The organism is Kitasatospora sp. NPDC053308, assembly GCF_055585785.1.
The window spans coordinates 1-56562 of the sequence record NZ_JBVJJY010000001.1; the positions used below are offsets into that span (position 1 = coordinate 1).

At 75.4% G+C, this 56562-nt stretch carries 49 protein-coding genes, 1 tRNA gene, 1 rRNA gene, 1 pseudogene and 1 riboswitch (1 of these 53 only partly in view); of the genes and pseudogenes, 29 read left to right on the plus strand and 23 right to left on the minus strand.

Features of this window, described 5'->3' with window-relative positions:
• The 3 genes and pseudogenes from ACZ6Y7_RS00005 to ACZ6Y7_RS00015 all read right to left on the minus strand — a co-directional run.
• Window positions 1-88, minus strand: a 16S ribosomal RNA gene (locus ACZ6Y7_RS00005); the annotation flags it as partial.
• Between the two features lie 595 nt (window positions 89-683).
• Window positions 684-1967: pseudogene (locus tag ACZ6Y7_RS00010) on the minus strand (SpoIIE family protein phosphatase); the annotation flags it as partial.
• 169 nt (window positions 1968-2136) lie between these two features.
• Window positions 2137-3540, minus strand: coding sequence for an NAD(P)/FAD-dependent oxidoreductase (locus ACZ6Y7_RS00015; RefSeq protein ID WP_465756449.1), 1404 nt, complete (start codon window positions 3538-3540; stop codon window positions 2137-2139).
• A gap of 522 nt (window positions 3541-4062) precedes the next feature.
• Between ACZ6Y7_RS00015 and ACZ6Y7_RS00020 the strand changes: the two genes are divergently transcribed.
• Window positions 4063-4968, plus strand: a complete 906-nt coding sequence (locus ACZ6Y7_RS00020; RefSeq protein ID WP_465755589.1) for a TetR/AcrR family transcriptional regulator — start codon at window positions 4063-4065, stop codon at window positions 4966-4968.
• A 402-nt stretch (window positions 4969-5370) separates the two neighbouring features.
• Complete coding sequence (locus ACZ6Y7_RS00025) at window positions 5371-7710, plus strand: sigma-70 family RNA polymerase sigma factor (RefSeq protein ID WP_465755590.1); 2340 nt, start codon at window positions 5371-5373, stop codon at window positions 7708-7710.
• A 48-nt stretch (window positions 7711-7758) separates the two neighbouring features.
• Here ACZ6Y7_RS00025 and ACZ6Y7_RS00030 read toward each other — a convergent pair whose 3' ends face one another.
• From ACZ6Y7_RS00030 to ACZ6Y7_RS00040, 3 genes are all read right to left on the minus strand, one after another.
• Window positions 7759-8463 (minus strand): DsbA family oxidoreductase, encoded by a 705-nt coding sequence (locus tag ACZ6Y7_RS00030; RefSeq protein WP_465755591.1) that lies wholly within the window; start codon window positions 8461-8463, stop codon window positions 7759-7761.
• Window positions 8464-8559: 96 nt separating this feature from the next.
• Window positions 8560-9081: a universal stress protein gene (locus tag ACZ6Y7_RS00035; protein WP_402223857.1), complete on the minus strand. Its 522-nt coding sequence runs from the start codon at window positions 9079-9081 to the stop codon at window positions 8560-8562.
• 567 nt (window positions 9082-9648) lie between these two features.
• Window positions 9649-11811, minus strand: a complete 2163-nt coding sequence (locus tag ACZ6Y7_RS00040; protein ID WP_465755592.1) for an asparagine synthase-related protein — start codon at window positions 11809-11811, stop codon at window positions 9649-9651.
• 716 nt (window positions 11812-12527) lie between these two features.
• Here ACZ6Y7_RS00040 and ACZ6Y7_RS00045 point away from each other — a divergent pair.
• From ACZ6Y7_RS00045 to ACZ6Y7_RS00075, 7 genes are all read left to right on the plus strand, one after another.
• Window positions 12528-13955 (plus strand): MFS transporter, encoded by a 1428-nt coding sequence (locus ACZ6Y7_RS00045; protein WP_465755593.1) that lies wholly within the window; start codon window positions 12528-12530, stop codon window positions 13953-13955.
• A 607-nt stretch (window positions 13956-14562) separates the two neighbouring features.
• On the plus strand, window positions 14563-16140 hold the full coding sequence (locus ACZ6Y7_RS00050) for a TROVE domain-containing protein (protein ID WP_465755594.1): 1578 nt from the start codon (window positions 14563-14565) through the stop codon (window positions 16138-16140).
• Between the two features lie 497 nt (window positions 16141-16637).
• Window positions 16638-17873, plus strand: a complete 1236-nt coding sequence (gene lhgO / locus ACZ6Y7_RS00055) for an L-2-hydroxyglutarate oxidase (RefSeq protein WP_465755595.1) — start codon at window positions 16638-16640, stop codon at window positions 17871-17873.
• 105 nt (window positions 17874-17978) lie between these two features.
• Window positions 17979-18809, plus strand: a complete 831-nt coding sequence (trmB, locus tag ACZ6Y7_RS00060) for a tRNA (guanosine(46)-N7)-methyltransferase TrmB (RefSeq protein ID WP_465755596.1) — start codon at window positions 17979-17981, stop codon at window positions 18807-18809.
• Between the two features lie 371 nt (window positions 18810-19180).
• A complete protein-coding gene (locus ACZ6Y7_RS00065) occupies window positions 19181-20275 on the plus strand; it encodes a PrsW family intramembrane metalloprotease (RefSeq protein WP_465755597.1) in 1095 nt (364 codons plus the stop codon).
• A 93-nt stretch (window positions 20276-20368) separates the two neighbouring features.
• A tRNA-Met gene (locus tag ACZ6Y7_RS00070) sits at window positions 20369-20442 on the plus strand.
• A 547-nt stretch (window positions 20443-20989) separates the two neighbouring features.
• Complete coding sequence (locus ACZ6Y7_RS00075) at window positions 20990-22144, plus strand: hypothetical protein (protein WP_465755598.1); 1155 nt, start codon at window positions 20990-20992, stop codon at window positions 22142-22144.
• Here ACZ6Y7_RS00075 and ACZ6Y7_RS00080 read toward each other — a convergent pair.
• From ACZ6Y7_RS00080 to ACZ6Y7_RS00095, 4 genes are all read right to left on the minus strand, one after another.
• Complete coding sequence (locus ACZ6Y7_RS00080) at window positions 22141-22587, minus strand: GNAT family N-acetyltransferase (RefSeq protein ID WP_465755599.1); 447 nt, start codon at window positions 22585-22587, stop codon at window positions 22141-22143. The genes ACZ6Y7_RS00075 and ACZ6Y7_RS00080 overlap by 4 nt on opposite strands.
• A 49-nt stretch (window positions 22588-22636) precedes the next feature.
• Complete coding sequence (locus ACZ6Y7_RS00085; protein ID WP_465755600.1) at window positions 22637-23380, minus strand: class I SAM-dependent methyltransferase; 744 nt, start codon at window positions 23378-23380, stop codon at window positions 22637-22639.
• Window positions 23381-23536: 156 nt separating this feature from the next.
• Entirely contained in the window at window positions 23537-24283 is a 747-nt protein-coding gene (locus tag ACZ6Y7_RS00090; protein WP_465755601.1) for a sensor domain-containing protein, read from the minus strand.
• A gap of 113 nt (window positions 24284-24396) precedes the next feature.
• Window positions 24397-24972 carry a GNAT family N-acetyltransferase gene (locus ACZ6Y7_RS00095; protein WP_465755602.1) on the minus strand — a complete coding sequence of 192 codons (576 nt, stop codon included), beginning with the start codon at window positions 24970-24972 and terminating at the stop codon, window positions 24397-24399.
• 42 nt (window positions 24973-25014) lie between these two features.
• On the opposite strand from ACZ6Y7_RS00095, the gene ACZ6Y7_RS00100 reads away from it, so the two are divergent.
• Window positions 25015-25890, plus strand: a complete 876-nt coding sequence (locus ACZ6Y7_RS00100; RefSeq protein WP_465755603.1) for a hypothetical protein — start codon at window positions 25015-25017, stop codon at window positions 25888-25890.
• A 106-nt stretch (window positions 25891-25996) separates the two neighbouring features.
• Here the strand turns inward: ACZ6Y7_RS00100 and ACZ6Y7_RS00105 are convergent, their stop codons facing one another.
• On the minus strand, window positions 25997-26860 hold the full coding sequence (locus tag ACZ6Y7_RS00105) for a M23 family metallopeptidase (protein WP_465755604.1): 864 nt from the start codon (window positions 26858-26860) through the stop codon (window positions 25997-25999).
• A 12-nt stretch (window positions 26861-26872) separates the two neighbouring features.
• A riboswitch (cyclic di-AMP (ydaO/yuaA leader) is annotated at window positions 26873-27031 on the minus strand.
• Window positions 27032-27227: 196 nt separating this feature from the next.
• Between ACZ6Y7_RS00105 and ACZ6Y7_RS00110 the strand changes: the two genes are divergently transcribed.
• From ACZ6Y7_RS00110 to ACZ6Y7_RS00160, 11 genes are all read left to right on the plus strand, one after another.
• A complete protein-coding gene (locus tag ACZ6Y7_RS00110; protein ID WP_465755605.1) occupies window positions 27228-27518 on the plus strand; it encodes a YiaA/YiaB family inner membrane protein in 291 nt (96 codons plus the stop codon).
• 161 nt (window positions 27519-27679) lie between these two features.
• Window positions 27680-28507 carry an alpha/beta fold hydrolase gene (locus ACZ6Y7_RS00115; RefSeq protein ID WP_465755606.1) on the plus strand — a complete coding sequence of 276 codons (828 nt, stop codon included), beginning with the start codon at window positions 27680-27682 and terminating at the stop codon, window positions 28505-28507.
• Between the two features lie 38 nt (window positions 28508-28545).
• A complete protein-coding gene (locus ACZ6Y7_RS00120; protein WP_465755607.1) occupies window positions 28546-29112 on the plus strand; it encodes a TetR/AcrR family transcriptional regulator in 567 nt (188 codons plus the stop codon).
• Window positions 29113-29701: 589 nt separating this feature from the next.
• The gene (locus tag ACZ6Y7_RS00125; RefSeq protein ID WP_465756450.1) at window positions 29702-30916 is read left to right on the plus strand and encodes an ATP-binding protein; all 1215 of its coding nucleotides are present in this window, start codon (window positions 29702-29704) and stop codon (window positions 30914-30916) included.
• A 50-nt stretch (window positions 30917-30966) separates the two neighbouring features.
• Window positions 30967-31380: a roadblock/LC7 domain-containing protein gene (locus ACZ6Y7_RS00130; protein ID WP_402223891.1), complete on the plus strand. Its 414-nt coding sequence runs from the start codon at window positions 30967-30969 to the stop codon at window positions 31378-31380.
• A complete protein-coding gene (locus tag ACZ6Y7_RS00135) occupies window positions 31377-31742 on the plus strand; it encodes a DUF742 domain-containing protein (protein ID WP_465755608.1) in 366 nt (121 codons plus the stop codon). The genes ACZ6Y7_RS00130 and ACZ6Y7_RS00135 overlap by 4 nt, the downstream gene beginning before the upstream one ends.
• Window positions 31720-32358 carry a GTP-binding protein gene (locus tag ACZ6Y7_RS00140; RefSeq protein ID WP_402223895.1) on the plus strand — a complete coding sequence of 213 codons (639 nt, stop codon included), beginning with the start codon at window positions 31720-31722 and terminating at the stop codon, window positions 32356-32358. The genes ACZ6Y7_RS00135 and ACZ6Y7_RS00140 overlap by 23 nt, the downstream gene beginning before the upstream one ends.
• On the plus strand, window positions 32355-33833 hold the full coding sequence (locus ACZ6Y7_RS00145) for a cytochrome P450 (RefSeq protein WP_465755609.1): 1479 nt from the start codon (window positions 32355-32357) through the stop codon (window positions 33831-33833). The genes ACZ6Y7_RS00140 and ACZ6Y7_RS00145 overlap by 4 nt, the downstream gene beginning before the upstream one ends.
• A complete protein-coding gene (locus ACZ6Y7_RS00150; protein ID WP_465755610.1) occupies window positions 33797-34915 on the plus strand; it encodes a cytochrome P450 family protein in 1119 nt (372 codons plus the stop codon). The genes ACZ6Y7_RS00145 and ACZ6Y7_RS00150 overlap by 37 nt, the downstream gene beginning before the upstream one ends.
• Before the next feature lie 30 nt (window positions 34916-34945).
• Window positions 34946-35203 carry a hypothetical protein gene (locus ACZ6Y7_RS00155; RefSeq protein ID WP_465755611.1) on the plus strand — a complete coding sequence of 86 codons (258 nt, stop codon included), beginning with the start codon at window positions 34946-34948 and terminating at the stop codon, window positions 35201-35203.
• 5 nt (window positions 35204-35208) lie between these two features.
• Entirely contained in the window at window positions 35209-35436 is a 228-nt protein-coding gene (locus tag ACZ6Y7_RS00160; protein ID WP_465755612.1) for a hypothetical protein, read from the plus strand.
• A gap of 201 nt (window positions 35437-35637) precedes the next feature.
• On the opposite strand, the gene ACZ6Y7_RS00165 is transcribed toward ACZ6Y7_RS00160, so the two are convergent.
• Together ACZ6Y7_RS00165 and ACZ6Y7_RS00170 are read right to left on the minus strand one after the other, a co-directional pair.
• Complete coding sequence (locus ACZ6Y7_RS00165) at window positions 35638-36474, minus strand: isocitrate lyase/PEP mutase family protein (protein WP_465755613.1); 837 nt, start codon at window positions 36472-36474, stop codon at window positions 35638-35640.
• Between the two features lie 74 nt (window positions 36475-36548).
• A complete protein-coding gene (locus ACZ6Y7_RS00170) occupies window positions 36549-37067 on the minus strand; it encodes a carboxymuconolactone decarboxylase family protein (RefSeq protein ID WP_465755614.1) in 519 nt (172 codons plus the stop codon).
• Between the two features lie 126 nt (window positions 37068-37193).
• On the opposite strand from ACZ6Y7_RS00170, the gene ACZ6Y7_RS00175 reads away from it, so the two are divergent.
• From ACZ6Y7_RS00175 to ACZ6Y7_RS00185, 3 genes are all read left to right on the plus strand, one after another.
• Window positions 37194-37976: an NRDE family protein gene (locus tag ACZ6Y7_RS00175; RefSeq protein WP_465755615.1), complete on the plus strand. Its 783-nt coding sequence runs from the start codon at window positions 37194-37196 to the stop codon at window positions 37974-37976.
• A 163-nt stretch (window positions 37977-38139) separates the two neighbouring features.
• Window positions 38140-38328 carry a hypothetical protein gene (locus ACZ6Y7_RS00180; RefSeq protein ID WP_465755616.1) on the plus strand — a complete coding sequence of 63 codons (189 nt, stop codon included), beginning with the start codon at window positions 38140-38142 and terminating at the stop codon, window positions 38326-38328.
• Window positions 38329-38475: 147 nt separating this feature from the next.
• Window positions 38476-39393 (plus strand): undecaprenyl-diphosphate phosphatase, encoded by a 918-nt coding sequence (locus tag ACZ6Y7_RS00185; RefSeq protein WP_465755617.1) that lies wholly within the window; start codon window positions 38476-38478, stop codon window positions 39391-39393.
• A 52-nt stretch (window positions 39394-39445) separates the two neighbouring features.
• Here the strand turns inward: ACZ6Y7_RS00185 and ACZ6Y7_RS00190 are convergent, their stop codons facing one another.
• A complete protein-coding gene (locus ACZ6Y7_RS00190; protein WP_465755618.1) occupies window positions 39446-40132 on the minus strand; it encodes an alpha/beta fold hydrolase in 687 nt (228 codons plus the stop codon).
• A gap of 69 nt (window positions 40133-40201) precedes the next feature.
• Here ACZ6Y7_RS00190 and ACZ6Y7_RS00195 point away from each other — a divergent pair, with 69 nt between their 5' ends.
• On the plus strand, window positions 40202-41050 hold the full coding sequence (locus ACZ6Y7_RS00195) for a glucose 1-dehydrogenase (RefSeq protein ID WP_465755619.1): 849 nt from the start codon (window positions 40202-40204) through the stop codon (window positions 41048-41050).
• Window positions 41051-41302: 252 nt separating this feature from the next.
• Window positions 41303-42742, plus strand: coding sequence for a MocR-like pyridoxine biosynthesis transcription factor PdxR (pdxR, locus tag ACZ6Y7_RS00200; RefSeq protein WP_465755620.1), 1440 nt, complete (start codon window positions 41303-41305; stop codon window positions 42740-42742).
• Between the two features lie 161 nt (window positions 42743-42903).
• Here the strand turns inward: pdxR and ACZ6Y7_RS00205 are convergent, their stop codons facing one another.
• The 8 genes from ACZ6Y7_RS00205 to ACZ6Y7_RS00240 form a co-directional block, all read right to left on the minus strand.
• Complete coding sequence (locus ACZ6Y7_RS00205) at window positions 42904-43137, minus strand: DUF6126 family protein (RefSeq protein ID WP_465755621.1); 234 nt, start codon at window positions 43135-43137, stop codon at window positions 42904-42906.
• A gap of 32 nt (window positions 43138-43169) precedes the next feature.
• Window positions 43170-43805 carry a helix-turn-helix domain-containing protein gene (locus ACZ6Y7_RS00210; protein WP_465755622.1) on the minus strand — a complete coding sequence of 212 codons (636 nt, stop codon included), beginning with the start codon at window positions 43803-43805 and terminating at the stop codon, window positions 43170-43172.
• A gap of 109 nt (window positions 43806-43914) precedes the next feature.
• Window positions 43915-45648, minus strand: a complete 1734-nt coding sequence (locus tag ACZ6Y7_RS00215; RefSeq protein WP_465755623.1) for a pyruvate dehydrogenase — start codon at window positions 45646-45648, stop codon at window positions 43915-43917.
• Between the two features lie 165 nt (window positions 45649-45813).
• A complete protein-coding gene (locus ACZ6Y7_RS00220) occupies window positions 45814-48219 on the minus strand; it encodes a glycoside hydrolase family 65 protein (RefSeq protein ID WP_465755624.1) in 2406 nt (801 codons plus the stop codon).
• Window positions 48216-48962, minus strand: coding sequence for an HAD family hydrolase (locus ACZ6Y7_RS00225; RefSeq protein WP_465755625.1), 747 nt, complete (start codon window positions 48960-48962; stop codon window positions 48216-48218). Before ACZ6Y7_RS00225 ends, ACZ6Y7_RS00220 begins: the two co-directional genes overlap by 4 nt.
• 408 nt (window positions 48963-49370) lie before the next feature.
• Entirely contained in the window at window positions 49371-49820 is a 450-nt protein-coding gene (locus ACZ6Y7_RS00230) for an SRPBCC family protein (protein WP_402223931.1), read from the minus strand.
• 115 nt (window positions 49821-49935) lie between these two features.
• Complete coding sequence (locus ACZ6Y7_RS00235; protein WP_465755626.1) at window positions 49936-51636, minus strand: LCP family protein; 1701 nt, start codon at window positions 51634-51636, stop codon at window positions 49936-49938.
• Between the two features lie 334 nt (window positions 51637-51970).
• On the minus strand, window positions 51971-52957 hold the full coding sequence (locus ACZ6Y7_RS00240; RefSeq protein ID WP_465755627.1) for a LuxR C-terminal-related transcriptional regulator: 987 nt from the start codon (window positions 52955-52957) through the stop codon (window positions 51971-51973).
• A 367-nt stretch (window positions 52958-53324) separates the two neighbouring features.
• Here ACZ6Y7_RS00240 and ACZ6Y7_RS00245 point away from each other — a divergent pair, with 367 nt between their 5' ends.
• The 3 genes from ACZ6Y7_RS00245 (at window position 53325) to ACZ6Y7_RS00255 (ending at window position 55404) form a co-directional block, all read left to right on the plus strand.
• A complete protein-coding gene (locus tag ACZ6Y7_RS00245) occupies window positions 53325-53552 on the plus strand; it encodes a hypothetical protein (RefSeq protein WP_465755628.1) in 228 nt (75 codons plus the stop codon).
• A 323-nt stretch (window positions 53553-53875) separates the two neighbouring features.
• On the plus strand, window positions 53876-54745 hold the full coding sequence (locus ACZ6Y7_RS00250) for a hypothetical protein (RefSeq protein ID WP_465755629.1): 870 nt from the start codon (window positions 53876-53878) through the stop codon (window positions 54743-54745).
• Window positions 54679-55404: a VOC family protein gene (locus tag ACZ6Y7_RS00255; RefSeq protein ID WP_465755630.1), complete on the plus strand. Its 726-nt coding sequence runs from the start codon at window positions 54679-54681 to the stop codon at window positions 55402-55404. Before ACZ6Y7_RS00250 ends, ACZ6Y7_RS00255 begins: the two co-directional genes overlap by 67 nt.
• Before the next feature lie 119 nt (window positions 55405-55523).
• On the opposite strand, the gene ACZ6Y7_RS00260 is transcribed toward ACZ6Y7_RS00255, so the two are convergent.
• On the minus strand, window positions 55524-56562 hold the 3' portion of the coding sequence (locus ACZ6Y7_RS00260; RefSeq protein WP_465755631.1) for a helix-turn-helix transcriptional regulator. Its footprint extends 1472 nt past the window's final position; only the last 1039 of its 2511 coding nucleotides appear in the window; the start codon falls outside the window, past its right edge; its stop codon occupies window positions 55524-55526.

The window sequence follows — 56562 nt, forward strand, 5'->3', positions numbered from 1 at the left end:
TCCACCCCGAAGGGCTTCACCGTTCGACTTGCATGTGTTAAGCACGCCGCCAGCGTTCGTCCTGAGCCAGGATCAAACTCTCCGTGAATGTTTACCCGTAATCGGGTCCACACCCGCGTTGAGCGGCACGGCAACCACCGGAATAAGGCGGCCCCGCGCACTGCGTCCTCGCTAGTGTTTATTTCAAAAGGAATCTCCAACCCCGATCAAACGACCGAGGCCGGGGATGTCAACATATCTGGCGTTGACTTTTGGCACGCTGTTGAGTTCTCAAGGAACGGACGCTTCCTTCGAGCCGCCTTCCAGCGGGCCCTCCGGGCTTCGTTCTTTCGTGTTTCCAGCTTATCAGACGTTTTCCGCTCCGTTTCCGGGGCTTTCTTCATCCAACTCGCTGGCGTCTTGCGGGGTTTGACGCCCCGTCCGACGTTTCAAACTCTAGCCGATCCCCGCTCCGAAAAGCGAATCCAGCCGCAATCCGATAAAACGAGCACGCCGCATCAGGACCGTGTCGCACCGCGGAAACGCGAACGCGACCCAGCCCGCTGGGAAGTGGTGTTTCAGAGGATTGGCTGCCTCGGGACCGTCCGCGCCGATGCGTGTCCGGTGCTCCCTGCCAGGCAACTCGAAGAACACTAGACCTCGGGGATGGCCGCGTCAAGCTCCGCAAGCGGATTTCCGGCGACCGCTTCCGCCGGCAGCTGGAAGGCCAGCACGGCGACGTCGTCATCGTGGTCCGAGGTGACCCCCATCGCCCGCAGCAGACGGGCGCAGACCACCTCGGGGGCGCCGACCGCGCCGGTCAGGGTGCGGGCGAGGAGGTCGAGGCCCTGGTCGATGTCCTCGTCGCGACGCTCTACCAGGCCGTCCGTGTAGAGGACGCCGGTCGTGCCGGGGAGCAGGCGCAGGGTGTGGGAGACGTGCAGGCCGCCGCCGGTGCCGAGCGGGGGGCCGTTCTGCTCCTCGCTGCGCAGGATGGTTCCGTCGGGGCAGCGCAGCAGCATGGGGAGGTGGCCGGCCGAGGCGTAGGACAGCGTGCGGCGCTGCGGGTCCCAGACGGCGTAGGTGCAGGTGGCGATCTGGTTGGCGTCGATCTCCATGGCGAGGCCGTCGAGCAGGCGCATCACCTCGTGCGGGGGCAGGTCGAGACGGGCGTAGGCGCGGACGGCGGTGCGCAGCTGCCCCATGACGGCGGCGGCCCGCAGTCCTCGGCCCATGACGTCGCCGATGACGAGTGCCGTGCGTCCGCCGTCGATGGCGATCACGTCGTACCAGTCCCCGCCGACGGCGGCCTCGGCGCCGCCCGGCTGGTAGGTGGCGGCGACCCGCAGGTCGGCCGGCTGGTCGAGCTTCTGCGGGAGCAGGCTGCGCTGGAGGGTGACGGCGGCCTCGCGCTGGCGGCGTTCGGCTTCGCGCAGGCGGGCCGCGGCGAGGACCTGGTCGGTGACCTCGGCGGCGAAGATCAGGACGCCTGCGGGCGGGCCCTCGACGGGGGTGTCGGTGCTGTCGCCGGGGCCGAGCGGGACGCAGGAGACGTTGTAGTAGCGGTTGCCGGTGAGGCCGAGGATGCAGCGGGCCTTGACGCTGCGCGGCCGGCCGCCGCGGATGACCTGGTCCATCAGGGGCAGGACGCCCATGGTGCCGAGTTCCGGGAGGGCTTCGCCGGCGGGCAGGCCGGTGGGGCGTTCGCCGAAGAGTTCGCGGTAGGCGCGGTTGGCGTAGCCGAGCTGGTGGAGCGGTCCGTAGGTGACGGCGACCGGGGCGGGGATGCGGTTGAGGACCTCGCGCAGGTTCTGGGGTTTGTGCGGGTCGAGGAGTTCGGCGGCGGTGGTGGGGCTGGTCGGGTCGCGGGGACTGGGCACCACGACGCCGTCGGCGCAGGGCGTGCCCTCGTCGGTGCCGGCCCCGTTGGTCGGGGTGGCACGCCACGGGGCTCCGGTGAGCCGGGCGCTCCAGCGCATGAGGTTCAAACGACGGCCGCTTCCTCGTTTTCCAGGCATATCATCACTTTTTGCGTACGCAGCGGCACACGGGGTAATGACCAGGTCGGGCTGATCCTGTCAGGCGGAGGCCCGATTCCGGAAGTCGCGCGCCCGGCGTGGCCGTCGGAGAGCGCGACGACCGGCTCCACCGCGGCACTCAGCGGGGAGCATCCGGTCCGGCGTCGGACGGCCGCCCGAACTTCGGGTCGAATCCGTCCTCGATGATCGAACGTGGGTACTCCATCGCGCCCAGCGAGACCACCTCCCGGGAGAACACCCCGCCCAGCACCCAGTCCATCAGCACCCGCACCCGGCGCTCCGTGCTCGGCAGCCGTCGCAGGTGCCGTGCCCGGTGCAGCCACCAGGCCCGCCGACCGGTGAGCTTGCCGCCGCGACGGGTGTGCGCGACGGCCCGGTGCAGGCCGAGCGAGGTCGAGCAGGCGGCGGGGCCGGGCCGGTAGTCGGCCAGGCCCGGCGCGTGCGGTCCGCCGTCCAGGGCGACCGCGATGTTGCGGGCGAGCAGCTCGGCCTCGGCGAAGGCGTGCTGGGCGTTGGGGGCGCAGGGTGCGCCGTCCGCGTTCGGGTCCGGTACGGCGGCGCAGTCGCCCACCGCCCAGACGCCGGGCAGGGCGCGGCCGTCCGGTCCGAGCGCCTGCAGCGTGGGCAGGCAGCGGACCCGGCCGAGGGTGTCCAGTGGCAGGTCGGTGTCGCGCAGCAGCGGGGACGGTCGAATGCCCGCCGTCCAGACCAGGGTGCGGGCGCCGAAACGGCTGCCGTCGGAGAGCGCCACGACCCGGTCGACGGCGGACTCCAGGGTCGTGCCCAGCCGGATGTCGACGCCGCGTTCGCGCAGTTCGCCGAGGGTGTGCTCGGCGAGCTCGGGCGACTCCTCGGCGAGGATCCGGTCGCTCGCCTCGACCAGCACCCAGCGCAGGTCCTCCGCGCGGACGTTGTGGTAGCCCCGCGCGGCGACGCGGACCATGTCCTCCAGTTCGGCGAGCGCGCCGACGCCCGCGTAACCGGCTCCGACGAAGACGAAGGTGAGCGCGGCCTGGCGCAGTGCGGGGTCACGGGTGGCGGAGGCGAGGTCGAGCTGCTGCAGGACGTGGTTGCGCAGGCCCACCGCGTCGCCGACGGTGGAGAAGCCGAGGCCGTGCTCGGCGAGGCCGGGCACCGGGACCGTCCGGGAGACCGAGCCGGGGGCCACCACCAGGACGTCGTACGGGAGCTCGATCGGCGCGGCGGGCTCGCCCGGGGCCGCGGCGTCGGCCAGGGCGCGGCGGGCGGCGTGTTCGATCCGGGTGATCCGGGCGGTGAGCACCCGGCAGTCCGGCAGGACCCGGCGCAGGGGCACGACCACGTGTCTCGGGTCGATCGAACCGGCCGCGACCTCGGCCAGCAGCGGGCGGTAGGTGACGTAGGCCTGCGGCTCGACGACGGTGATCTCCACCTCGCCCCGCCGCAGCCGCTCCCGCAGGCCGCGCTGGAGGTGGAGGGCGGTGGCCGTACCGGCACAACCGCCGCCGGCGATCAGGATCCTGATGGTGCACCTCCTGCCGATGTGACGTTTCGTCCCGGCCCTGCGGCCGGGGGTGTCCCCCCCATCACGCCCCCCTATGAAGGACCGGCGGAGGTGGTCTTGTCCACAGTCCGTACGGGGCCGGTTGCGACGGGAGTGACGGGCGTGGCCAGTTGTGCTTCCTGGGCGACTTTCTGACGCACTTTCGGCCGCGAAGAGCCGTGAACTATGGTCGGATTGTGTACCGGCGCGGCTGCCGCCATGACAATCGGCGGCGACGCACCGTGGAGCGGCCATTACGGCCAGTTCCAGCGTTGGCGTGAGAAACCGACTGGGGCACAGTCATCCGGGGAAGGGTAGTTCCCGGACAGGGCCCCGGACGGTGCCGACGCGCCGAGCCGGATGTGGACCCGGCCCGGCGGCACGAACCGTGGTCACCGGAACGGGACGGGCGGCACGAGCGATGGTTCATCGGGTCATTTCTGACGGGCTGAGCTGCACCGGGGGGTGCAGGGGCGGGCGACGACAGGGTCCGGATTCGGACGCCTGCGGGGGAGAGTTGGGATGATGGAACAGAAGCAGGTGTTGGGGCTGGCCGGTGCACCGCAGGCCGGGCCGGGCATGGTCCCCGAGCAGCGCGGCCCGGTGGACCTGCCGGGGCAGGGCGGACTGGCGCAGGCCGGGATCGCGCAGGCCGGAACGGTCCAGGCGGCCGTCCCGTACCGGGCCGAACCCGCGTCGGCCACCGTGCCGGTGCCCGGGGCCCGGCTGCGGGTGGACGCCCGGCGGAACCTGGAGAGCGTGCTGCGGGCGGCCCGCGAGGTGTTCGGCGAGTTCGGCTACGGCGCACCGATGGAGGAGGTCGCGCGGCGGGCCGGGGTCGGGGTCGGCACCGTCTACCGGCGCTTCCCGAGCAAGGAGGTGCTGGTCCAGCGGATCGCCGCGGAGGAGGTCGCCTGGTTGACCGCGCAGGCGCGCGAGTCGCTGTACGGCGGCGACGGCGCCTGGGAGGCGCTGGCCGGCTACCTGGCCCGCGCGGTGAGCAGCGGTGCCGGACGGCTGTTGCCGCCGGAGGCCTTCCGGTACGCGGAGGAGCTGGGCCGGGTGCCCGGACAGCGGGCTCCGGAACCCCCGGCGTCGGTCCGCTTCGACCTGCGCGGCGAGGAGGCCCGCTCGGGCGGAGCGGTCGAGCCGTCGGCCGCCGACGCCGATCCCCGGCTGCTGCTGCAGCTGCTGGCCGCGCTGGTGGCGCGGGCCGGTGCGGCGGGCGAACTGCGGCCGGGCGTCACGGTGTCGGACGTGGTGCTGGTGCTGACCGCGTCGGTGCCGGTGCACGCGGCCCGGCCGTCGGTCTCGACGCCGGCGGCCGTCGGCTTCTCCCCGGTCTCTCCGCAGACGGACGGTCAACCGGTCGCCGGCCCCTCGGGCCGGCTGCTGCAGATACTGCTGGACGGCCTGCGGGCTCGCTGACTCCGGCCCCGGGCGGTCCGGTCGCCACGATCGACGGGCCCGGTCGCCACGGCAGGAGGGCGCGGCCGTCCGCTCGGGGCGAGGCCGTCGCGCCCGGCGGGTACGGGAGTTGGGCGGATCACCGGCGCGCGGGATCGGCGCGCGCGCCGGGCGCGGGCGTCGTGCGACCCTAGCCGCGCGCTGGGCGAACACATCCACGACGGCCCCACGGAAGAGTGGGGAACGGCCGGTCCGGCTACCGCCGGTCCCTGCGCTATGCCATCCTTTGCCCGTGGTTGGAGCCAATGTCCCGATGCGCGCCCTTCGCGCGCCGTCGGCGCCGCACACCGGGGAACCGTGCGCCTACGCACTCCCGCGCGCCCTGCCACACTACGGGGGCTGTCGTGGAATCTGGGGTCCGTTGTGAGCGCCGAGGAACAGAACGACTACGGGTACGGCCTCGACTTCGGGGGGCTCTCCGGTAGTACCGCCGAAGGGTCCGCCGCGGGCCCCGGCGGGGTCGGCGGTGCGGGTGGTCCCGGCATTGCCGGTGGGACCGGCGGCGGCAGTGGCGGGATCGGCGGTGCGGCCCAAGTCCCGGGCTCCGCACCGGGTCCGGCCGCCGGGTACGTCCCCGACCAGGCCGGGATGCCCAGCCGCGAATCGCTCTCCGCCTCCGCCGCCGCGCTGCCCACCGGGCGGGTGCCCGGTCAGGCCCCCGCGGGCCGGGGCGGCGTCGCGCCCGAGGCGTTCGTCGGCGAGCCGTTCGCCGGCGACGGCCGGCCCGCGCGGCCGACGGTGCCCGCCCCCGCCGACCCGGTGGACGGCGACCGCCCGCCCTCCGACGCCGAGTTGACCGCCCGGGTGCGGGCCGGCGACGACACCGCGTACGAGGAGATCTACCGGCGGCACGCCGAGTCGGTCCGCCGCTACGCGCGCACCTGCTGCCGGGACAGCTTCACCGCCGAGGACCTCGCGGGCGAGGTCTTCGCCCGCACCCTGCAGGCGCTGCGGGCGGGCAAGGGCCCCGAGTTCGCCGTCCGCGCGTACCTGCTGACCGCCGTCCGCAACGTCGCCGCCGCCTGGCACCGCAGCGAGCGCCGCGAACAACTCGTCGACGACTTCGCCGTCTTCGCGCAGACCTCGGCCGCCGTGGTCGACCTCGACCTCGCCGACCCGGGCGCCGACGCCTGGGCGATGGCGATGGCCGACCAGCGGATGGTCATGCAGGCCTACGCCGAACTGCCCGAGGACGACCGGGTGGTGCTCTGGCACACCGAGGTCGAACGGGAGTCCCCGAAGACCGTCGCGGTGATGCTCGGCAAGACCGCCAACGCCACCGCCGTCCAGGCCCACCGGGCCCGCGACCGGCTCGCCGCCGCGTTCCTGCAGGCCCACGTCTCCGGCAGCCAGGAGAGCACCTGCGAGGCCTACGCCAACCGGCTCGGGGCGTACGCGCGCGGCTCGCTGCGCAAGCGGGCCTCGGCGGAGGTCGGACGGCACCTCAAGGAGTGCGACCGCTGCACGGCGGCCTGCCTCGAACTGACCGAGATCAACACCGGCCTGCGCGCGCTGCTGCCCGGCGGCGTGCTCGTCTGGGTCGGGGTCGGCGGGTTCAGCGCCGCCGCGGCCGCCGTCGGCGGTGCCGCCGCGGTCGGCGGTGCGGCGGGAGCGGTGGCGGCCGCCGGGTCCTCGGGGGCCGCGGCGGGCTCGACCGCCGGTTCGGCCGCGGCGGGCACGGCCGGCTCCGGTGTCGGCGCGGGTGCCGGTACGGCGGGTGCCGGTGCCGGCGCGGCTTCCGGCGGGAGCGGGGGCGGAGCCGCCGCCGTGGCCGGCGAAGGCCTGGGCACCGCCGCCAAGGCCGGGATCGCCGCCGCCGTCGCGGTGGCCGCGGCCGCCGTCGCCGCGTACGCGCTGACCGGCTCGCCCGAACCCAGACCCCCCGCGGCCGCTCCCCCCGCCACCAGCGCCCCGGCCGCCCCGGCCCCGGCGGCGGCACCGCCGGCCCCCCCGGCGCCCGCCCCCGAGACCACCGCGCCTCCGGCACCCCCCGCGCCGGCCCCCGAACAGCCCGCGCCGAGCCCCAGCGCGAAGCCGTCCGCCAAGCCCACGCAGGCGCCGCCCGCCCCCGAACCGCCGAAGCCCACCAAGGCCGCGCCCAGTCCGGCCGCACCCGAGCCGACCACCGCCGCGCCGGTCGTGCCCGAGCCGCCGCTGCCGCCGCTGCCCACGCCCGAGGTGCCCGTCGTCCCGACGCCCACCCCGCCGCCGGTACCGACCCCGACCGTCGTCCCGCCCACGCCCCCGGCACCCACCGACTTCTGGGCGGACGCGCTGCCCGTGGTCAAGCCCGGCCGGCACCGGGTGCCACCGCCCCAGCCGAGCATCCGGCAGAAGGGCAGCGACGACTTCTGGCAGCGCGACGGCGGCTGGATCGGCGGCGACTACCACTCGCACGCCCTCACCGTGCACGCCCCCGCGACCACCGTGATCGACCTCAACCGCAGCTGCACGTCCTTCGACGCGGTGGCCGGGGTCGACGACGCCACGCTCTCGCCGGGCGGCGTGGTCTTCACCGTCCAGAGCGGCGACGGCACCACCCTGTGGCGCTCCCGGACGCTCGCCGTCGGCGACGACGCCGTGCCGGTGCACGTGCCGCTCGCCGGGCAGAAGTCGATCCGGCTGGTGGTCACACCGGCGCACGGGATCTGGTCGGCGCTGAACGTCGCCGACTGGGCCGAGGCCCGCTTCAGGTGCTCCTGAACGTCAGGTGCTCCCGCAACGGGCCTCGGGCTCGCCGGTGACGGCGGATCAGATCGCGCAGGCGCCGTCCGCGCAGGCCTCCCCGGCCGGGGCGACCTGCACCGGGGCGGGCCGGCGCTCGCCGATCTCGGCGGCGACCTGGTCCAGCACCTTGCGGAAGGTCCCGGCGTCCTGGCCGCCCTGGACCGCCCACTTGCCCTCGAACACGAAGGTCGGGACGGCGCTGATACCCAGCTCCCGGCCCTCGGCCAGCTGGGCGTTGACCTCGGCGGTGCCCTCGTCGCCCGCCAGGTAGGCGGTCACCCGCTCCCGGTCCAGGCCGACCGACACGGCGACGTCGGTCAGCGCGGCGCGGTCGCCCACGTCGACGCCGTCGGTGAAGTGCGCCTTGAGCAGGGCCTCCTTCAGCCGGCCCTGCACGGCCGGGCCGTACTCGGACTCGGCGAGGTGCAGCAGGCGGTGGCCCAGGAAGGTGTTGGCGTGCAGCGCGGCGTCGAAGTCGTACGTGATGCCCTCGGCGAGGCCCAGCTCGGCGACCCGGGCGTCCATCGCCACGGACTGCGGGCCGTACCGCTCGGCCAGCCAGGCGCGGTGCGGGCTCGCCGTCTCGGGGGCGTCCGGGACGAGCTGGTACGGACGGTAGACGACCTCGACCTGCTCCTTGCCCGGGAAGTCCTCCAGCGCCTGCTCGAAGCGGCGCTTGCCGATGTAGCACCAGGGGCAGGCGATGTCGGACCAGATCTCGACCTTCATGCGGGGGTCTCCAGGGGGCGTCTTGTCAGATGTGTACGAGATGGGTGAACGGTGAACCATCTCGGTACATTCCCGACAGCGCCCTGACCTGCCGCTTCAGCCCGCGGGCGGCGCCGGGACCACCAGCACCGGGCAGGCCGCGTGGTGCACCACCGCCGAACTCACCGAACCCAGCAGCAGCCGGGCGAAGCCGCCGTTGCCCCGGGTGCCGACCACCAGCGTGTGCTGCCGGGTCGCCGCCTCCAGCAGCACCTCGATGACGTTGCCCAGCACCACGTGCAGGGACAGCTCGCCCGCGTACGGGGTCTGCCGCTGCCGCTGCACGGCCGTCACCGAGCGGCGCAGCCCGTCCGCGGTGCTCTCCACCAGCGTCTCCACGCTCTCCTGCACCAGCTCTGCCATGCCCGGCGGATAGCCGGCCGGGGCCGGGTTCACCACGGCGAGCACGTACAGCGGCAGGCCGAACAGCTCCGCCTCCGTCATCGCGCGGTCCAGCGCCCACAGCGACCCGTCCGACCCGTCGCACGCCGCCAGCACCCCCGCCGGCCGCCCGGTCGGCGGCCGCCCGAGCACCGACAGCACCACGGGTACGTCCCGCCCCGCGCTCCCACCGGCCACCGCACACCCTCCTCACCCCGGATCCACACCTCCGCCATCATGGCCCGCCCCGCCGACGCCGACCCCGCCACCGCGCCGAGAGGGCGACGAGCAGGCCCGGCCGGGAGCGGGCGGGGCACCGGAGCCGGAGCCGGGCGCTGGCGCGACGGGGGTCGGCGACGGGGGGCGGCGGGTCAGCGGGGGCCGGAGGTCAGCGGTGGTGAAGGGTCGGCCCGGCAGGCGCCGTCGCGGCAGGCCCGCGAAGCCGGGCGCAGGGCGCAGCGTCAGGCGGCGGCGTGGGCGGCGGGTCGGCCGAGGTGAAAGGGGGTGAAAGCCGGAGGCGGGGTGAGGGAGGTCGGTCCAGCGGGGCCGTCGCAATGGGCCCGCCCGGGAGCGGGCGGGGCACCGGAGCCGGAGCCGGGCGCTGGCGCGACGGGGGGGCGGCGGCTTGGGGGCGGCGGGTCAGGGGTGAGGCCGGGGGTTGGCGGTGACGGAGGCCGGCCCGGCAGGCGCCGTGGCGCCGGACGCGCAGGAGAGGCAGTGCCCTGGAGCCCAGGGCCGGCCGCTGGCGCGACGGGGGGCGGCGGGTCAGCGGGTCAGGGCCGGGGGTTGGCGGTGGGGGAGGCCGGTCCAGCAGGCGCCGTGGCGGCGGGCGCGGATGCGGCGGAGCCAGAGTTCGGTGGCGACGAGGTCGGCGAGGCCGGCTAGGGCGGAGGGGGAGAGCGGGGTGGCGGGGTCGGCGGAGTGGGCGAGGTCGGCGCGGACGGCGGGGAGGTCGATGAGGCCGGCTTCGGCGAGGAGGGGGGCGTCGAAGAGTTCGGCGAGGCCGTCGGCGGCGAGGCGCAGGCCGGCGCGGGCGGGGGCGGTGCGGTCGGGGCGGGGGCCGCGGCCCCAGTCGGGGGGCAGGTCGGTGCGGCCGGCGCCGGTGAGTACGGCGTGCAGGAGGGCGTGCCGGGCGCCGGGTTGGAGGCGGACGTCGTCGGGGAGCAGCCGGGCGGCGCGGACGACCTGGTTGTCGAGGAAGGGGGCGTGCAGGCGTTGGCCGGGCAGTTCGGCCGCGTGGACGAGCGTGCGGAAGGAGCGTGCCTGGCGGTAGAGGGCGTGCCGGGCGCGGTGCGCGCCGGGAGGTTGGTCGGGCGCCGGTTTGCGCGCCGCCAGGCGGAGCCGCAGGGCCACCGAGGAGAGCGCGTCGTCGGAGAGCCAGCGGGCGGCCGGACCGGGCACGCACCAGGCGAGGTCGACGGCCGAGCGGCTGCCGGCCGTCCCACCGCCCTCGGGCACGTGGCGGGCGGTGAGTTTGGCGGCGGCCTCGTCCAGTGCCTCGGCGTAGCGGACCCGGGAGAGCCGGTGGGCGGCCCGGACCACGGTGAGCGGGGTGCGCAGCGCACCGGTCAGGACGCCGGCCACGACCCGGTCGGCGCCGGCCAACGCGGCGACCGGGGGCAGGAGTTCGAGCGGGCGCCCGGCCCGGATCAGGTCGGCGAGCCGTGCCGGGTGGCCGTCGAGGACCTGGCGGGCGCCGTAGCCGGTGAGGTGGTCGGTGCCGCCGGCGCCGAAGCGGGCCTCGGCCCGGGCGGTGGCGACGAGTTCGGGCCCGGGTTCGTCGGTGAGGCGGCCGGCCTGCGGGTCGGTGCGCAGCCCGGCGTAGGGGAGGGTGTCGGGACCGGGGTCGAGCACGGTGTGCCGCAGGCGCGGGGTGTCCGGGGCGAGCGCGAGGGTGGCCGGGGCCTCTGTCTCGTCGAGCGTGACGGCGGCCAACTGCTCGGGGGCGGCGGGTTCCCGGACCGCCGCGCGGGCCCAGGAGCCCTTGACCGCGCCGCTCCTGCTCCCGGCGGCGACCGGGGAGGCGGCCTGCGCGACGGCCTCCGCGGCGGGTGCGGCGGCGGTCGCGGGCGCCGGTGGCAGCGGTACGGCGGCGGCGAGCAGGGCGACGGTGGCGGAGGCGGTGCCGTACGAGAGGTCGACGCCGAGCCTGGCCCGCCCGGCGGGTTCGGGGACCGGCGCGGTGGTGCGGACCCGGGAGCGGACGGACTCCAGCAGGGCGCGGGTGAGTTCGCGGACGGCGGGCGCCTCGTCGCGGGGCTGCTCGGCGCCGGCCGGCTCGTCGTAGGAGGAGAGGTACGGGCGGCCGCCGCGGATCCCGAGCACGTGGCCGGGCGGCACCTGCTGGACGCCGAGGTAGGGGGTGCCGGTGCCGAGCGCCTCCGGGGATTCGGGGCAGGCGAGGCGGGCGGCGAGGTGGCCGGTGTCCAGCGGGGCGCCGACCAGGTCGGCCAGCGGGAGGGCGGCGGTGGCGTACGCGGTGCCGCCGCCCCAGGGGGTGTGGAAGACCGGTTGGGCACCGGCGAGGTCGGTGAGCAGCAGGGTGGATCGGGTGCCGGCGCGCAGCACGACGGTGTAGCTGCCGGGCCAGGCGGTCAGGTGGCGGACGGCGCCGCCGCGGGCGGCGGCGAGGCCGGCGGCGAGTTCGGCGTCGGTGGCGCCGCAGTGGCCGAGGATGGCGAGCCGGGTGGTGGCGGGGGTGTCCTCGACCGGGTCGGGGGTGGTGGGGCCGGTGGTGACCACGGCGGGGGCGCCGGGCCGGAGGGTGGCCAGGCGGATCTCCTCGGGGCGCCAGTCGCCGACGGCCCAGAGGGGGTCGGGCCCGGTCCACAGGGGGCGCGCGGCGATCGGGGCGACCGTACCGGGCGGCTCGCACCCCGGCGGGCCGGGCCTGGACGCGCCCGTGCACCAGCCCGTCAGCCACCGCATCGCGCCTCCACCGGACGAGGACCTGCTCCAGGGCGGCGCGTTCGCCGCCCGGAACGGCGGCCGGTGGGATGTGCCGTGGCGTCCCGCGCGTGTCCGGACGTGCCCCCGCAACTCGGCGCGCCGTCAGGAGACATCGTGCCACCGCGGGGCGCCGCTGTGGCCGGTGTCGCGGGTTCCGCTTCGGTGGCGGGCTCGCCGCGGGGTGGGCGGTGGGGATCGGGCGGGCGGGCGGAGGGAATCGGGCGGGCCGGGCCTCCCCCTCCCTGGCCCGGACCGCCCGGTGGGCCGCCTTTGGCATGGGCATCGCGAGATGGCCGAAAGGCGTCGCCCGGCCCGGGAGGGCATCCGCATGCCCTCCCGGACGTGACCGCCGCCCGCGGGGATTGAGGCGACGGCTTCCCCCGGCCCGCCGGGTCCTCGACGGCGGGCCGACCCACGACCACCAGCGAATCGCCGACCAGCCGGTCGGGCCAGGGGGCACGGCCGGGCGCACGTGAACACGGGACCGGAGCACGGCGCTCCGGCGCGCGGCGCGGTCGGCCGGATCCGAGTGGTCCGGACCAACCCGCGTGCCGCGTGCCCGAGTGCGCGATCCCGCCATCCGGAATGCGACCTCTTAACCGTCGGAACGCGTCCGACTACTCTAGGTACAGCAGCTACGGCCCGGTGCCGCCCGGGCCCCGCGCACAAGGCCGCCAGGAGGTGCCGCCGCCACCATGACCGTCAGCCCACGAGGACCGAACGAACGGCTCGGCACGCTCCTGACCCTCGCCCAGATCAGCAACGCCGGACTGGCCCGCCGGGTCAACGACCTCGGTGCCCAGCGCGGGCTGACCCTGCGGTACGACAAGACCTCGGTGGCCCGCTGGGTCAGCAAGGGCATGGTCCCCCAGGGGCCCGTCCCGCACCTGATCGCCACCGCGATCGGCGGCAAGCTCGGCCGGCCCGTCCCGCTGGAGGAGATCGGCCTGGGCGACACCGACCCGGCGCCCGAACTCGGCCTGGCCTTCCCGCGCGACGTCGCCGAGGCCGTCCGCTCCGCCACCGATCTGTGGCGGGTGGACCTCGACCTGCGCCGGGGCCCCGGCGGCGGCCGGTGGAGCGACAGCCTGGCCGGCACCTTCTCGGTCGCCGCGTACGCGACGCCGGTGTCCCGCTGGCTGATCACCCCGGCGGACGGCTCGGTGGCCCGCGAGGTGCCGCGCTCCCCCAGCGACACGTCCTCCTACCGGGTCGGCCACTCCGACGCCGCCAAGCTCCGCGAGGCCGCCCAGGAGGCCCGCCGCTGGGACTCCAAGTACGGCGGCGGGGACTGGCGTTCGTCGATGGTGCCGGAGTGCCTGCGGGTGGAGGCGGCGCCGCTGCTGCTGGCCTCGTACAGCGACGCGGTCGGCCGGGCGCTGTTCGGCGCGACCGCCGAACTGACCAGGCTCGCCGGCTGGATGGCCTTCGACACCGGGCAGCACGAGGCCGCCCAGCGGTACTACATCCAGGCGCTGCGGCTCGCCCGGGCCGCCGCCGACGTCCCGCTCGGCGGCTACGTGCTGGCCTCGATGAGCCTGCAGGCCGGCTACCGGGGCTTCGCCGAGGAGGCGGTCGACCTCGCGCAGGCCGCCCTGGAGCGCAACCGGAGCCTGGCCACGGCCCGCACCATGAGCTTCTTCCACCTGGTGGAGGCGCGGGCCCAGGCCAAGGCCCGCAATGCGGCGGCGTGTGCGACGGCGCTCGGGGCGGCGGAGAGCGCACTCGAACGGGCGCGCGCCGGGGATCCCGATCCGGCGTGGATCGACTTCTACGCCTACGACCGCCTCGCCGCCGACGCCGCCGAGTGCTTCCGCGACCTCGGAGTTCCCTCCAAGGTCCGGCAGTTCACCCGCGAGGCGCTGGCCAAGCCCACCGAGGGCTTCGTCCGCTCGCACGGCCTGCGGCTGGTGGTCTCGGCGATGGCCGAGGCCGAGGCGGGCAACCTGGACGCCGCGGTCGCCGCCGGCGAGCGCGCCGTCGAGGTGGCCGGCCGGATCTCCTCGCAGCGCAGCCGGGAGTACGTGGTGGAGATGCTGCGGCGGCTGGAGCCGTTCCAGGGCGAGCGCAGGGTCCGGGAACTGACCGAGCGGGCCCGGGCGGTGATCGTCGCCCCGGCGTGATCCGGAGGGTCGGCCGGGCGGTGTCCCCACGACGTCTCCTGGCGGCGCCTCCTGACGGGCCGTCCCGGCGGTAAATGGGGTGCGCCCGCGAGAGTGGCCTGGCTATGGTCTCTCTCGTCCAGGTGCGCAGGCAGAGGTTACTTCCACTTCCACATGGGCAGGTCGCGGGTTCGAATCCCGCCACCGGTGTCAGACCGGTGTAGCTCAGCGGCCAGAGCGGCTTCGTCACCTCAGCCGCCTTCGACCTCTGGACACCCACACGTGAATAGTTCTTTCCGCACCTCCCGGTGCGACGGCAGCGGTTACTTCTGTGGAGTGCCCCCACGGGGCGCGGTGAAGCACCTACACCGCAGCCGAATCCTTGATCTCGGGAGGCAGTGCGCTTCGGAGTGCCCGGTGCGCAGGCGGGGGTTACTTCGGATCTTGCGGTTCCGGGTTCGATTCCCGGGCGTGCCGCGCGCGAGCGCGGCCGCTAGCTCAATCGGGTAGAGCACAAGGCATACACCTCCGCCGACGTCGGCCGTCCCACGGCCGGCACGATCTCGGGCACCCCTGCAGCGGCATGCCTCCCTCCCACTGACACCAACAGGCCGAGGGGGGCTGTCGCATGTCCAGGTTCAACGCCCGCAGGGCCACGGCGGGTCCGAGTTCGCCGGTGACCACGACCGGGCAGCTCACCCGGAACCACAACGGCGGCACCGGCCACGTCCGGGACCGCAAGTCCGAGCTCTACCTGCTCGCCGTGGCCAACATGGTCGGCAAGGACACCTGCTACGAGCGCGGCGGCGACCGGGACGACCGGTACACCGCGCTGGTGCGCGAACTCGCCGTCGCCGAGCCGGAATGGACTCTCGGGCTGCTGCGCTGGCTGCGCCACGACGCCCACATGCGCACGGCCGCCCTGGTCGGAGCGGCCGAGTTCACCCGAGCCCGGCTGGACGCGGGCGCCCACGGGCACTCCCGGCAGGCCGTCGCGGCAGTGCTGCGGCGCGCCGACGAGCCCGGCGAACTGCTCGCCTACTGGACCTCGCGCTACGGCCGGGCGCTGCCCAAGCCGCTCAAGCGCGGTGTCGCGGACGCCGTCCGCCGCCTCTACGACGCCCGCTCGCTGCTCAAGTACGACACCGCGGGCAAGGGCTACCGCTTCGGCGACGTGATCGAGCTGACGCACCCCTCGCCCGACCCGGAAAAGCCTTGGCAGGGTGCGCTGTTCGCGTACGCGCTGGACCGCCGGCACCGGCCGGAGGAGGCCGTCCCGCCCGCGTCCGACCGGCTGCTGACCGCCAACCGCGCACTGCTCGCGCTGCCCGTCGAACAGCGCCGGGCCGCGGTGACCGCCGAGGACGGCGCCGAGCGGCTGGCGGCCGCCGGGCTCACCTGGGAGGCACTGGCCGGCTGGCTGCAGGGCCCGCTGGACGCACCGGTCTGGGAGGCGGTCATCCCGTCGATGGGGCCGATGGCCCTGGTGCGGAACCTGCGCAACTTCGACAAGGCCGGAGTGTCGGACGCGGTCGCGGCCGAGGTCGCCCGGCGGATCTCCGACAAGGGCGAGGTGCGGCGCTCGCGCCAGTTCCCGTTCCGCTACCTGTCCGCGCACCGGCACGCGCCCTCGCTGCGCTGGGGGCACGCGCTGGAGACGGCGCTCGGGCACTCGTTGGCCAACGTGCCGGAGCTGCCCGGCCGCACGCTGATCCTGGTGGACCGCTCCGGCTCGATGTTCGGTCGCGCCGACGGCCCGACCGAGCTCAACCGGGCGGACTCGGCGGCGATCTTCGGCACCGCGCTGAAGGTCCGCGCCGCCCGGGCGGACCTGGTCGAGTTCGGCACCACCAGCCGGGTGATCCAGGTCGGCCGCGGCGAGGCGGTGCTCCGGGTGCTGGACCGTTTCTCCAACCTCGGCGGCACCAACACCGCCGAGGCCGTCCGCACCCACTACCGCGGCCACGACCGGGTGGTGATCGTCACCGACGAGCAGACCGGCCCGAACCACCGGGGCGGCGACCCGCTCGCCGCCGTCCCGGCGCGGGTCCCCGTCTACACCTGGAACCTGGCCGGCTACGCCACGGCCCACGCCCCCAGCGGCGGCGCCCACCGCCACACCTTCGGCGGGCTGAGCGACGCGGCCTTCCGCCTCATCCCCCTCCTGGAAGCCGGGGCGAACGCCCACTGGCCCTGGGAGGAGTAGGGGCGCAGGCCCCGGCTTCCCCGGCCCGGCCGGGGAAGCCACCCTGCCGGGGGAGGCAGGGCGAACAGGCGGCCCGGCCACCGCGAGGGCAGCGGTCCGGGGGGACGGCCGGGGGGCTCGGGCGCGGTACCGACACGGCGGGAGGCCGGGGCCGGCACCCCGAACACCCCGGCAGCTGCGACGGCCACGGTCGGGGGACCGCGCCGTCGCAGAGCCGGAAGCGGCCGGGGCGAGCGGCGCCGACACCGCACGGGGAACCGGGTACCGGCGCTGCGGAGCGCCCCGCGCCGTGGGAGGCCGACGAACCGCGCGCCGGCCGAGGGGTCGGCGTGTGAGAGCTGGTGAGCGGTCGGGGAGGGGCCCACGGGGGTGGCGCTTTCCCGGCCGTTCACCTTCGGCGCCGGGGGCCCGGCCCCGGGCGCTGTGGTCTCGACCGGCCCGGGTGCCCGTGGCAGCATCGGCGGTGGCGGGGGCGGCCGGTGGGCGAGGAGCGGGCGGTGGCGGACGAGGTCGACGTGCTGGTGGTGGGCGGCGGGATCGTCGGGCTGGCCACGGCGTACGCGCTGACCCGGACGCGGCCGGGGCTGCGGGTCGCGGTGCTGGAGAAGGAGGCCGAACTCGCGGCGCACCAGACCGGGCGCAACAGCGGGGTGATCCACAGCGGCGTCTACTACCGCCCCGGCTCGTACAAGGCCCGGTTCGCCGTCGCGGGTGCCGCCGAACTGGTGGCGTTCTGCCGCGAGCACGGCCTCCCGTACGAGGTGACCGGGAAGCTGATCGTGGCCACCGGTGCCGCCGAACTGCCGCGGCTGGCGGCGCTGGCCGAGCGCGGGCGGGCGAACGGGATCCCGGTGACCGAGCTGGACCGGGCCGGGATCGCCCGGTACGAGCCGGAGGTGACCGGGCTGGCCGGGCTGCACGTCGGCACCACCGGCATCTGCGACTTCCCGGCCGTCGCCGCCGCCTACGCGCGGCTGGCCCGGGCGGCCGGGGCCGAGCTGCGGCCCGGCAGCGAGGTGCGGACGGTGGCGCGCCGCCGGGACGGCGTGACCGTCGGCACCACCGCCGGGGAGCTCCGGTGCCGGGTGCTGGTGAACTGCGCCGGGCTGCACAGCGACCGGATCGCCCGGCTGGCCGGGGACGGGACCGGGGTGCGGATCGTGCCGTTCCGCGGCGAGTACTACGAACTGGCCGAGGGGCGGCGGGACTTGGTGCGGGGCCTGGTCTACCCGGTGCCCGACCCCGCCTTCCCCTTCCTCGGCGTGCACCTCACCCGGGGCGTCCACGGGGACGTCCACGTGGGCCCGAACGCGGTGCCCGCGCTGGCCCGGGAGGGGTACGACTGGCGCACCGTGCGCCCGCGCGACCTGGCGGACACGCTGGCCTTCCCCGGCACCTGGCGGATCCTGCGACGGCACTGGCGGTACGAGGTGGGCGAGTTGCACCGGTCGCTGTCCAAGCGGGCGTTCACCGCCGCCGTCCGGCGCCTGCTGCCCGCCGTGACCGAAGCCGACCTGGTGCCGACCGCCGCCGGGGTGCGGGCCCAGGCGGTCGCCCGGGACGGCTCTCTGCTGGACGACTTCGCCTTCGCCGGCTTCGACCCGGCGGACCCGCGCTCACCCCGCCGCACCGTGCACGTGCTGAACGCCCCCTCTCCAGCCGCGACGGCCTCGCTGCCGATCGGCCGCGAGGTGGCCCGCCGGGCCCTGGCCGCGCTGGAGGCGGGCGGCTGAGCGAGCCGGGCCCCGCAGGCGGACCGTCCCCCCGGCGGGAGCCCGGATGAGCCCCGTCACACACCCCGGCGGACGCCCCGCGCGGCCCCGTAGACTCGGGTGATTGTGACTGCCACCGCCCCGATCCCCCCGCCTTCGCCGTCCGCCCGGCTGTCCGCCGCGCCGGCCGCCTACCCCGCGCCGATGTACCCGCACAAGGCCACCGAGGCCCAGCACCGGGAGCGTCGCATCCGCAGCTTCCAGCCGCGCCGGGGCCGGATGACCAACGCCCAGGCGAGCGCGCTGGACCGGAGCTGGGAGAAGTACGGCATCCCCATCGACGGCACCCCGCTCGACCTGGAGGAGCTGTTCGGCGGCCTGCCGGTGACCCTGGAGATCGGCTTCGGCATGGGCGAGACCACCGCCGCCATGGCCGCCGCCGACCCGGCCATGGGCATCCTCGCCGCCGACGTGCACACCCCGGGCCACGGCAACCTGCTCGGCCTGCTGGAGCGCGACGGCTGCACCAACGTGCGGACGGCCGCCGGCGACGCGGTGATCCTGCTGCGCGACATGCTCCCGGACGCCTCCCTGGCCGGGCTGCGGGTGTACTTCGCCGACCCGTGGCCCAAGCCGAAGCACCACAAGCGCCGGCTGGTCCAGCCCGCCTTCCTCGACCTGGTGCTGCCCCGGCTCGCCCCCGGCGCCCTGGTGCACTGCGCCACCGACTGGGAGCCGTACGCGGAGCAGATGCTGGAGGTGCTGTCCGCCTCCCCGGAGCTGGAGAACCTGCACCCCGAGGGGGACGGCACCGGCTGGCTGGAGCCGGCGGACCACCCGGACGGCAGCATCCCCGGCTACGCGCCACGACCGGAGTGGCGTCCGGTCACCAAGTTCGAACGGGCCGGGATCGCCAAGGGCCACGTGGTCCACGACCTGCTGTTCCGCCGCCGCTGACCCATCGGCCGCCGTTCGAACGGCGGCCGCGCCCCGGGCCGTACGGGCCGCTCCCGGACGGCCGGTTCGTCCCGAGTCCTCCCGGCGGGCGGCTGCCGTGGCCTACCCTGTGCCGCATGGGCAGCCCGTCCGGCGGCGGGCCCCGGCCGGCCGTTCGGACGACTGTTCGGACGGCGGCTCAGGTCGCCGCCGACGCACCGGAGACGGTCCCGCGCACCGGAGACACCCGGACCATCCCGGGGCCCCGGAGGCGCCGGATCCACCGTCTGCTGCCCCGTCCGGGAGGGCCGTCGGCGCCACCCCGGGCCGCCCCCGCCGCCGCTCCGGTCGCCCGGGTCTCCCCCGTCGCTCCGCCAGGGCGCCGGCGTTCGGTGGCGCTCTCCTCGGTCACCGCGACCGCCGTCCTGACCATGGCCGGCTGCGGGGTGCTGATCCTGCGCCTGGTCCAGCGGCAGACCGGCACCGTCGGACTGCTGGTCGGCCTGGGCCTCGCGATGGTCCCGCTGCCCTTCGTGCTCGGCGGCCTGGCCTGGCTCAACCTCACCGCCCGGGTGCCGCTGCGGCACACCGTGTTCTGCCTCGGCTGGGGCGCCTGCGCCGCCACCAGCGTCGCCATCCTCGCCAACAACTGGACGGCCAGCTACCTGACCAGGCACCAGGGCCGGCTCGGCGAACTGCTCGGCGCCGGGATCGCCACCCCGGTGATCGAGGAGAGCGCCAAGGCCACCGCCCTGCTGGTGCTGCTGCTGCCCCTCGGCCGGCGGCTGCGCTGCCACGGCCGCCGCACCGGTCGCCCCTGCGCGCCGCTGCTGCGCCGGTCACCCGCGCCCCGGCGCCCCCGCCCGTACCAGCGCCGCCCGGCCGGGCCGCACGCCCGCGGCCGGCTGCGGCTGCGCCCCTACCTGCGGCCGCTGCCCTACTTCTCCCCCGCCCCACCGGCCGGCGGGGCCCCGCACCGCCGGTCCCGACCGCGCACCCTGGCCGCCGGGGTGGTGCTCGGCGGGATGACCGCGTGCGGCTTCGCCTTCACCGAGAACGCCCTCTACCTGGGCCGGGCCTTCACCAGCGACCAGCGGCAGCGGCTGGACAGCATCGGCCTCGGCGACCCGCCCAGCCTGCGCGACTTCGACAGCACCGTGCAGACCTTCGTGCTGCGCGCCCTGCTCTCCCCGTTCGCCCACCCGCTGTTCACCGCGCTCACCGGGATCGGCCTGGCCGTCGCCCTGACCACCGGTCGGCGCTGGCTGGCCCGGCTGGCGGCGCCGGCCGGGCTGCTGCTGGCGATGGTGCTGCACGGCACCTGGAACGCCGCGGCCGACCTCGGCACGGACGGCTTCCTGGTGGTGTACGGGGTGCTGATGGTGCCCTGCTTCGTCGCGCTGGTCTGCTTCGCGGCCTGGGCGAGGGCCCGCTCGGCCCGGCACGCGCCCCGCGCCGCCAGACGGCCCGCCGGGGGCACGGCCTGAGGCCGTCGCCGGCCCGCCTGGGGAGCGGCCCGGGGCCCCCGGGAAACGCGATTTCCCTTCTCGGCGACTTCCACGTATTGTTGTGTTCACCGACGCGGGGTGGAGCAGCTCGGTAGCTCGCTGGGCTCATAACCCAGAGGTCGCAGGTTCAAATCCTGTCCCCGCTACTCAGTAGCCGAAAGGCCCGGAGGATTCGTCCTCCGGGCCTTTCGCGTTCCCGGGCACCCGCGGAGCACCGTTCCGGCACGGACCGGTGACGGCGGGCGGTCCCGAGGTCTGCCGACGTCTCGACCACCGGGTGAACGAGCCGGTGGGAGACCGCCCGAGCGGGGCCGGATAAATCCGTTGCCCTCCCGCCGGTGGGCTGCCTATGGTGGCGTCACACTGAAAGGAGGTGATCCTGAATTGAGTTCCATCAGGATGCGTGAGGTGGCTGCTCGCTAGAGCCGCCCCTGCCTGCGCAGGGTGAGGCCCTTGGCGGCCTCCGGCAGGCGAAATCCACAGCAGTCACCCGGCCCGCGGGCTCACCGGTACATCCCCGGTGCCTCGGCGCCTGGCCAGTGCACGGGCCGGCGCGGAGGAGCAGCCCGCGGGTCGTCTGCGTTTCCGGGGCCGTCCGCGTTCCCGGGGCCGTCCGCGCGTGCGGGGCGGCACCGCGGCGCTAGAGTCGGCGCGGGTTCCGGAGCGGAGCGGCACGGGCACAGGGGGTGGGCGATGGCGAGGACGCGACGGCCGGGCGGCGGTTCGACGCTGCGCACGGCGCAGCGGGGCGTCGCCGGCGTACTGGCCGGGACGGGCTTGATCGGACTGCTGCTGTTCGCGCTCGACCGGGACCGGGCCTGGCAGGCGCTCGGCGGCGGCCTGGTGGTGGCCGGGGCCTCGACGGCGCTCGGCGGCGGGCTCGGCTTCCTGTTCGGAGTGCCCCGGGTGCGCGGCGGCTCGGACGAGCCGCAGGGCTCGTACGCGCCCAACACCAACCTGGAGCAGGTCTCGGACTGGCTGACCAAGGTGCTGCTGGGCGTCGGGCTGACCCAGCTCGGCTCGCTCGGCGAGCGGCTGCACGGCCTCGGGACGGCGCTGGCGCCGACGCTCGGCGGGGGCGAGGCCGCAGTGCCCTTCGCGGCCGCGCTGGCGCTGTACTTCCTGGTCTTCGGCTTCCTCGCGGGCTGGCTGGTGACCAGGCTCGCGCTGCCCCGGGCGCTGAACGACGCCGACCGGGCGCTGGACCTCTTCCTCGCGGGACAGGACCGTGACCGGCACGGCGACAAAGTCGGCGCGGACGACCTGCGGGTCCGCGCGATGCAGCAGCTCGGCCTGCTGGGCGGCAGCGCGGAGCACCCCGCCGCGCTGGCCGCGCAGCTGCCGCCCGCTTCGGGCTCACCCTCCGGGCCGGAGGGCGTGGTGGCCGAGGTCCGGTCGACCGCCCGGCGCTCGGCGCTGACCGCCGACCAGGTGCGGGCCCTCTTCGCGGACGGCTCCGAGGGCCGGCGGATCCAGGCGCTCGCGCTGATGCAGGGCGATCCCGCGCTGGCCGACCTGGCGAGCGTGCTGGACGCGATCGAGCGCCCGCGCTCGGGCTTCGAGCAGTACCACGCGCTGCTGGCGGCCCGGGGGCTGCTCTCCCGGCTGCCGGTCGCCGGGGCGCAGCGGCTGCGGGACGCGGTGGCGGGGCAGCTGGTCGATCCGCGGGGCATCCCGTACGGCTCGGACCGCAGCTGGCTGGCGGAGAAGATCCTCTCCCGGCTGCAGGTGCCGGCGTTCGTGCCGGCGCAGTCGGCCGCGGTGCCCTCCACTCCGGTCGCGCCCACCGCCGGCTCCGAGGCCTCCGCGCCCGCCGCGCCCATCGTGAGCTCCGAGGCCGGTTCCTAGACGGTGAAGCGCAGTTCCGGCTGCTCCCACGGGGTCCTGGGCTGCGGCGGCCGGGTACCGGTGCGGACGGCGCCCATCCGCAGGTAGAAGCGTTCCGCGGGCGGGTGCGACACGACCTTGACCGCGGCGATCCCGGCCGCCCGCGCGCGGTCGAGCATGTCCGTGATCAACTGCCGTCCGATGCCCAGCCCCTGGGCCTCGTCGGCGACGAACATCAGGTCCAATTCGGCCGGTTCGCGGATCAGCGCGTAGAAGCCGAGCAGGCGGTCGTCGGCGTCGTCCACGGCCATCCGCACCTCGTGCCAGGCGAGGTAGTCGGGCCTCACCCGGTAGCCGTCGATCATCGCGAAGTAGGCGCCGCGGTAGGCGCGGGAGGCCTGGATGAGCGCGGTGAGCCGCTCGGCGTCGGCTGTCCCGGCACGCCGGATCGTCAACTGGACCATGCCGCGAGTATAGGAGTGAAATGGCGAAGTGACCATTACAGGGTGACCGCTACGCGCAGGTCGGTCCCGTCCGGCGGCGTCGGTCGGCGGCCCGCAGCACCAGCACGCGGCGGACGCGGTCGTCCCCGGCCCGGTGGAAGCGGTGCACCTCGCTGGCGATCCGGCGCTCGCCGAGCGCGTACCGCAACGGGTCGAGGTGGCCGCAGCGGCGGCCCCGCCCGTCGTGCAGCGGCTGGACGCGCACCTCGCCGTCCGGGGCGGTGACCCGCACCAGCTCCGCCAGGGCGGCCAACTGGTGCTCGGGGCCGAACACTTCGGGGTAGGCGAAGAGCAGGTAGCCGCTCAGGGTGAGGGCGAAGGTGCCGTCCGCGAAGGGCAGTCGGGGCAGCGCGGCGGCGACGTACCGCTGGGGGTGCGCGGCGGAGTCGGTGGCGAACAGCCGACGGGCGCGGTCCCAGCTGCGCAGGTAGCGGTCGGGCCGGTCGCGGCGGGACGAGGGGTACAGGTGCGGGCGGTCGGCCATCGCGGTGGCCATCGCCGCCCGGGCGGACCGCGCCGCCGCCGCGACCAGCGGGAGCGGCAGCGCGTACGCCGGGTCGGCGGCGATCACCCGGCAGCCCAGCTCGCCCGCTTCGGCGGCCAGGCCGGCCGCGCCGCCGGGGCAGTCCAGCAACGGGCCGGGCAGGGCCGCGAGCCGGGCCCGGGTCAGGTCGAACTGGGCGCAGTACTCGTCCAACGGACGCGAGGTGACCAGGACGTCCGGGGGTACGGGAGGAAGGCCGGTGGCGGACACGCGGTCATCCGAACACGCTCCGGCCCCGCCCGCACCCGGAGGGCGACCGAGGCCGGAGCGGACGGGGGCGGGGCGGGGCGGAGGGTGGGGCGGAGGGTGGAGCCGGGGCCGGGCCGGGGCCGTCGTCCGGGGCCGGGGCCGGTACCTGGCGGCGGCTCAGCGGCCGAGCAGGCCCTGGGCGGCGGCCCGGTTGACGTTGGTCAGGCCGCGGACCAGCTGCGCGGTGAGGAACACCAGCAGCACCCCGGCCGCCGAGAACGCCGCGATCTGCCACGTGCCCTCGATGTAGTAGACGTGCTGGACGTGGTGGCTGTCCGTGTAGTCGAACACCCGGTAGCCGCGCCAGGAGGTGTAGGTCGGGAAGACCCAGTGGTAGACCGGGTAGAGCGCCATCGCCCAGCCGAGCAGCAGGAACACCAGCGTCATGGCGAAGCTGAAGACCGCCCAGGGGAACATCACCACCTGGTGCAGCGCGGCCTTCCAGCCCGCCCCGTCCGCCAGCCGCGCGGTGATCGCGCCCCAGCCGCCCGGGCGGACCTGCCGCACCGGCTTCGGACCGGGGACGTCCAGCCCCAGCATGCCGCGCACCCGGGCCCGCTCCAGCCGGCCGAAGCCGCGGCCCACCGTGGTCAGACCGGCCAGCACGGGCAGGCCGAGGGCGGTGACGAAGGTGCCCAGGCCGAGGCAGAACAGGGTGATCGCGGCGGTGAAACCGGCGATCGCCACCGGCAGGGCGGTGAGCGCGTAGCCGACCTCGCGGTAGTACTGAGCGGAGAACGGTGCCTGCCAGAAGGCCGGCGGGTGCTCGGTCCGGTGGGCCCGGGTCGGGAGCGGCTGGTGGCCCTGACCGTCACCGCCCAGGACGTCCCACTCGTGGTCCCGCGTGCTTCGGCTGCTGCTCATGTCCCGGCCCCGGCCCCTCGTTCTGACGCTCGTTCGTGTTCCCTGACGACGTCCAGTCTGCTCCGGGGGCGGGTGGCGGGGGCATCCGGAGGCCTGGCGGATCGGGGGTGGGGTTAACCCCCGGCCGGGCCCGGCCACTGGTCGGCGCGCAGCGCGTAGCGGTACCCGTCGGCGCCGGCGCCGCCCTCCGATCCGCCCTGCCGCTCCCGCCCCTCCGGCCGGAACCCGAGCCGGGTGAGGACCGTGACCGAGGCCGTGTTGCCCACCGCGACCCGGGCATCGACGCGGTGCAGCTCCAGGGTGCGGAAGGCGAAGTCGCAGAGCAGGCGGGTGATCTCGCCCGCGTAGCCGCGGCCCCGGGACTCGCGGCCGAGGACGCAGCCGAGCTCGGCGCCGCGGTGCCCGTCGAGGGTGAGCGAGGCCTGCCCGATCGGGGTCGCGTCCTGCGGGTCCGGCGCGTCGGCGAGCCTGGTCACGGCGAGCCGGTAGGTGTCCCGTTGCTCGGCCATCGCCTCCTCCAGGTAGAGCTCGATCTGGTCGGCGCAGGTCTCGCGGTCGTGCGGCGCGAAGGGCAGGTGGCGGGTCACCTCCGGGTCGCCGAACAGCGCGTGCAGCGCGTCCACGTCACCCTCGGTGTGGTGGTACTCGCGGATGGCCAGGCGGGGGCCGGTGAGTCGTACGGGGACCATGGCAGCCGACCCTACCCGCCCCCGACGGCTACCGTTCGGACTATGAACGACGATGACCTGCGGCTCGCCCCGCGCACCAGGGCCGCCGACCTGCTCGCCTGGGCGGCCGAGCAGGGCCGCGCGCCGGTGGCCGAGGAGCCGCTGCGCACGGTGCTGGCGCTGCTGGAGCTGGGCGAGGGCAGGATGCACGACGGCTGGCCCGAACTGACCTCCAACGCGGTGGAGCACCTGCTCTACGAGCGGCTCCACCTGTACGTCCAACCCGCGCCCGAGGCGGACCCGCTCGCGTACGGCGCCGCCGTCCGGCTGCTGGTCGACCACCAGCGGGCCGCCCGGCGGCTCAACGCCAAGCGCCAGGAACGGCTGCACGCGGAGGCCGAGTGGCAGGGCGAGGTCGCGGCCGGCCTGCTGCGCCGCGCCGACCTGGTGACCTGGCCCCGGTTGTACGCCCTGCTGCTGCACGCGCACGGGGTGGACGTCACGGACGGTGAGGCGGTGCGGGACTGGCTGGCCGGCTTCGGCGGTCTCGCGGAGGAGGAGCGGCTCGCCGCGTTCGAGGCGCTGGCGGCGGCCGGCTGGCTGGACGAGCCGGACGAGCAGGGCTGGGGGCCCGGCCGGGTGCTGTCGGTCGGCATGGCCACGGACGGCGCGCGGCGGCTGCTGGAGCAGGGGCTGATGCGGCGCAGCTACCGCAACCTGGCCGAGCTGACCGCGCTCGGGCGGCCGATGCCGGACGAACTGGCCGGGGACTTCGGGCAGTTCGAGGAGGCGGCGGTCGGCGCGGCGCTCGACCTGTTCGGGGAGTGGACGGTGCCGGGGCTGCCGCGGCTGCTGGTGGAGGAGTTCCCGGAGCTGGCGCCGGAGCCGGGCCCGGAGGAGATCGACGCCTACCTGGCGCAGCTGCCCGCGGAGGAGTGAGAGCGGCGCGACGGCGCGAGGAGCCCCCGGCCGCGTGCGGTCGGGGGCTCCTCGGTGTCCGGCGGCCTCGGGCGGCCAGGGGCGTCCGAGGCTTCTCGGGGTGTGGTTACGGGGTGAGGCCGCGCTGCTGGAGCCAGGGCTCCGGGTCGACCGGGGCGCCGCCGCCCGGGCGGACCTCCAGGTGCAGGTGCGGGCCGGTGACGTTGCCGGTCGCGCCGACCTTGCCGATCTGCTGGCCGGCGGTGACCCCGCCGGAGCCCTTGATGATCGAGGAGAGGTGGCAGTACCAGATCTCGGTGCCGTCGGGCAGGGTCTCGACGATCCGGTAGCCGTACGAGCCGGACCAGCCGGCCGAGGTGATGGTGCCCTGGCCGAGCGCGTAGACGGGGGTGCCGGTGTCGGCGGCGAAGTCCAGGCCGGTGTGCAGGTTGGCCCAGTAGCGGGCGCTCTGGCCGTAGTGCGCGGAGAGCCGGTAGTCCTTCACCGGGAGGGTGAGGGCGGCGGCGCGCTTGGCCTCGGCCTCCGCGGCGGCCCGCTTGGCCTCGGCCTCCTTGGCGGCGGCCTTGGCCTCGGCCTCCTGCGCGGCCTGGACGCGGGCGGTCTCCTCGGCGGCGGTGCGCTGGCTGTCGGCCTGCTGCTGGATCCGGGCGGCGAGCGCCAGACCGGGGTCGGCGGAGAGTGCGACCGGGCTCTCGTCCGGGGCCTCGACGGCGGGGGCGGCGGCCGGAGGGGCCGCGGCGAAGCCGGTGGCACCCAGGGTGGCGGCGACGGCGGTGACACCGAGCAGCGGGGAGGCTCCGCGCGTCTGACGCGGCATCCGGTGGCGGTTGGTCTCGGCCTCGGGCCCGAAGGACTCCGGCCCGAAGGACTCGGGGCCGCGGGACTCCGGCCCGTCCGGACCGGGGTGGTCGAGTAGCTGGGTACCGGCTGCGGGGCCGGCCGGGTGTGCCGGGGTGTGCGTCGACGCCACGGAGGCGCGCTCCTTTCCTTCCTTCGCGCCTACCGGGTTAGCTGACGGGTTCGGAGCAGGAAGGTCTCCTACGGCCGGGCCGGAGCCCCGCCGATTCACCCCAGGGAACGTGGTTCCCCGGCTCCCTGACCTGCCCGGAGGCCGGCCGGTGGGATTAGGCGACGGCGCACGGTGCCGTCTGGGTACGGCGTTGACGACCGCGCTGCGTTATCAGACGTTAATCCTAGGACGCCCTGATTCCAAGCCATCCGTCCGGGACGGCCGGGGAGCAGGTGATCGGACGTCAACGAACGACACCTCATACGAGCACCCCATCTGAGTACTCCTACTCATGTGCGGCCCGACCGCGCGGCCGCATCCTGACGCCATGAGCGCACCGATGAAGAACCACACCACGGCCGCGTACTACGTCCAGGCCGTCCTCTCCTTCGCCCTGTCGGGCGTCGCCCTCGCCGTCGGGATCGCCTACCTGCCGGTCGGCGGCTGGACCCGGGCGTTCCTGGGGATCGGCCTCCTCTACACCGTCACCTCCGCGTTCACCCTGGCGAAGGTGGTCCGGGACCGGCACGAGTCCGCCGAGATCGTCAGCCGGGTCGACCAGGCCCGGCTGGAGAAGCTGCTCAGCGAGCACGACCCGTTCAAGGTCGAGGGGGCCTGAAGGCCCGGATCCCTCCCTCTCCACCTCCTCTTCCACCCCCTCTTCGACCCCTCTTCGACTCTCGCCGGCCGAGGGCTTGACGGCTAAGGCTATTAGCCTTAGCTTTATGGCTATCGGCAGTACCGCCGATGCCCCGCAGCAGCGGACCGAGGAGGCCCACCATGAACGCCACCATCACCCCGGAGACCCAGTACCTGACCGTCCCCGGCGGGCGGATCGCCTTCGACGACACCCGCCAGGGCGACGGCACGCCCGTCGTCCTGCTCCCCGGAATGCTCGACAGCCGCGCCGCGTACCGGCACCTGCGCCCGCTGCTCGTCGCGGCCGGCCACCGCGTCATCACCATGGACCTGCGCGGCTTCGGCGACTCCTCCCTCACCTGGGACGACTACGGCCCGGCCGCCATCGCCGGTGACGTCCTCGCCCTGCTCGACCACCTCGGCATCCGGCGCGCCGTCCTCGCCGGCAACTCGTACACCGGCGCGACCGTGGTCAAGGCCGCCGGGGACGCGCCCGAGCGGATCGCCGGGATCGTCCTGATCGACGCCTTCGTCGAGAACCCGCAGCCCGGCGTCCTGATGCGCGGCGTCCTCGGCCTGATGGGCGCGGCACTCGTCCACTGGCCCGCCTTCTGGGGCTTCTACCTGCGCCGGATGGCCTTCCCCGGTGCCAAGCCCGCCGACTTCGACGCCTACGTCGACGGGCTGGTCGCCGCCCTGCGCACCCCCGGCCGGAAGACCGCCACCCGCGGGTACGTCACCGGCGACTCCGCGCCGACCGGCTGGACCGCCGCGGTGCGGTGCCCCGCCCTCGTGGTCATGGGCAGCAAGGACCCCGACTTCCCGAAGCCGGAACTCGTCGCCGACCGGCAGGTCGCGGCCCTGCGCGCGCGGAAGGCGATGATCGAGGGGTCCGGGCACTACCCGATGGCCGACAACCCGCAGGCCACCGCGGACGCCCTGCTGCCCTTCCTCGCCGACCTCGCCTGAGCGACCGGCCCCGCCCGCTTCCGTACGGAGACCCGACCATGCCCCGCGTAGGACTGACCCCCGACCAGGTCGTCGACCACGCCCTCGCCCTCATCGACGACCAGGGCGCCGACGCCCTCACCCTGGCCGCCGTCGCCGCCCGGGCCGGCGTCGCCACCCCCTCGCTGTACAAGCACGTCAGCGGCGGTCTCGCCGAACTCCGGCGGCTGATCGCCGTCCGGGTCACCGAGGAACTGGCCGACCGTCTCGCGGACGCCGCCGTCGGGCGCAGCGGGGACGACGCCGTCGCAGCCGTCCTGCGCGCCTACCACGCGTACGCCGTCGAGCACCCGCACCGCTACCACGCCCTCCCCCAGGCCCCGCAGCCCGACGACGACCTGGCCCGGGCGGCCGCCCGGCTCGTCGGCGTGATCATCGCCGTCCTGCGGGAGTACGGCCTGGACGGCTCCGAAGCGATCCACGCCGCCCGCACCGTCCGGTCCCTCGCGCACGGCTTCGCCTCGCTCACCACCGCCGGTGCCTTCCGACTCGCCGAAGACCTCACCACCACCCAGGACCGCCTCATCGCCACCCTCACCACCGGCCTGCGCACCTGGCCCGCGTGAGGAGCCGAGCCGCCCCGGCCGCCCCACCGGGCTGGGGAAGCCGTCCGGCAAGCCCTCCGGCCGGGGAGGCGCGCACCGGACGTCGGGCCCGCCGACTTCCCGCGGCAGCGCATCGGGCCGAGGACGAGAACCGGACACCGCCCGGCGGTCCGACCACCCGCCGGGCGGCGCCCCGCGGGCGTCCGCTCCTCGGCCGCGCCGCCCCGCGCCGCCCCGCGCCGCCGCCTCCGGACCGCCGGGCCCGCCGCGGTCGAGGGGCCGGGGCGGACCACCGGCGAGGGGTCCGCGCTCCGCCCGAGGACCCGGCCGGCCGACAGGCCCCGCCGCTCCTGCACCGGACGTCACGCCTTCCGCAACACCGCGCACACACGCCCCACACATCCCGGGACGGGAATCGGCCATCAGGCGCGACGCCGCCGTCGCGCGGGCGGCCCGGTGACACCGTTCCGAGGCGCCGTCAGAAGGGGTGGTCGGAGGCGAACGAGTCCGGTTTGAGGCCGGATTGACTCGATATTGACGAGATCCGGTCACTTGGCGAGATCCGTTCACACCTTCGTAGGATCATCACCCTAGAATTCGCCGCGTGACGATGACTCAGTGGTCCGTAACGGCAACCGGCGTACTCGCCGTCCTCGCCCTCGTGGCCGCCGCGCGCTACCACGCCGTGTCCGTCACCCACCGCCGCCGCTCCGCCCGGCTGCAGCGCGAACTCGCCCGCCTGCAGGAGCAGCTCGGCACCGAACTCTCCCGCCGTGGAGCCGAACAGGCCGCCGTCCAGCAGGAGCAGGAGCTCACCGCCTCCACCCAGCGGGCCTTCCTCAGCGTCGCCCGCCGGATCCTGGTGATGGCCCACGACCAGCAGGCGCTGCTGGACGAGATGGAACGCACCCACGACGATCCGGCCCTGCTGGAGGGCCTGCTCAAGGCCGACCACGCGGCCGCCCAACAGGCCCGACTGGCCCAGACCCTGGCCGTGCTGTGCGGTGCGCGGGCCGGACGGCACTGGCCGGAACCGGTCACCCTGGAGGACGTCGTGCGCGGCGCCCAGTCGCGCATCCTGCCGTTCCAGCGGGTCGTCGTCCGCTCCCGGATCGAGACCGCGGTGGTCGGCGCCGCCGCCGAGGCGCTGATCCACGCGATCGCCGAGCTGCTGGACAACGCGACCCGCTACTCCCCGCCCAGCACCCAGGTCTTCGTCACCCTGATGCCGGTGCACAACGGCGCCGTCATCGAGATCGACGACGGCGGCGTCGGCATGCCCGAGCAGGCCGTCGCCAAGGCCGCCGCCGCGCTCGCCGGGGGCAGCACCCTGGAGGTCTCCCGACTGGGCGAGGTACCGCAGTTGGGCCTGGCCGCGGTCGGCCGGCTCGCCGAGCAGTACGGCTTCCGGGTCACCCTCAGCTCCGCGCCCTCGCCCTACGGCGGGGTGCGGGTGGTCGTGCTGCTGCCGAACGCGCTGCTCACCGAGCCGCTGCCGCCCACCGTCCCCGCCCTCGGGCCGGACGACCGCGCGTTCACCCCCGACCCCCGACCGGCCTCTCCCGCCGGTCACCCCCTGGTGGAGACCCCACCGCCCGGCCGGGCCCCCGGCACCGGCGACACCCCGCCGCCGCTGCCCCGCCGGAGCCACCGGCGCGACCGCGCCGACCGCCCGGCCCAGCACGCCGCTCCCCCGCTGCCCGCCGCCCCGCCGTACCGCTCGGCCCGGGACGCGCAGGCGTTCATGGCGATGTTCCAGGCCGGGACCGCCAGCGGCCGATCGGCCGCCCGCGCCCGGGGCCAGTCCCCGCCCGGCTCCCCCTGACCGTTTCCCGCTCTGCTTCCCCCGACTTCCCCAGCGCTCCGGAGACTCCCATGACCACCACGCCCGATCTCGGCTGGCTGCTCGCCGACATCATCGCCGTCCCCCAGGTCCAGCACGCCGTCGTCGTCTCCAACGACGGCCTGGAGATCGGCCGCAGCGCGGGCATCGCGCGCGACGACGCCGAGCGCCTCGCCGCCGCCTGCTCCGGCCTGCAGTCGCTGGCCCGCGGCGTCGCGACGGGCTTCGGCGGCCCGGGCAGCGCCACCCGCCAGATCATCATCGAGTACGGCGGCGGCTACCTCTTCATCGTCGCCGCCGGGGCCGGGGCGCACCTGGCCGTGGTGACCACCGAGGCGGTGGACGCCGGCCTGGTCGCGTACCAGATGCAGGTCCTGGTCGAGCGGATCGGCACCCACCTCACCAGCCCGCCGCGCGTCGACCACGCGGCGGGGGGCCACCGGTGAGCGGCCCCGTCCGGCCGTACGTCATCACCGGTGGGCGCAGCCGCCCCACCCGGGCGGAGCTGGCCGTGGAGAGCCTGGTCAGCGCCTTACCCGGACGATCGGAACTGCCCGAACCCCCGGAGCTGCCCGAGCACGCCCTGCTGAACCGGGAGCACCGGCGCATCCTCGCGCTCTGCCACAGCCTGCTGTCCATCGCCGAGGTGGCGGCCCACCTGGGGCTGCCGCTCGGCGTCGTCAAGGTGCTGGTCGGGGACCTGTGGGACCTCGGCGCCGTGCAGGTGCTCCCACCCGTCCCGCAGGCCGAACGCCTGCCCACAACCCTCCTGGAAGAGGTGCTCGTTGGCCTCCGCCAACTCCGCTGAAGCCGCCGCCGAGGCCGCCGGGGCCGCCCCGGGCGGGCCGCAGTACCTGCCGTCCTCGGTGCAGGGCGCGGTCAAGATCCTGGTCACCGGGCCGTTCGGGGTCGGAAAGACCACCCTGGTCGGCTCGCTGAGCGAGATCACCCCGTTGCGCACCGAGGAGACCATGACCGCCGCCAGCAGCGGCGTCGACGACCTCACCGGGCGCGGTGGCAAGACGACCACCACGGTCGCGCTGGACTTCGGCCGGATCACGCTCAACCCGCGGCTCGCGCTGTACCTGTTCGGCACACCCGGGCAGCAGCGGTTCTGGCCGCTCTGGGACGACCTGTCGCGCGGCGCGCTGGGCGCCATCGCCATGGTCGACCTGCGCCGCCCGGACGAGAGCTTCGACGTCCTCGGCCGACTGGAGGAGCAGCGCATCCCGTTCGCGGTGGCGGTCAACACCTTCCCTGACACGCCGAGTTACCCGGAGGAGGAGCTGCGCTCGGCGCTGGACCTGCTGCCGGAGGTGCCGATCCTGTTCTGCGACGCGCGCGACCGGCGGCAGTCGTACGACCTGCTGATCGACTTCGTCGACCACCTGCACCGCAGCTCGATCCTGGAGCTGCAGGGATGAGCGCCTCCGAACCCGGCGCCCACCCCGGCGCCTCCGGCTGCCCGGTCGCGCACGGCGGGGCGGCCGGGCCCGTCGGCCTGCCCGTCGGGGTGCCGCTCACCCCGCTGTACGGGCCGGGCGTCGCCGAGGACCCGCACGGCCTGTACGCGCGACTGCGCGCGCACTACGGCCCGGTCGCGCCGATCGAGCTGGAGCCCGGGGTCGAGGCCTGGCTCGTGCTCGGCTACGCCGAACTGCTCGAACTCACCCGCAACGAGGCGCTGTTCTCCAAGGACTCGCGCCGCTGGCGGGTGCCCGCCGAGGGCCGGCTGCCCGCGAACTCCCGGCTGCTGACGATGACGTCCTGGCGCCCGACGCTGCTCAACCTGGACGGCGCCGAGCACCAGCGGCTGCGCGCGGCCGTCTCGGACACCCTCGCCCAGATCGACCACCACCAGCTGCGGGAGACCACCGAGGCCGCCGCCAACGGCCTGATCGACAGCTGGGGACCGGACGGCACCGCCGACCTGATCGCCCAGTACGCGCGGCGGCTGCCGCTGCTGGTCTTCACCCAGCTGATCGGCCTGCCGTCGGAGGCCGGGCCCCGACTGGTCGAGCTGATCAGCCACTTCGTGGACAGCAGCGCGGAGTCCCAGCGGGCCGGCGCCGAGTTCCAGGCGATCCTGGTCGACCTGGTCCGGCGCCGCCGGACGGCGCCCAGCGCCGACCTCACCTCCTGGCTGCTCGCCCACCCGGCCGGGCTGACCGACGAGGAGGCGGTGCACCACCTGGTGGTGCTGATGGTCGCGGGCAACGAGACCTCGATCAACTGGACCGGCAACACCCTGCGGCTGCTGCTCACCGACCGGCGCTTCCGGGCCACCCTGACCGGCGGCCGGCTCACCGTCTCGGACGCGCTGGAGGAGGTGCTCTGGCGCGACCCGCCGACCCAGAACTTCCCCGGCCGCTGGGCCACCGGCGACACCGTGCTCGGCGGCCAGTACATCAGCGCCGGCGACATGCTGGTGCTCGGCCTCGCCGCGGCCAACGCCGACCCGGCCGCCCAGGGCGTCTCCGCCGCCGCGCAGGGCTCCCTCGGCGGCAACCGGGCGCACCTCGCGTGGGGCGCCGGCCGGCACGTCTGCCCGGCCCAGCACCCGGCCCGGATCATCGTCGAGACCGCCGTCGAGACCCTGCTGCACCGGCTTCCGGACCTCCAACTCGCCGTACCGCCGGGCGACCTGGCGTGGCGACCGTCCCCCTGGTCGCGGGCCCTGACCGCTCTGCCGGTGCTGTACAGCGCCTTCACCCCGCCCCGCCCGCCAGCCCCCGAGAGGCCCGCATGGACACCGCCGACGGCTCCGCAGGAGCCCGCCCCGAGCCCGTCAGACTCGACCCCTTCGGAGCCGACCAGCACGCCGAGAACGCCCGACTCCGAGCGGCCGGTCCCGCGGTCCTGGTGGAGCTCCCTGGCGGGGTGGTGGTCTGGGCGATAACCCACCACGACACCCTCCAGGCGCTGCTCGCCGACCCGCGGGTGGGCAAGAACGCCCGGCTGTGGACGACGTTCCGGGAGGGACGGCTGCCGGAGGGCTGGCCGCTGGCCAACTTCATCTCCGTCCCCGGCATGGTCACCGCCGACGGCGAGGACCACCGGCGGCTGCGCGGACTGGTCTCGCAGGCCTTCACCCCGCGCCGGATCGCCGACCTGGCCCCGGCGATCGAGGCCAGGACGCTCGCGCTGCTCGACGACGTCGCCCAGCTGGACGGCCCGTTCGACCTGCGGCGGCACTTCGCCTACCCGCTGCCGATGCAGGTGATCGGCGAACTGCTCGGCCTCGCGCTGGAGCAGCAGGACGAGCTGCACGAGCTCTCCGACACCCTGGTCTCCAGCGCGGCCACCCCGGCGGCGGCCCTCGCCGCGCAGCGGGACCTGAACGCGCTGCTGGCCTCGGTGGTGGCGGCCAAGCGGGCCGAGCCGGGCGACGACCTGACCACCGACCTGATCGCCGCCCGCGAGGAGGGCGACCGGCTCAGCGAGGCCGAGCTGGTCGGCACCCTGCTGCTGATGCTGGTCGCCGGGCACGAGACCACGCTCAACCTGATCACCAACGCCGTCCGCGCCCTGCTCGCCCACCCGGACCAGCTGCGGCTCGTCCTGGACGGCACGGTGCCGTGGTCGGCGGTGGTCGAGGAGACGCTGCGCTACGACTCGCCCGTCGGGCAGTTCCCGCTGCGCTACGCGATCGAGGACATCGAGGTCGGCGACGTGGTGATCCGGCGCGGCGAGGCCCTGCTGGCCTCGTACGCGGCGGCCGGCCGCGACGCCGGGCACTACCCCGACGCCGACCGCTTCGACCTCACCCGGCAGCCCGCCCGGCACCTCTCGCTCGGCCACGGCCCGCACTTCTGCCTCGGCTCCGGGCTGGCCCGACTGGAGGCCGAGACGGCGCTGCGCCACCTGTTCGGCCGCTTCCCCGGCCTGGCCCTGGCGGAGGGACGGACCGCCGAGCCGATCGCGTCGTTCGTCAGCAACAGCGTGCGAACCCTGTGGGTGACGGTCCCGGCCACCCGGTGACCTGAGGGCGGCCGGGTCGTTCGGCAGGGCATGAAGAAACTCGCCACCCTGGCCGCCCTCACCCTGGCGGGCCTCGCCCTCGCCGCCCCGGCGGCCTCCGCCACCACCCAGACCGCCTCCTCGCCGGACGCCACCGGCGGCCTGACCGACGGTCTCAACCTCTCCCCCGCCGACCTCGCCCTGCAGACCGCGGGCAAGCTCCCGGTGGTCGGGCACACCGCCAACGAGGTCGAGGCCGTCGGCACCAACCAGATGAGCCACCCGGGCCTCAGCGGGCAGATCGGCTGACCGGGGTGCGCGGGCCGCTCGCCCTCGCCCTGACCGCGACGGCGCTGGTCGCCCCGGCGGCCCCCGCGTTCGCCGGCCAGGGCGCCGTCGACGGCCGCGAAGGCACCCCGGCGGACGGCCGGGGGCTCACCGCGGCCGTCGTCTGCCTGCAGGACGTGCCGGTGCTCCCGGTCCTCGGCGACCGGCGGAACGCCTGCGCCGCCGGCCACCTCCTCGACCCCGGCCGCGGGTGACCGCCCCGGGCGGCCGACCGACCCCCGTCCGGTCGGCCGCCCGGGGCGGTCCGCTCCTGACGGCCGGACTCCTGGCAGCCGGGCACCCGACGGCGAGGCTCCGACGGCCAGGCTCCTGACGGCCGGACTCCTGGCAGCCGGGCACCCGACGGCGAGGCTCCGACGGCCAGGCTCCGGCTGGCAAGGCTCCGACGGCCGGGCTCAGCCCGTGAAGAGCCCGTTGAGCTCCGGGTAGGTCAGCCCGCCGTCGAGGGCGGTGTAGGTGCCGCTCGTGTACACCTCCTCGGCGGCCCGGCGGACCGCCGCGTACGCCGCCTTGGCCAGGCCGGGGCCGAGGCTGATCCGGGCCACACCGAGCTTCGCCAGCTCGGCGACGGACGGCGAGCCCGGTCCGGCCAGCACGTTCAGCGGGGCCGGGACGGCCGCGACCAGGGCGGCGATGGTCTCCGGATCGGTCACGCCGGGGACGAACACGCCGTCCGCGCCCGCCTCGACGTACGCCCGCAGCCGGCGGACCGCCTCGTCCAGCCGGCCCTCCGGTGCGCCGAGCCCCAGCAGGAACACATCGGTGCGCCCGTTGACGAAGAGCGGGACGCCGGACGCGTCCGCCGCCGCCCGGGCCGCCGCGATCCGCTCGGCGGCCTCCGCCAGGGGGCGCTCGCCGTCCTCCAGGTTCACCCCGACCGCGCCGGTGGCGAGCAGCGCGGTGACGGTCTCGCCGACCCCGGCGGCGGTGGCCGCGTAGCCGCTCTCCAGGTCGGCGGTGACCGGCAGGTCCACCGACCGGACCACGTCGGCGGTCCGGGCCAGCACCCGATCGCGGTCGGCGCTGCCGTCGTCCGGGCCGCCGAGCGACCAGCAGACGCTCGCGCTGGCCGTCGCCACCGCCCGCGCACCGGTGGCGGCCACCAGGCGGGCGCTCGCCGCGTCCCACACGTTGGCCAGCACCAGCGGCTCTCCCGGGCGGTGCAGCTCCCGGAGCAGCCGGGCCTTCTCCCGCAGGGCCGTCAGGTCCCCCTGCGCCGCCGGGTCGTGCACTGCCGGGTCTCCGTGGGTCGTCGGGCCTCCGTGGGTCGTCCGGTCTCCGTGGGTCGTCATCGTCCCGGCCCCGCTCACTTCGCGGCCGGGCTCATGCGGGTGCTCACGGCGATCCGGTTCCACGCGTTGATGGTGGCGATCAGCGCGACCAGCTGGGCCAGTTCCGCCTCCTCGAACTGCTCGGCGGCCTCGGCCCACACGGCGTCCGGCACGTGGCCCTCGGTCAGCAGGGTGACGGACTCGGTGAGGGCCAGCGCGGCGCGCTCGCGGGCCGTGAACCAGGGGGTCTCGCGCCAGGCGGGGAGGGAGAGCAGGCGGTGCTCCCGCTCGCCCTGCTCGACGGCGTCGGTGGAGTGCTTGTCGATGCAGAAGGCGCAGCCGTTGATCATCGAGGCGCGCAGCTTGACCAGTTCGACGATCACCGGGTCGAGGCCCGTCTGGGCGGCCTGGTCCACGGCGACCATCGCCTGGTAGAAGGCCGGCGCGAGCTTCGGCATCACCAGCCGCCGGGCCGGGGCGGGCACGTGGGCGGCGGTCGTCCTGTCCTGGGTCGTCGGGGTCGTCGGGACCGTCACGGTGTCGTTCGTCGTCATGAGCGCCAGCCTAGGAGCACAGTGGCCCGCCGTCCTGGTGCATTCGGCACCGGGTTCCTTGGGCCACTTCCGGCCGGCGAACAGCCGTGCGAGGATCGCTGACAGGACGAGGTCAGGGGGCAGGTCGTGTGCACGGCGTTCGTCAGCATCGAACCCGGAGCCGCCGTGCCGGTGCTGATGCTGTCCGTCCGGGACGAGTACCTGGGGCGCGCCTGGCTGCCGCCGGGCCACCACTGGCCGGACCGGCCCGGCCTGCTCGGCGGACTGGACCTCGCGGCCGGCGGCACCTGGCTGGCCGTCGACCCCGCCCGGCGAACCGCCGCCTGCCTGCTGAACGGCTTCGGCCCGCTCGCCCCCGCCGGCACCCGGCTCACCCGGGGTCACCTGCCGCTCACCGCCGTCACGGAGGGCGGGATCGGCCACCTCGACCTCACCCCGTACGACCCCTTCCACCTCGTCCTGGTCCGGCCGGACGGCGCCCGCGTCGCCAGCTGGGGCGGCGGGCGGCTGGAGCAGCACGACCTGCCCACCGGCCTCAGCGTGGTGCTCAACGACGGCGTGGAGGGCCTGGCCGCCCACCGCACCGCCTCCGAGCGGATCAGCGCGCTGATGGCCGCGCGCGCCGCCCACTTCCGCGCCCGGTTCGACGCCGTGCCCCGGCCCCGGCCGATCGGCGACGGGCCGACCGCGCGGGCCTGGGGCGGCTGGCTGCCGATCGTCGCCGGCGACGGGCTGGCGCCGGACGAGGACGCGGCGCTCGTCCAGCGGCGCGACTTCGGCGACGGACGGATCTGGGGGTCCTCGTCGGTCTCGTTGCTCGCGCTCGGACCGGACCTGCTGCGGTACGACTTCGCGGCCGCGCCGGTGGCGGCGGACGGGTCCGGCTGGCGGCGGGTCGCGACCGGCTGAAGGCCTGCCGGGGCCGGGTCTTCCGGCGGCCGGGGCGTCGGCCGCCGGGCCTTCGGCCGCCGGGCGCAGAGGACTTGAACCTTCCGTCGGGGGAGGCTGCATCGTGGCGTGCGACCAACCCGACGTCGCACCGGCGGCGGGAAGCCGACCCCCGGGAGCCACCGTGCACCGCCTGCCCGCCGTCCTGACCGTCGCCCTGCCACTGGTGGGCACCCCGCTCGCGGTCACCGCCGTCGTCCTGCTCGGCGACGCGGCGCACCGGACCGTCCCGTCCACCACCCTGCTGGCCGCCGCGGCGGAGGCGCTGATCCGGCACCTCGCCCCCGATGTCGCCCAGGCGTACGGTCGATGAACTTCTGGCAGCGGGGCTGCCGAACGTCTACATGCCCGTAGTAGCTTCGCGGAGGCCACCGGATCAGGCCGGTCGCCGATCCCGGCCGACCCCGGCCGATCACCGCCGAACGGCCGATCACCGCCGACCCCCGAGCGAAGGTGCGCGATGTCCACCCTGACCTACCCGGAAGCGATAGGCGTCGGCCTGCTGCAGGGTGTGACGGAACTCTTCCCGGTCTCCAGCCTCGGCCACAGCATCCTGCTGCCCGCCCTGATCGGCGGGAAGGTCCAGCACGACCTCGACATGACCGCCGAGGGCTCCTCCTACCTCGCCGCCCTGGTCGCGCTGCACCTGGCCACCGCGCTCGCGCTGGTCGTGTACTTCTGGAAGGACTGGGTCCGCGTCGTCGGCGGGCTGCTCAGCTCCGTCCGCCACCGCCGGGTGGAGAGCCGCAACGAGAAGCTCGCCTGGCTGCTCATCCTCTCCACCATCCCGGTCGGCGTGGCCGGCCTCGTCCTGGAGAAGGCCCTGCGCAACGCGCTCGGCAAGCCCGTCCCGGCCGCCGTGTTCCTCGCCCTCAACGGGCTGGTGCTGCTCGGCGCCGAGCGGCTCAAGCGCGGCGGCAGCGGCCGCCGCCGGGCCGGGCACGCCGCCCCGGTCGACGAGCCCGGCCTGGACCCGGACGTCGCCTCCGACCAGCGGCTGACCAGGCTGAGCTACGGACAGGGCGCCTGGATCGGCGCCGCGCAGATCCTCGCGCTGTTCCCCGGCATCAGCCGCTCCGGCGTCACCATGAGCGCCGGCATCCTGCGCGGACTGCACCACGAGGACGCCGCCCGGTTCTCCTTCCTGCTCGCCACCCCCGTCATCCTGGCCGCCTCGGTGCTGAAGGTCCCCGAGCTGTTCAAGCCGGAGAACTCCTCCGTGCTCGGCCCCGTCCTCGCGGGCAGCGTCGCCGCCTTCGTGGCCGGGTACGTCTCGGTGCGGTTCCTCACCAAGTACTTCGAGACCCGCAGTCTGACGCCGTTCGCGGTGTACTGCTTCCTGGCCGGCGTCGGCAGCGCGGTCTACCTGTCGGTCTGAGCGCCCGCGCGGGCCGCGGCCGCGGGCCGCGCGGGGACGCCGCCCACCGCGGTCAGGACTCGCCCAGGATCCGGGCGAGTTCGGCCGGCCGGGAGAACATCGGCCAGTGCCCGGTGTCCAGTTCGGCCAGCCGCCAGTGGCCGGCCGCGACCAGCGCGGCGACCGCCGGCGGCGGCTCCGGCCAGTCCAGCAGGCACTTCACGTACACCGTCGGCAGCGCGGCCAACGAGCCCTCCAGCAGCGCCGGTTCGGTCAGCGAGGCGCCCGGGTGCGGGGTGGCCCGCTCGACGATCCGGGCGATCTGCCCGGTCGTCAGCCCCTGCCCGGCGAACTCGGCGGCCGGCAGCGGCGGCCACCAGCCCCCGTGCGCGGCCAGATCGGCCCGCAGCCCGGCCGGCTCCGGTATCTGGTCGGCGAAGGACTCCCCCGCCACCGGCACGTTGGCGTCCACCAGGACCAGCCGGGCCAGCCGGTCGCCGATCCGCTCGGCGGCCTGGCCGACCGGGATCCCCGAGTAGCTGTGCCCGACCAGCACGACCTCCCGCAGGTCGCGGCCCTCCACCTCGGCCACGACGTCCGCCACGTGCGCCTGCTGCCCGGCCGGCGCCGCCCGCTTCTCCGCGAGCCCGGACAGCGTCACCGGGTACGCCCCGTGCCCGGCCGCCCGCAACTCCGACACGACCTCGTCCCAGGCCCAGGAACCGAGCCAAGCGCCCGCCACGAGTACAAAGTTCGCCATGGGCGGCACGGTAGCGCGCGGGTACGACAGCGGCTCCGGAAGCGCCGGCGAACACCACGTGGAGGAAGCATGGCGGAAGCACACGGCGGGACGGACGCGTCGAAGGACGGGTCGGACGCACCGCAGGGCTGGGCGGACACGCCGAACGGCAGCGCGGACACGCCGAAGGACCGGGCGGACACGCCGAAGCGCAGGGCCGCGGTCGTCACCGGCGGCTCCCGGGGCATCGGGCGGGCCATCGTCCACCGGCTGGCCCGCGACGGCGCGGAGGTGGTCTTCGGCTACGCCCGCGACGAGCAGGCCGCCGCCGAGGTGGTCCGGGCCGTGGCCGCCGGGGGCGGCCGTGCCTGGGCCGTGCGGGCGGACCTCGCCGAACCGGGCGCCGCCGAGCGGCTGATGGAGCAGGCGCAGGAGCGGCTCGGCGGACTGGACGTCCTGGTGAACAACGCCGCCGCGCGCTTCGCCCCCACCCCGCTCGCCGACCTGGACGACGACCAGCTCGACGCCGTGCTCACGGTCAACACCCGCGCGGCCTTCGCCACCGTCCGGTACGCCGCCCGCCGGATGCGCGACGGCGGGCGGATCGTCAACATCTCCACCGCGAACACCGTCCGGCCCGTCCCCGGCATCGCCGCGTACGCCGCCAGCAAGGGCGCCCTCGAACAGCTCACCGCCGTCGCCGCCGTCGAACTCGGTCCGCGCGGGATCACCGTCAACACCGTCTCCCCCGGCGCCACCGACACCGACCTCCTGCGCGGCACCAACCCGCCCGAGGCCCTCACCCGGGTCGCCGGCCTCACCCCGCTGCGCCGCCTCGGCCACCCCGAGGACATCGCCGACGTCGTCGCCTTCCTGGCCGGGCCGGACGGCCGCTGGGTCACCGGCCAGAACCTCCGCGCCACCGGCGGCCTGGCCTGAGCGTGCCCCGGGGCCCGTCCGGCACTCGGCCGGACGGGCCCCGGGGCGGGTCGGAGCGGGGCCGGGGCTTCTCCGACCGCCTCGACACCACCGTCGAGGGGCCCGCCGACACCACCCGGGGACCCCGTCGGCCCGGCCCCCCGGGCCCGGCCGGCCCGACGCCCCCGAGCCCTGCCGACTTGTCCTGCAGACCCGCCCCGCCGGCCCGCAGACCCGCCCCGCCGGCCCGCTCGCCGCGCGAGAATGGGCCCCGTGACCAGCTCCTGGACCTCCTTCGGCGGCGACCTGCACCTGGACCTCAGCGAGCGGCGCGCCGCCGGCGCCGGGCTGCGGGCCGCCCTGGAGGACGCCCTGCGCGAAGCCGTCCAGGACGGACGGCTGGCACCCGGGACCCGGCTGCCCTCCTCCCGGGCCCTCGGCGAGGACCTCGGGATCGCCCGCAACACCGTCGTCGAGGCGTACGGCCAGCTCGCGGCGGAGGGCTGGCTGAACTCCCGGCAGGGCTCCGGCACCACCGTCGCCCGACGGGCCGTACCGGACCCGCCCGCCCGGGGCCGCCGACCGGCCGCCGCCGACGCGGGGCCGGGAGACCGGGTGGCCATCCGGCACGACCTGATGGCCGGGCGGCCCGACCTCTCGCTCTTCCCCCGCACCGCCTGGCTCGCCGCCGCCCGCCGCGCCCTCGCCACCGCCCCGCACGAGGTCCTGGACTACGGCGACCCGCTCGGCCGGATCGAACTGCGGCAGGCCCTCACCCATTACCTGGCCCGGGTCCGGGGCGTCCGCACCGACCCCGACCACCTGCTCGTCTGCACCGGTGTCACCCAGGGCCTCGGTCTGCTCTGCGCCGCCCTGCGGGAACGCGGCAGCCGCCCGCTCGCCGTCGAGGAGTACGGGCTGCCCCCGCAGCACGCCGTCATCCGGGCCGCCGGGCTCGGCACCGTCCCCCTGGCGCTGGACGAGCAGGGCGCCCGGGTCGACCGGCTCGACGCCCGCCCCGGCGCCGTCCTGCTCACCCCGGCCCACCAGTTCCCCACCGGCACCCCGCTGTCCGCGGAACGGCGGGCCGAGGCGGTGCGGTGGGCCCGCGAGCGGGACGGGTACGTCATCGAGGACGACTACGACGGCGAGTTCCGCTACGACCGGCAGCCGCTCGGCGCGATGCAGGCGCTCGACCCGGAGCGGGTGGTGTACGCCGGAACGGCCGCCAAGAGCCTCGCCCCCGGACTGCGGCTGGCCTGGCTCGCCCTGCCCGACGCCCTGGTCGAGCCGGTCGCCCGGCTGAAGGCGCTGGCCGACACCATGTCCCCGGTGCTCGACCAGCTGACGCTGGCGGAGCTGATCACCTCCGGCACGTACGACCGCCACGTACGGCGCTGCCGCCTGCACTACCGACGGCGCCGGGACCGGTTGGTCGCCGCCCTCGCCGAACACGCCCCGCACGTCCGGGTCACCGGCATCGCGGCCGGCCTGCACGCCGTCCTCCGCCTCCCGCCCGACGCCACCCCCGAAGCCGAACTCCTCACCCGGGCCCGGGCCGCCGGCCTCTCCCTCAACGGCCTCGCCTGGCACCGCGCCGCCCCGACCGCCACCGCCGCCCCGCCCTCCCTCGTCATCGGCTACGCGACCCCTCCGGACCACGCCTTCCCGGCAGCGGTAGAGGCCCTGTGCGAGCTGCTGCGCGGGGCCTGAGAGGGGGCGAAGGGCCGCAGCCGTGCAGGCCGCCACGCCGACTGCCGGGCAGGACCTGCGGGCAGCAGGCCGGGATCCACGGCGATGCCGCTGCGGGGCGGCGGGCGTGACGCCGTGGGGCGCCCGCCGGAGCGGGGGCCCCACGCGTCGTCGGGGGTGGACTACTTGTTGCGGCTGCCGAGTTCGAACAGGAGCATGATGAAGCCGGCGAAGACGTGGATCCCGGCCGTGTAGATCACCAGGCGGAGGTAGACCCGCTTGTTGGCCCACTTGCCGGCGTCCATGGTCTTCGGGCCGGCGGGGGTGTCGCCGGCGACGGCCGGGGTGGCGGTGACGGCTGTGGTGGCGGTGGCGGCTGCGGTGGCGGTGGCGGCTGCGGTGGCGGGATCGGCCATGGTGATCTCCTCCGAGGTGTTCTGACGGCAGGTCAGTGGGTCGCGGCGGGGCCTCCGCCGAGGCAGAGTTCGCCGCCGGGGCTCTGCAGCAGGGTGTGGATGAAGAGCAGTTCGACGCCGTGGTCGGACTCGGCGGCGATGCAGTGCGGGGTGAGCGAGTCGTAGTGGGCGGAGTCGCCCACGCCGAGGCGGTGGACCTGCTCGCCGAGGGTGAGCCGAAGCTCGCCGCGCAGGACGTACAGCCACTCCTCGCCGGGGTGGACCCGGACCACCGCGTCCTGCACGCCGGGCGGGACGTGCACCCGCAGGGCCTGCATGGCGCGGCCGGGGGCGCCGGCCCGGCGGTAGCCCCAGCCGCCGGCCCGGCCGGGCTCTATGGCGCCTCCCCGGACCACCGGGTCGGGTTCGGCCAGGGTCTCGCCGAGCAGGCCGGACACCGAGGTGCCGTAGGCGCGGGCCAGGCCGAGCAGGACGGGCAGCGAGGGCTGCCGACGGCCGGTCTCCAGCCGGGACAGATAGGCTGGGGAGAGTCCGACCCGCGCGGCGGCCACCTCCAGGGTGAGGCGGCTGCTGAGCCGGTGCTCGCGGAGGCGGGCGGCGAGGCCGACGACTTCCTGGTCGTCGAGCCGGTCGCCGGCGGCGGGGGCGCCGGTGGAGCTGGTGGTCATGTGCCCAGTGGACACCTCCCGTGCCGCTCGGGCAAGAAATTTGCCCCAGAGGCAAGGCGGCCGCGCCCACCCCGCGCCCCCGGCCGCGGCCCGGGCGCGGGCCCGCGGCTCAGGGCCGGGGGATGTTCCGCAGGTTGCTCCGGGCCAGGTCGATCATGCGTCCGACGCCCCCGGAGAGGACCGTCCGCCCGGCGGCCAGCGCGAAGCCCTTGAGCTGGGCGGCGGTGATGTGCGGCGGGACGGAGAGCGCGTTGGGGTCGGTGACCACGTCGACCAGGGCCGGCCCGGGCCGTTCCAGGGCCTCCGCCAGGACCTCCCGCACCCGCCCCGGTTCGGTCACCCGCTTGGCCGGGATCCCCATCGCCCGGGCGATCCCGGCGTAGTCCACGTCCCCGTTGTCGGTCTCCGACTCCGGGTAGCCGGAGACCAGCATCTCCAGTTTGATCATGCCGAGTGCGCCGTTGTTGAAGACCACCGTCTTCACCGGCAGCCGGTGCTTCGCCACGGTGAGCAGCTCGCCGAGCAGCATGCCGAGGCCGCCGTCGCCGGACATCGCGATCACTTGGCGCCCGGGGTGGGCGAGTTGGGCGCCGATGGCGTGCGGGAGGGCGTTGGCCATCGAGCCGTGCAGGAAGGAGCCGATCACCCGGCGGCGGCCGTTGGGCTGCAGGTAGCGGGCGGCCCAGACGTTGTTCATGCCGGTGTCGACGGTGAACACCGCGTCCTGGGCGGCCACGTCGTCGAGGACGGCGGCGACGTACTCGGGGTGGATCGGCAGGTGCTTCTCGATGTCGCGGGTGTAGACGCCGACCACGTCCTCCAGCGCCCGGCAGTGCTTGCGCAGCATGCCGTCGAGGAAGGTCCGGTCGTGCTTCTCGTCCAGCAGCGGCAGCACGGCCCGCAGGGTGGCGGCGACGTCGCCGTGGACGGCCAGCTCCAACGCGCTGCGGCGGCCGAGGCGGGTCGCGTCGTGGTCGACCTGGACGGTGTGCGCCTGCGGCAGGAAGGAGTCGTACGGGAAGTCGGTGCCGAGCAGCAGCACCAGGTCGGCGGAGTGCAGCGCCTCGTGGCAGGCGCCGTAGCCGAGCAGGCCGCTCATGCCGACGTCGTACGGGTTGTCGTACTGGATCCACTCCTTGCCGCGCAGCGAGTGCCCGATCGGCGCCTTCAGGGCCTGCGCGGCCTCCGTCACCTCGGCGTGCGCCCCGCGCACCCCGGCGCCGCAGAACAGCACCACCTTGCGGGCCGCGTTGAGCAGCCGGGCCAGCTCCTGCACCTGGGACCACGGCGGCGCGGCGACGGCCTGTTCGGTGAGGAAGTGGCTGGTGCCGGTCGGTCCGGCGGCGGGCAGCGCGGCGACGTCCCCGGGGAAGGCGAGCACCGAGACGCCGTGCGAGCCGAGCGCGTGCTGGATCGCGATCCTCAGCAGCCGGGGCAGCTGGGCGGGGGCGGAGAGCATCTCGCACCAGCTGCTGCAGTCGGTGAACACCCGCTCGGGGTGGGTCTCCTGGAAGAAGCCGGTGCCGATCTGGCCGGAGGGGATGTGCGAGGCGAGGGCGAGCACGGGCAGGCCGCTGCGCTGGGCGTCGTAGAGGCCCTGGACGAGGTGGGTGTTGCCGGGACCGCAGGAGCCGGCGCAGACCGCGAGCCGGCCGGTGAGTTCGGCTTCGGCGGCGGCCGCGAAGGCGCCGGCCTCCTCGTTGCGCACGTGCACCCAGGCGATCCCCTCGGCCCGGCGGATCGCGTCCACGACGGGGTTGAGGCTGTCGCCGACCACGCCGTAGACCCGTTCCACCCCGGCCTGCCGGAGCACCTCCACCATCTGTTCGGCCACGCTCGCCACGGGTGTCCTCCCTCCGCCCTGCTCGGCACAGGACACCTGCACCCTCCGACGGGCGGGGCGGCCGGGCACCCGGAGTGAGCCGAACGAGTGGCGGTGCGGGCCCGCGCCACACGGGCCGGTGCGGGCCCGCGCCACACGGGCCGGCGCGGGCCCGCCGCCCGGCGGCTACTCGGCCGCCAGGTGGTCGGGCTGGCCGAGCTTGCCGGCGGCCAGGCCCGCCTGGGGCTGGCGGCGGGCGGGTTCGCGACCGGGGGGCTGGGCGACCCTTTCCTGGCCGGGCGGGGTGGTGGTGGGCAGGGAGACCGGCCGGCCGGCCTTGACCTGCACCGGCTCGCCGTCGTGCCGCAGGTGCAGGACCTCGCCGCGGCGCAGCGTGTACGTCGTCTCCTCGTGGCTGATCCGGACGTGCAGCAGCTGGCCGCGGACCAGCAGCGAGAAGCTCAGCCTCATCAGCCCGGACGGCAGCCGGGGGCGGAAGGCCAGCGCCTCGTCGAAGTCGCGCAGCCCGCCGAAGCCGGCCACCAGGGCGATGCAGGCCCCGGCGAGCGAGGCCATGTGCAGGCCGTCGCGGGTGTTGCCGCCGAGGTCGTGGAGGTCCATCAGGGCCGCTTCGGCCGTGTAGTCGTACGCGAGGTCGAGCTGGCCGACCTCGGCGGCGATGACGGCCTGGGTGCAGGCGGAGAGCGAGGAGTCGCGGACGGTGAGGCGCTCGTAGTAGGCGAAGTTGCGGGCCTTCTGCTCGTCGGTGAAGGCGTCGCCGCGGACCTGCATGGCGAGCACCAGGTCGGCCTGCTTGACCACCTGCTTGCGGTACAGGTCGAAGTACGGGAAGTGCAGCAGCAGCGGGTACTTCTCCGGCGGGGTGTTCTCGAAGTCCCAGACCTGGTGGTCGGTGAAGCCGTCGGCCTGCGGGTGGACGCCGAGGTCCTCGTCGTACGGGATGAACATCGCGGCGGCCGCGTCCCGCCAGGCGGCGGTCTCCTCGGTGTCCACGCCGAGGGCGGCGGCCTCCCGCGGGTGGCGGACGGCGGCCTCGGCGGCGGCCCGCAGGTTCGACTGCGCCATCAGGTTGGTGAAGACGTTGTTGTCGGCGATGGCGCTGTACTCGTCCGGGCCGGTGACGCCCTCGATGCGGAACCTCCCGGCGACGTCGTGGTGGCCGAGCGAGCGCCACATCCGGGCCGTCTCCACCAGCAGTTCGAGCCCGTACTCGCGCTCGAACTCCTCGTCCCCGGTGGCCCGGACGTACCGGGCGACGGCGGCGGCGATGTCGGCGCCGATGTGGAAGGCCGCGGTGCCGGCCGGCCAGTACCCGGAGCACTCCTCGCCGTGGATCGTCCGCCACGGGAACACCGCGCCACAGAGGCCGAGTTGGGCGGCGCGCTCCCGGGCCAGCGGGAGGGTGGTGTGCCGCCAGCGCAGGGCCTGGTTCACGGCGGCGGGCAGGCAGTAGGTGAGCACCGGCAGGACGAAGGTCTCGGTGTCCCAGAAGCTGTGGCCGTCGTAGCCGGGGCCGGTCAGCCCCTTGGCGGGGATGGCCCGTTCCTCGCTGCGGGCGCCGGCCTGCAGGACGTGGAAGACGGCGAACCGGACGGCCTGCTGGAGTTCGACGTCGCCCTCGATCTCGATGTCGCTGGTGTCCCAGAACTCCCGGAGGAACTGGACCTGTTCGGCGACCAGCCCGTCCCAGCCGGTGTACCGGGCGGCGGTCAGCGCGGCCTCGACCTGGTCCCGCACGGCGGGCAGCGACCGGGTGCCGGACCAGCCGTAGGCCGTGAACTTGGCCAGCCGGAGCGCCTGTCCGGGTTCGAGGACGGTGGTGACGCTGATCCGGCACTGGTCCGGGTCCGCCTCGGCGACGGTGTCGAGCTGCTCCGGGCCCTCGATGATGTGGTCCATCCCGGCCGCGACCCGGATGCCGCTGTAGCGGGTGCGGTGCAGCAGGACGGCCTTGGCGGCGTTGGCGTGGTGCGCCTCGGACTGCAGCGGCGCCTCCAGCACGGCCGCGGCGCGCGGATCGCCCTCGGGGCCGCCGGGCAGCTGCTCGTTGGCGACCAGCTCGGACTGCAGCACGATCCGCACCGGGCCGTCCACCGCCTCGACCCGGTAGTCGACGGCGGCGACGGCCCGCTGGGTGAGCGAGACCAGCCGCGAGGAGCGCACCCGGATGGTCCGGCCGGCCGGGGAGGTCCACTCGGCCTCGCGGTGCAGGATCCCCTCACGGAAGTCCAACCAGCGCTTGTGGCTGACGAGTTCGCCGTAGCGCAGGTCGAAGGGCTCGTCGTCCACCAGCAGCCGGATGATCTTGCCGTTGGTCACGTTGATGACGCTCTGGCTGGACTCCGGGTAGCCGTAGCCGCCCTCGCCGTACGGCAGCGGGCGCAGCTCGAAGACGCCGTTGAGGTAGGTGCCGGGCAGGCCGTGCGGCTCGCCCTCGTCCAGGTTGGCGCGCAGACCGATGTGCCCGTTGGAGAGCGCGAAGACGGATTCGGCGCGGGCCAGCGCGGCGAGGTCCAGTCCGTGCTCGGTGATCTGCCAGGGGTCGATCGCGAAGTTGTCCGACGGGCTCATGCCGCACCTTCCAGCAGCTCGGAGAGGTCGTCGACGACCACCGTGGCGCCGTCGCGGCGCAGTTCGGCGGCCTGGCCGGTGCGGTTCACGCCGACCACCGCGCCGAAACCGCCGGCCCGGCCGGAGGCGACCCCGGCGAGCGCGTCCTCGAAGACGGCGGCGTGCGCGGGTTCGACGCCCAGGGCGCGGGCGGCGTACAGGTAGGTGTCGGGGGCGGGCTTGCCGGGCAGGCCCTCGGCCTTGGCCACGGTGCCGTCCACGATCACGTCGAACAGGTCCTCGATGCCCGCCGCCCGCAGCACGTCCCGGCAGTTGGCGCTGGAGGAGACCACCGCGCTGGGCAGGCCGGCCGCGCGCAGCCGGTGCACGTAGGCGACCGAGCCCTCGTACGGCTGGACGCCCTGCTCGTGGATCAGCCGCAGCACCAGCTCGTTCTTGGCCCGGCTGACGCCTTGCACGGTACGGGAGTTGGGCGGGTCCCCGGGGGTGCCTTCGGGCAGGTCGATGCCCCGGCTGTGCAGGAACGCCCGGGTGCCGTCGAGGCGCGGGCGGCCGTCCACGTAGGTGTCGTAGTCGACGACGGCGTCGAAGGGGACGAACGGCCCGCCGGTGCGGGCGGCTTCGGCGCGCAGGAAGGCGTCGAAGGTGTCCTTCCAGGCCGCGGCGTGCACCTTCGCGGTCTGGGTGAGCACTCCGTCGAGGTCGAAGAGGAAAGCGTGGATGTCGTCCGGTAGCCCCAGCATGGGTGCAGTCTTACCCGGGAACGGGGGGAAGCCACCGATTTCCCGGCGGCGCGTCGTGGGAAGGGCGGCTCGCGGGCCGCAGCGGGCGGTCAAGGGTCACGCTCGTCCCCGGACTCGTCCCCGTCCCCATGCCTCGGCGGGGCGCCGGGGGCCCGGACGTCGGGGGCGGCCCGCCGGTCACCCACCGCGGGGTCGACGCGACCCGGGGTCGCGCAGCGGGACGGAGCCGTGGACGGACGTCGCGGGGGCTCCGGAGGCGGCGGTGGCCCGACGGTCGGACGCGCCGGGGCAGGGGGGCGGAAAGGGCCGGCGCCGCACCGCCACCGTCGGCCCGACGCCGCGCTCCCGCCACCGCAGGGCCCGCCGCAGGGCCCCACCGACGGGCCTCCCGCGGTGCCGCGGGCGGGTTCAGGGGGCGTCGTGGCGGTGGGCGGTGACGAAGTACGGCTGGACCTTGCCGCTCTGCGCGTAGTCCTTCAGCCGCACCAGCAGCTCCGCCCAGGTGCCGGCCACGGCCGGGACGCCGTCCTCGCTGCCCGGCTGCCAGCCGCCGTGCCGGAACAGCAGCCGGGTGCGCTCGGGCGCCCCGGGCTGCTCGGCGAGCTCCCAGCTGATCCAGGTGCCGGCCCAGTGCGGCGGGAAGGCGCCGGCGTTGGTCCACACCACCCGGTCCTCGTCGGCCCGCTCGACGCGGAGCCGGAAGGGCTCGGGGACGTCGGGGAAGTCGAACAGCAGGACGTCCTCCTCCCGGTCCACGGCGGTGGTCCACCAGGAGGTCAGCCCGTCGTGCGTGGTGAGCGCGGCGAGGACGACGGCGCGGGGCGCGGCGATGTCGAACTGCAGGGCGATCTCGGGCATGGGGTCGGCCTTTCGGGACCACGGCGGTGCTACCGCCACCATGGCACGACCCCCGGGCCGCCGCGCCCCGGAGGACGCCGGCCCGGGGGTCGTCCCCGCCGTCCGGTGGCGGCGGTCAGCCGCCGCTGCCGTACGTGGTGTTCGCGCAGATGTCGTCGTCCGCCGAGCGGGCGTCGTTGGTGACGGTGGTGGGCAGCGGCTGCGGGGCGGCCGGCCCGCCCGGGGTGGCCCCGGCGGTCCCGCTGGGCGAGCCCGCGCCGACGGTCGCGGCGAAGTCCTGGCCGACGATCACCGAGATGCCCCGCGAGCTGCCGGAGGCCAGCTCGGCGCCCGGGAACAGCGCGGCGATCTTCTCGGCGTTGGCCTTCTGCCCGGTGCCGTACTCGATCGTGGTGGTCTTGTACTTGGTGCTCGCCGCCTGGCCCGCCGTGGTGGCGCTGAACTTGGCGGCCTTCAGCTGGTCGGTGCCCTTGCCGGCCAGGCCGTTGACGAGGGTCCCGTTGTAGACCGACACCTTGATCGCGGCGTTGGAGGCGTCCCCGGCCGGCGCGGCCGGGGTGGTGGGCGCCGGCGGCTGCGCGGCCGCGCTGGCGGCGACGCTGGGCGCGTCCGGCTGCTGGCCGGTGGCGTTCTGGCCGTCGATGGTCCGGTCGGCCTTGAGGGTCTCCCAGAGCTGGTTGGCGTCCGGCTGGATGAGGTCGATGTTGGAGTCCTGGGTGCGGTAACGCCAGGGCGCCGTCACGAACTTGAGGTCGTGCATGTCGATGTTCTTCATCGACAGGCCGAAGGAGAGCAGCTTGTCCGCGGAGTTCAGCCCGGGGTCGACGGTCAGCGACTTGGTGGCCGCGTCGGCCAGCGGCAGCAGGTTGGTCGGGCTCAGCCCGTCCTTCTTGATCTTGCTGATGAGCGAGCTCATGAAGGCCTGCTGGCGCTTCATCCGGCCGATGTCGGAGCCGTCGCCGATCCCGTGCCGCAGGCGCACGTAGTCGAGCGCCTTCTGGCCGTCCACGGTCTGCTTGCCCTGCGGCAGGACGAGCGCGCCCTTCTTGTGCAGGTTGGGGTTGATGTCCCCCTCGTAGATCGGCTGCGGCAGGCAGATGTCCACGCCGTTGACGGCCTTGGTCATCGCCGCGAAGCCGTTGAAGTCGACCACGATGGTGTGGTCGACCCGGATGCCGGTGAGCTTCTCCACCGTGTTCTGGGTGCAGGCCGGATTGCCGTCGTCGCTGCCTCCGACCGAGAAGGCGGCGTTGAAGAGGTCGTTGTTGCCGCCCTTGGTCCACTTGCCGTTGGGGAGCTTGCAGGACGGCAGCTGGACCATCGCGTTGCGCGGTATCGAGATGCCCACGGCGTGCTTGTGGTCGGCGTACACGTGCAGCAGGATCGTGGTGTCCGAGCGGGCGCCGCCGTCCTCGCCGCCGCCGAGGTCGGCGTTGTTCTTGCCGCGGCTGTCCGAACCGATCAGCAGCACGTTGACCGGCTTGTTGCCGTCCGCGTCGGCCTTCGCCTCGGGCGGGCGGTCGCCGGCTATCGCGTCGGCGTCGAAGGACTTGATGTTGGCGTTCAGCTTGAAGTAGATCGCGCCGCCCGCGCCGGCGATCAGGACCAGCACACCGGCCGCCGACCAGGCGACGATCTTCTTGACGTTCTTCTTCGGCTTGGCGTTCTTGCGCGCCGCCGCCCGGCCGCCGCCGGAGTCGGCTCTGCCGCCACCGCGGCCGCCCTTGCCCTGGGCGGCCGCGGCACGGCGGGCTTCCGCCCGTCCGCCGCCGCGCGGCCCTGGTACGGAGCCCGTGGCGTCTTCCCCGCTGGGCACGTCCACACCCCGCGCCGGGCTCTCGCCCCTCCGACCTGACATGCGCGTACCTTTCACCGACGGAAGCGACGCCCCGGACGATCTGGCGCACCGCACACAGAGAGACGGCCCGAACCGTTCCCCAGGTTGCACATACGACCGTCAGCATCAACCGACGATCGTGGCTTCCGATCATATTTTGGCCCGACACGGTCACCGACCTCCGGTCACCCGGCAGCGCCGCCGACAACCGGGAAACCACCGGGCAGAACACCTGAAACCGCCCGATTCCGGCGTGACTTACGCCACTGCCGAGCCGCGGGGGGCGGGCGGGGGCGGGGCGGGCCGGGGCGGGTCAGAGCCAGCCGCGGCGGCCGGCGAGGAGGCCGGCTTCGAAGCGGCTGCGGGCGCCGAGGCGGTCCATGAGGTCGGCCATCATGCGGCGGACGGTGCGCAGGGAGAGGCCGAGGTGCTTGCCGGCGGCCTCGTCGGTGTAGCCCTGGCCGAGCAGGCGGAGCAGTTCCTGTTCCTGGCGGGTCAGGCCCTGTTCGTCGCGTTCGCGCGGGGCGCCGAAGGGGGTGGCGTCGGCCCAGGTCTGCTCGAACAGCGAGAGCAGGGCGGTGATCACGCCGGGCGAGGAGATCTGCACCGCGCCCTTGCGGGTGTTGGCCGGGTCGATCGGGACGAGGGCCACCCGCCGGTCGATGACCATCATCCGCAGCGGCAGGGCGGGCACCGTCCGGACCTCGCAGCCGAGCCCGGTCAGCCACTCGGCGTGCCGGACGGTGGCCCGGTCCTTGCGGACGCTGTCCAGGTAGACCGTGCGCATCGCGACGCCGCGGGCGAGCAGTTCCTCGTTGCCCGGGCGGCTCGCCTGGAGCGAGGCCGCGGACTGGGCGCCGCCGGGGTTGAAGGTGAGCAGTTCGGCGCAGACCGAGCGGACCAGCTCGTCCAGCCGGGCCTGGACGGTGGCGAGCCCGATCAGCCGCTCCAGCTGGCTGTCCTCCGGGGCCGACTCGTCCCGGTACTCGGCGAGCAGGTTGGTGATCGCCGCCTGACGCCGCTCGAACTCCTGCTGGGCGCGCTGCTGCACGGACTCGTAGTGGCGCAGCAGGGCCGGCAGGCCGACCCTGGGGTCGACCGGCCGCAGGCCACCGGGGAGCTCGCCCGGGAGTTCCTCGGAGGGCCGGAGCAGGCGGAGGTCGGCGAGCTGGTCGAGAGCGGCTCGAACCCTGCTCTCGGTGAAGCCGAGCTTGGCGGCGAGGCCCTTGGCATCCAGGTGGTGATCGGTCAGCATCAACCGGTAGACCGCCTGTGCGGCGTCGTCGATCCCGTCCGTCATCGGCGCACCACCCCCGCAGTCCGTCCCCCCGACCGGCGACGTCGACCGGGCAAGTTGCCGCCTGATCATGCCAGGGCGGACCGACCGGGACAACCGTCGGCGCCCCCGCTTTCCGGTCCGCGGGGCATTCGACGCGGGAAGGGTAATGGAACGGCAATGGCACCATCGTGCCAGGGCGATCTTCCTGCCGCCCCGAACACCTTCCGGTACCCCGCGGCGTGCAGCAGACTTTCGGTCGTCGGGGAGCGGCGAGCTCCCCGGCCGGGCCCGCCGATGACCGCGGACCGCCCTCACCGGCGGTCGACCGACGCGGCTGCGTGAATGCCCGGCCAACGCTTCCGAAACCGTGTTCGTCCTGGGGGATTCCATGCTTTCTTCGCGCACGTTCGCGTGTACCGCCGCCGCCGCGATCGCCCTGGTCTGCGGCGTCCTCGCCGGGTCCGCGCAGGCGGCGACCGGCCACGGGCCGGCTGCCGGCCGGAGCGCCGGCGCCTCCGTGTCCACCGCGCTGGCCCACCTCGCCGACACGATCCACACCGCCCCGCTCCCCGACGTGCCCGCCATCAACACCCCGGGCGACTGGCGCTGGGAGTGAGCGGCAAAGCCGCCGACACGACGCCCACATGACGTCTCCTCACCGACCACCGGCCGACGGGCAGCCAGGCCGGACGGTGACGGGCCCCCGGTCGCGGCGGCCGGCCGGCGGATCCGTTCCGTGCCGCGCCGCCGCCCGACCGCCGTGGCACCCCCGGGGTGTCGCCGGCCGCGGCCGGGGCGGGGCCGGGGCGCGGTCGGGGCGGGATCGGAGACCTGGTCAGGCCGCGCTCCGGGCGCCGTGGTGGCACGCTCGGGGCGCGCTAGCAAATTGAATGTGCAACAAACCTGTCAGGAGCGACAGTGCCGGTTATCGAGCCGATTGTGCTGACCTTCTTCGGCATCGAGGTCGGACTCGTGCGGGCCGACCGCGACGAGATCTCGTTCCATTTCGGTCCGCACCTCACAGGGATTTCCCAGGACCCGGACCAGCTGCGGGTGGAATTCTCCGGAGCCGCCGGAAAGGGCGACCCGGGCGATTTCCTGGTCCGCCGCAGCGACGGCACGCCGTTGCTGCGGCGGCCGTTCCGGGGCTGGGGCAACGTGCCGCCGGCCGTACCGCCGTTCGCCGCGCTGCAGGACCGGTTCTGCCTGGTCCCGGCCGTGGTGCTGGCCCGGGGCGGGGCCACCGTCGCCCTGCTCGGCGGGCCGTACTCGGAGCAGGCGAACGTGGCCGCCGCGCTGGCCCAGCGCTCCTGGGAGTTCGTCTCCGGCCGGCTGCTGGTGCTGGACCGCCGCAGCGGCCACGTGCTGCCCTACCTCGCTCCGCTGGAGGCGCGCGGGGCGGCCGCGGCCCGGCTGCGGCGGGCCGGGCTTCCGGAGGGGATGTGGCGCACGGTCGCCTCGCCGATCGGCGGCGAGGTGCTGCTGGTGCGCCCGGAGTGCCTGGGCCCGGTCGTCCCGGTACGGGCCCGGCTGGCGCCCCCGGCGCTGATCCGGATGTGTCGCAGTGCGGACGAGGAAGTCCGGCTGGCACCATGGGAGTTCACGACCCAGACCTGGCCGGCCGGATCGGCCGGTCTGCTCGCCCGGGCGCCGACCCACTGCCTGCACCTCCCCGGTGCGGGCGGGGCGGAGGAGGCGGCGGGCCTGATCGATCACGCGATGACCAAGGAGAAGGACGAGTCGTGCCTCGACGTACCCGCTATGCCATCGGCGCACCGTGCTGGGCTGACTGCATCACTCCCGATCTGAACGGCAGCCGGGAGTTCTACGCGGCGCTGTTCGGCTGGGAGTTCGTCGCCGAGTCGCCCGACTACCAACTGGCGGTGCTGGGCGGGGAGATCATCGGCGGCTTCGGCGCCGCGCCGGCCGGGATGCCGCCCGGCGCGGTGTGGAACATCTACCTGGCCACCAAGGACGCGGACCACAGCTGCGCGCAGGTCGGACGCAACGGCGGCCGGGTGGTGATGCCCCCGGTGCCGGTCGGGGCGAACGGGCGGCTGTTCCTCGCCGTCGACCCCTCGGGCGCCGCGGTCGGTTTCTGGGAGGGCAGCCGCGCCGAGGGCGTGGTGCTGGCCGACGAGGCGGGCACGATCAGCGGCCACGAGCTGCGGGTGCCGCACGCCGCCACCGCCGAGTCCTTCTACGGTGCGGTCTTCGGCTACCGGCTCACCCCCGACGGGGAGTTCGAACTGGGCGGGGTCGGGCAGGCCCGGGTGGTCGAGAGCGACCAGGGCCGCCCCCAGTGGCTGCCCCACCTCGGCGCGCTCGACCCGGCGCGGACCGTGCGCCGGGCGGTGGAGCTGGGCGCGCGGCTGGTGCGGCCGGCCCGCGAGGAGCCGCCGGTGCTGCGCGACCCGTGGGGCGCCGAGTTCGGCGTCGTCGCGGCGCCGGCGGGCGGCGGAGGCTGACGGAAGGGCCCGGCCGAGGGGACCGGGTCCTTCCGCCGTCTCCGGCGCGGTCCTCGGCCGGTCTCCGGTGCGGTCCTCGGCCGGTCTCCGGCGCGGTCTCCGGTGCGGTCCCCGGCCGGTCACAACGCCTTGACGGCCGAGGCCAGTTCGGGCCGCCCCTTGATCGCCAGCTTGCGGTAGATCCGGCCCAGGTGGGTGTCGACGGTGCGCTTGCTGAGGCAGAGCCGCTCGGCGACCTCCAGGTTGCTCAGCCCCTGCAGGACCAGTTCGGTGACCCGGCGTTCGCTCGGGGTGAGCCGGACCGGGCCGGCGTCCCGGGTGCCGATGGCAGGGCCGCGGTCCTCGGTGGGGCGGGGGCGGGCGTCGCCGCCGGGCAGCGGGTCGGCGGCGATGGTCCGGGCCGCGGCGGGTTCCCCGAGCGCCTGGTACGTCTGGGCGGCGTGCGAACGCCAGGGCACGCAGGCCGGGTTGGCGATCCCCCGGGCGGCGAGCTGGTGGCCGCACTCCAGGAAGAGGCGCAGCGCCTGCTGGTGGTCGCCGCGGTGGGCGGCGAGCAGGCCGCGGGCCTCCAGGACCACGGCGCGCAGCAGCGGGTGGGCCTCGGCGGGCAGGTCGACCTCGGCGAGGCCGGTGCCGTCCACCGGCAGGCCGCGGCGCAGCCGGGCGCGGACGACCAGGGCCCGGGCCGCGCCGGCGAGTTCCTCGGCCCGGACCCGGCAGGCCAGCTCGGCGGCGTGTTCGGCGTCGGCCAGGGCGGCGTCCAGCCGGCCCTGGCGGTGGGCGATGTCGGAGCGGGCGAGCAGCGCGAGCGCCAGTTCGCCGCGGTGGTTCCAGCGCTGGGCGGAGCGCACCGCGCGGCCGGCCCAGGCGGCCGCCTCGTCCAGCCGTCCGGTCCAGGCGTAGGCCATCGCCGCGCCGAGCACCTCGACGCCGGCCTCGGCGGGCGAGACCCCGCGCACGCTGCGGGCCGCCAGCCGTACGGCCGTACGGGGCAGCCCGCCGGCGGCGGCCGTCGCGGCCAGGGCGCCGAGCAGGGCGGGGGCGCAGGGGGCGGTGGCATCGGCGCGCAGCGCGGCGAGAGCCGGTCGCAGCGCGGTGCGCCGGCCGGTCAGCAGGGTCTGGGCGGCGAGCGGCAGCAGGAGGTCGCCGGGTGGCGCG

Bases quoted from the DNA above. Each gene is read 5' to 3' on its own strand.
- ACZ6Y7_RS00230 (WP_402223931.1), bottom strand. From the start codon at position 49,820: ATGCCCGAGATCGCCCTGCAGTTCGACATCGCCGCGCCCCGCGCCGTC.
- ACZ6Y7_RS00045 (WP_465755593.1), top strand. From the start codon at position 12,528: ATGACCGTCAGCCCACGAGGACCGAACGAACGGCTCGGCACGCTCCTG.
- ACZ6Y7_RS00115 (WP_465755606.1), top strand. From the start codon at position 27,680: ATGAACGCCACCATCACCCCGGAGACCCAGTACCTGACCGTCCCCGGC.
- ACZ6Y7_RS00075 (WP_465755598.1), top strand. From the start codon at position 20,990: ATGGCGAGGACGCGACGGCCGGGCGGCGGTTCGACGCTGCGCACGGCG.
- ACZ6Y7_RS00185 (WP_465755617.1), top strand. From the start codon at position 38,476: ATGTCCACCCTGACCTACCCGGAAGCGATAGGCGTCGGCCTGCTGCAG.
- ACZ6Y7_RS00145 (WP_465755609.1), top strand. From the start codon at position 32,355: ATGAGCGCCTCCGAACCCGGCGCCCACCCCGGCGCCTCCGGCTGCCCG.
- ACZ6Y7_RS00125 (WP_465756450.1), top strand. From the start codon at position 29,702: ATGACTCAGTGGTCCGTAACGGCAACCGGCGTACTCGCCGTCCTCGCC.
- ACZ6Y7_RS00225 (WP_465755625.1), bottom strand. From the start codon at position 48,962: ATGCTGGGGCTACCGGACGACATCCACGCTTTCCTCTTCGACCTCGAC.
- ACZ6Y7_RS00130 (WP_402223891.1), top strand. From the start codon at position 30,967: ATGACCACCACGCCCGATCTCGGCTGGCTGCTCGCCGACATCATCGCC.
- ACZ6Y7_RS00155 (WP_465755611.1), top strand. From the start codon at position 34,946: ATGAAGAAACTCGCCACCCTGGCCGCCCTCACCCTGGCGGGCCTCGCC.
- ACZ6Y7_RS00020 (WP_465755589.1), top strand. From the start codon at position 4,063: ATGATGGAACAGAAGCAGGTGTTGGGGCTGGCCGGTGCACCGCAGGCC.
- ACZ6Y7_RS00110 (WP_465755605.1), top strand. From the start codon at position 27,228: ATGAGCGCACCGATGAAGAACCACACCACGGCCGCGTACTACGTCCAG.
- ACZ6Y7_RS00210 (WP_465755622.1), bottom strand. From the start codon at position 43,805: ATGACCACCAGCTCCACCGGCGCCCCCGCCGCCGGCGACCGGCTCGAC.
- ACZ6Y7_RS00220 (WP_465755624.1), bottom strand. From the start codon at position 48,219: ATGAGCCCGTCGGACAACTTCGCGATCGACCCCTGGCAGATCACCGAG.
- ACZ6Y7_RS00170 (WP_465755614.1), bottom strand. From the start codon at position 37,067: ATGACGACGAACGACACCGTGACGGTCCCGACGACCCCGACGACCCAG.
- ACZ6Y7_RS00245 (WP_465755628.1), top strand. From the start codon at position 53,325: ATGCTTTCTTCGCGCACGTTCGCGTGTACCGCCGCCGCCGCGATCGCC.
- ACZ6Y7_RS00040 (WP_465755592.1), bottom strand. From the start codon at position 11,811: ATGCGGTGGCTGACGGGCTGGTGCACGGGCGCGTCCAGGCCCGGCCCG.
- ACZ6Y7_RS00090 (WP_465755601.1), bottom strand. From the start codon at position 24,283: ATGAGCAGCAGCCGAAGCACGCGGGACCACGAGTGGGACGTCCTGGGC.
- ACZ6Y7_RS00030 (WP_465755591.1), bottom strand. From the start codon at position 8,463: ATGAAGGTCGAGATCTGGTCCGACATCGCCTGCCCCTGGTGCTACATC.
- ACZ6Y7_RS00120 (WP_465755607.1), top strand. From the start codon at position 28,546: ATGCCCCGCGTAGGACTGACCCCCGACCAGGTCGTCGACCACGCCCTC.
- ACZ6Y7_RS00190 (WP_465755618.1), bottom strand. From the start codon at position 40,132: ATGGCGAACTTTGTACTCGTGGCGGGCGCTTGGCTCGGTTCCTGGGCC.
- ACZ6Y7_RS00205 (WP_465755621.1), bottom strand. From the start codon at position 43,137: ATGGCCGATCCCGCCACCGCAGCCGCCACCGCCACCGCAGCCGCCACC.
- ACZ6Y7_RS00095 (WP_465755602.1), bottom strand. From the start codon at position 24,972: ATGGTCCCCGTACGACTCACCGGCCCCCGCCTGGCCATCCGCGAGTAC.
- ACZ6Y7_RS00195 (WP_465755619.1), top strand. From the start codon at position 40,202: ATGGCGGAAGCACACGGCGGGACGGACGCGTCGAAGGACGGGTCGGAC.
- ACZ6Y7_RS00240 (WP_465755627.1), bottom strand. From the start codon at position 52,957: ATGACGGACGGGATCGACGACGCCGCACAGGCGGTCTACCGGTTGATG.
- ACZ6Y7_RS00080 (WP_465755599.1), bottom strand. From the start codon at position 22,587: ATGGTCCAGTTGACGATCCGGCGTGCCGGGACAGCCGACGCCGAGCGG.
- ACZ6Y7_RS00050 (WP_465755594.1), top strand. From the start codon at position 14,563: ATGTCCAGGTTCAACGCCCGCAGGGCCACGGCGGGTCCGAGTTCGCCG.
- ACZ6Y7_RS00100 (WP_465755603.1), top strand. From the start codon at position 25,015: ATGAACGACGATGACCTGCGGCTCGCCCCGCGCACCAGGGCCGCCGAC.